Origin of the sequence: Lacticaseibacillus jixiensis (assembly GCF_042847315.1) — a bacterium.
Taxonomy (GTDB): Bacteria; Bacillota; Bacilli; order Lactobacillales; family Lactobacillaceae; genus Lacticaseibacillus; species Lacticaseibacillus jixiensis.
Map to the genome: position 1 here is coordinate 230,687 of NZ_BAAFPR010000001.1, position 53,165 is coordinate 283,851.

The window sequence follows — 53,165 nt, forward strand, 5'->3', positions numbered from 1 at the left end:
TTGGCTTGAGTTCTGCATATGCCGCTGCTTGAACCGCATCGATGCTGACGCCAGGCGCCAGCACGCCTTGTTCGGCACCGTTTTGCAAGTGAATGAGAAATTCGATGTTGCCTTCGCCGCCTTTGATTGGCGAGAAGTCCAAGCCTAACACGTTGTAGCCGGCTTGCAAAGCGAAGTTGACGATCATTTCCAGCACCATTTTGTGCACGGCAGGGTCGCGGACGATGCCTTTCTTGCCGACATTCTGCGGACCAGCTTCAAACTGCGGCTTGATTAGTGCCACTGCATGCGCGCCTGGTTGCAAAATGGCTTTAAGCGGCGGCAGGATCAGCTTCAACGAAATAAACGACACGTCAGTCATCGCAAATTCCACCGGCCCGTCTTGGAAGTCCTCAGGCTTGCTGTAGCGAAAGTTCACTCGCTCCATGACTTTGACGCGCGGATCTTCGCGCAGTTTCCAAGCGAGTTGATTGTAACCAACATCCAGCGCATAGCTGAGCTTGGCCCCGGCTTGCAAGGCCACATCAGTGAAGCCGCCGGTAGAAGCGCCGATGTCTAAGACGGTTTTGTCTTTCAAATCGATGCCAAACACATCCAGCGCCTTCTTGAGCTTCAAGCCGCCGCGGGAGACATAAGGCATCTTCTTGCCTTTGACATGCAAAATGCTATCGGCATCGATTTTGACACCAGGCTTGTCGAGGCGCTCGTTGTTTTGGTCATAGACTTCACCAGCCATCACCGCGCGCTTGGCTTGTTCACGGGACAAGAACAAGCCTTGTTCCATCAATAATACGTCGATCCGTTCTTTACTCATGTTTACCTCGTGTGCTCCGTGTCCAAATATGTCAAGAAAGCGTGCAGCTGCGGTGCCGGGCGGCTCAAGCGAGCAAGCGCTGCTTGCGCTTGGGCCACTTGCGCATCCAGTGCTTGATAAGCGCCATCAAGCCCCAACAAGCCAGGATAAGTGTTCTTGTGTTCCGCCACGTCTTTGTTGGCGGTTTTGCCAAGTTCGGCACTGGTTTTGGTCACGTCATTGATATCGTCTTGAATCTGAAAAGCCACGCCAAATGCCGCGGCAAAATCATGCAGTGCCGCTGTGTCTTTGGCATCAACGCCGGCAAACACCGCACCCATGCTTGCCGCAACTTGGATCAGCGCACCGGTTTTCAACGCGTGCAAGTGCTTCAATTCAGGCAAAGACAAGTGCTGTTGCTCCCCTTGAATATCCAACACCTGTCCACCAACCATACCGCTGGCGCCAACGGCTTGGGCAAACAGCGCCAACGCTTTGGCCAAGCGCTCAGGCGTCGTGCGGGTTTGGGCAAGCAGTTCAAAAGCAGCACTTTGCAGCGCATCCCCGGCTAAGATCGCCATGGCCTCGCCAAAGCGCTTATGACTGGTGGGTTGACCGCGCCGCAAATCGTCGTTGTCCATGGCTGGCAGATCATCATGGATCAATGAATAGGTATGCAAGCACTCCAAGCCGGCAGCGGCTGGCAAACAAGCCTCAACGTCGCCGCCGAAAGTGTCTACTACCGCCAGCAATAACAGCGGACGCAGCCTTTTGCCGCCGGCTTCAAGCGAATAACGCATCGCATCTTGCAAAAGCGGCGTGCTGATCGTTTGCAAATAAGCTTCCGCCGTGGCCATCACCGGCTTGGTGAAGCTTAACGTGCGCGCCTCAAGCATTGGCTTTAGGGTCGAAAGGCTGCTCAGTGCCATCGGCCATCATTTCTTTGGTCACCGCTTGTTCGGCGTCTTTCAAGGTTGCTTCAAGCTTGGCGCTTAACTTGACGCCGGCTTTAAATTGCGACAACGCCGCTTCCAGCGGTACGTCGCCTTGTTCGAGTTGGGAAACGATTTGTTCAAGTTGGGCCAGATTCTCTTCAAAAGTTGGTTCTGCCATGTTGCGCATCCTTTCTGAATGTCAATTATTCTGCGGTTTTGTGAATCGCCAAAACTTTGGCGTCAACGGCGCCATCTGCCGCATGGATATGCACGGTTTGCGGCACGTGATAATCCGCGGTGGTTTTAAGCATGTGAGCATCTTCAGCGGTGACATAACTGTAACCGCGGCTCATGATCTTCAATGGGCTCAAATGATCTAAAGCCCCGGCCAAGTTAGCGGCTTGTTGGCGCTTGTTGGCCACTAAGGTATTGGCAGCGCGCAGCAATCTGGCGTGATCGTTGGCGACTGTTTGTTGGGCGCTGACCACCCGCAGCTGCAAATTGCGCGGGCTAAGCGTGGTTTCACACAGATCCAAACGGTGACGATAGCTGTCTAAGCGCCCTTGCATTGCCGCATCTAAGCGGGTATGCAATTGATCGACGGTTTGCAGATATTGATCATACAAGCGGCTGGGTTGGGTCAACACCACACTGGAACTGGCGCGAGTCAAACGCTGGCGCAGCTGAGTGAGGCGATTTTGCATGGCGTTGGCGGCGCGCTGGCGCAATTGATCGATATCATTAAGCGCATCGATCAACGTCACCGGCGTCACCAATTCTGCAGCTGCCGTGGGCGTGGCGGCGCGGCGATCCGCTACAAAATCCGCAATGGTCGTATCAGTTTCATGCCCCACGGAACTGACCACCGGCATCGGCATTTCGGCAATCGCCCGCGCGACTTGTTCATCGTTAAACGGCCACAAGTCTTCGATCGACCCGCCACCGCGGCCGATGATCACCGCGTCATAGCCGCCGTGTTGAGCCACAGCATGCAGCTGACGCACCAAATCAGCGGCAGATTGATCGCCTTGCACCACCGCCGGATACAGCGTCAACTGCAAACCAGGATACCGCCGCGCCACAGTGGTGCGAATATCTTGGATCACCGCGCCGCTGGGACTGGTGATCACCGCCACTGCTTCTGGAAACTGGCGCAGCGGGCGCTGGTTCTTGGCAAATAAGCCTTCTTTGTCCAACTTGGCGCGCAATTGTTCATAGGCTTGATACAAGGCACCGACGCCGTCTGGCTCCATGTGCTCGATGACGATTTGGTATTGACCGCTGGCTTCATACATCGTCACACGGCCCACCACCAGCACCTTCATGCCTTCTTCAGGGGCGAACTTCAACTTGGCAAAAGCGCCTTTGAACATCACCGCTGAGATCTTGGCGTGATCGTCTTTCAACGAGAAGTATTGATGGCCTGGCCGCAAGCGGAAGTTGGATAATTCGCCTTCCAAATACACCCGGCCTAAATACGGATCTTGATCAAATTTACGTTTTAGATATGCACTCAGCGTTGAGACGCTGAGGTATTCATGCTCTGGCATGATAAGCCCTCTTTGCTAATTCAACGGTTTGGATCATTAAGCTGGCGATGGTCATTGGTCCCACCCCACCAGGTACTGGCGTGATGGCACTGGCGATCGGCGCCACACTGGCATAATCCACGTCACCGACTAACTTGCCTTGCGCATTGCGATCCATCCCCACATCAATCACCACTGCGCCTGGTTTGACCATGTCTGCGGTAACCATTTCGGCGCGGCCGGTCGCCACCACCAGAATGTCTGCTAAACGCGTCACCGCTGCGAGATTGGCGGTTTTGGAATGGGCCACTGTAACAGTGGCATGTTGGTTGAGCATCAATCCTGCCATTGGTCGGCCCACAATGTTGGAGCGGCCCACGATCACCGCATGTTTGCCTTCTACCGAGATGTCATAATGTTTCAGCAGCGCCATGATCCCATAAGGCGTAGATGCCACCACGGATGGCATGTTCGTCCACAACTTGCCGACATTCATCGGGTGGAAACCGTCGACGTCTTTGTTTGGGTCGATGGCTTCTAGCGCCACTTGTTCATTGATGTGCTTAGGCAATGGCAATTGCACCAAAATACCATGCACGGTGTCATCGGCGTTGAGTTCGGCAATTTTGGCTAACACCGCGTCTTGCGTGGTTTCTGCCGGCAGTGTGATCTGCAACGAATTGATCCCTAAGCTTTCAGCGCGGCGGTGCTTATTGCGCACATAAATTGCGCTGGCTGGGTCTTCACCCACTAAAATCACCGCCAAGCCTGGCGTCACCCCGTGAGCCTTCAAGTCAGTCACAGTTGTTTTAAGTTCTGCCATTAATTGGTTGGCGGTTTGTTTACCATCGAGTACGGTCGTCATGTTGATCCTCCTCGGGGGCTGGCCCCAACATTAGTCATTCAATTATAACGCATCAGTTTGCTCATACACACCTAAAAATACGAAAAGCCGGACGCTTTCGCGTTTCCGGCTTGTGAAGCTTGTACTTAATTTTTGACGAAATGGCCCAAGATGCCGTTAATAAACTTGGCACTGGCATCATCATTGTACTTCTTAGCAAGTTGCAAGACTTCGTCAACAGCGATCTTGTCGTCAAGGTCTTCGAATTGGATTTCGAACAACCCCAACCGCAGCAAGATCAAGTCGGGCTTAGTCAAGCGTTCGAGGCGCCAGCCGGCTTTAAGCTTGCTGGTGATCGTTTGGTCTAATTCTGCTTGGTGTTCTTGAACGCCGGCGACTAACAGCTTCATGTAAGCCGTGGGTTCTTGATCTTCACCTAATACGTCTTGATAAACCGCATCCAAATCTGCGTCTGGGTTTGCATTCAGGGCAAACAGCGCTTTGAAGGCGGCTTCGCGACTTTCGTGTCTGCCTAACATCTAGTCGTTATCCTCGGTTTCTTCATCATCCATTTTGAACAAGTCGTCTGGATCAACTTTGGCCGCCTTCTCAGGCACCACGCCGACCACATGCACATTGACAGTGTCTAGGGTCAAATCGGTCATGTACAACAATTGTTCCCGCAACGATTCTTGCATCGCCATGGCAACTTTAGGTACCGCCACGCCGTAGTTCAAGTAGACATAAACGTCGGCTTCAAGCTTGTCACCGTTGACAGTGAGCTCAACGCCTTTGCCGTGATTTTCACGGCCAAACCACCGGTTGATCGTGGACGCGAGGCTGCCACGCATCTGGTAGACCCCATCCACTTGCACGGCAGCAATGCCTAAGATCACTTCCAAGACTTCCGGCACGATTTCGATCGAGCCCGTTGCGTCGGTGCGATTTGCAAGAATGATATTCGTTTCTTCAGCCATGAGCAGCCTCCTTATAATGGTCAAACAGTTGGTAAAACTTGGTGAAAACGGCACATTTCGGCGAGCTGCGCAAAGCAACGCGATCGCGTATAAGGCATCCTGATCCAATGGCAAAGAACGCCATCGAATCAGGCTGCCTTATACACATCGCTAAAATCGCTTTACTCCGCTCTGGTTTATCGGCGAGCTGCGTGGCGCATCGCGGGTGCAGCTAGCTACGCAATCGTACTCGAGGCAAAATACGCCTCATGCACGATTGCTAGGCTACCTGACCCGCTCAAGCGCGCCACTTTGCTCTGGGGTTTTATGCGCGAGAAATGTAGGTGCCGTCTTGGGTGTTAATGGTCAACACATCACCTTCGTTAACGAAGAATGGCACCTGAACGACTAAGCCGGTTTCCATGGTAGCAGGCTTGGAGCCGCCGCTTGAAGTGTTCCCACGGATCCCAGGTTCAGTGGCTTTGACCTCAAGATCAACCGTGTTAGGCACATCGACCCCAAGGGTTTCGCTGCCGTGCATGATGATTTTGACTTCCATGTTTTCCTTCATGTACTTAAGTTGGTCACGGATCTCGTCGCCTGGCAAACTCAATTGTTCGTAGGTTTCCATATCCATGAAGACGTATGAATCACCGTCAGCATACAAATATTGCATGGTCTTGGTGTCGATTTGCGCCTTTTCAACTTTTTCAGTTGAACGGAAAGTCATTTCTTGCACCGCACCGGTACGCAGGTTCTTCAAAGTCGAGCGGACAAAAGCGGAGCCCTTGCCTGGCTTAACGTGTTGAAATTCCACGATGCGCCACAGGTTACCATCGACTTCGATGGTTAAGCCATTCTTAAAATCGTTAACAGAAATCATGTGTTTCCTCCATTATTATCTCGTACTAGTCAACTATAGCAAGCGCAGAAGACGCGCGCAAGTTAAACCGGCACGACCACAAGGGTCGGCGGGGCTTGCGACGTTAATCGAATTGGATCATCTGCAGTGATCAGAACTGAGTCTTCGATACGCACACCTCCAAGGCCGGGTAAATAGATCCCCGGCTCTACTGTTTCAACATTGCCAACACGTTGTTGGACTTCTCGATATGGTCCCCAAGCCCCTGGGCCTTCATGGATCGACAACCCGATCCCATGCCCAGTGCCGTGACCAAAATATTCACCATACCCGCGCTTGGCGATAAAGTCATGCGCGAATTGGTTGATCGTTTTGCCTAGAACACCGGCTCGCATTTGCTTGGTCGTTTCAAGATTGGCCGCATAAACGATTTGGTAGATTTCTTGCATCTTAGGATCAGCATGACCAATGGCAAAAGTCCGCGTTTCATCAGACACATAGCCATGATACACGCAGCCCCAGTCTAAGGTTACGGTATCACCGATTTCGATCACTTTGTCGCTGGCAGCGCCATGCGGCATCGCCGAACGCGCACCGCTGGCGACAATAGTTTCAAAGCTGGTGCCAGACGCGCCAAGTGACTTCATATAAGCATCCAAGTCATTGGCGACTTGCCGCTCAGTCATGCCAGGCTTAATGGTTTCAAGCACATGCTGATAGCCGGCTTCGGCGATGCGCACGGCTTCTTTCATTAAAGCCAATTCCGCTTCGTCTTTGACCTCGCGCAGCTTTGCCACCAAACCATCAGTTGGCACCCAGGTGATGGCCGGGCTCAGCCGCTGATAGTCAGCATACGTCATGTATTGCGCTTCAAACCCTACATGATCTAAGTGGTGGGCTTGAGCCACGGCACCAGCTTTGGTCAATAAGTGATCTTGATGCAACACGACTGTTGCATTGTGGACTTCTTGGGCAACTTGCGTGGTAAAGCGCGAGTCGGTAATAAAGAAATTATCTTCAGCAGTGACGACTAAGGCACTTTCATTACCAGTAAAGCCAGTTAAATAACTAACATTCACCGGGTCTGTGACCAACATCCCGTCTAACTGCTGTTCTTGCATGACGTCACGTAATCGTTGCAACCGTGTCATCAGCCATACCTCCTTTACCAAACAAATGCATGTGCGAGCAAAGTGACCCTCTTAAGGCACGCCTTTGCTCTGGTTCTTTGTCAAGCGGCGTGATATAAGTCGTGACGCCGCCAAGGCACAAACCGCCTTTGCGTCATCTCGCCTTATATCCACCGCTAAATGCGCTTTGGGTTTTCGTCGAGCTACGCAAAGCAACGCGGCGTGATATAAGTCGTGACGCCGCCAAGGCACAAACCGCCTTTGCGTCATCCCGCCTTATATCCACCGCTAAATGCGCTTTGCTCCGCTCTGGGTTTGTGAGCTACCACAAAAAAACGCCCCGTCGCCGGAGCGTTCTTCCAGATTATTCAGCTTGAGCTGCTGGATAAACGGATACTTGCTTCTTGTCGCGACCAAGACGTTCGAATTTAACGACGCCGTCAGCCTTAGCAAAAAGAGTATCATCGCCGCCGATACCGACGTTCAGACCCGGATGGATCTTAGTGCCGCGTTGACGATACAAGATGTTCCCTGCCAAAACAGTTTGGCCGTCGGCACGCTTTGCGCCCAGACGACGACCTGCAGAGTTACGGCCGTTTGAAGTGGAGCCGCCCCCCTTATGGTGAGAGAAGAATTGCAAGTTCATCTTTAACATGGTGTTACACCTCCGAATACGAGTTGGGATACTTAGAAGTTTCGATCTGAACATAATCGCCATACGATTCGGCGATACTTTGCATGGTTAATAACAAGTTCTCTAACAAAATCTGGCTGATGTGCATTTGTTCGCCGGTCAAGTCTTGCTCGATCGTGACGATCAAATGACCACCATTGACTTCATCAGCTTCAACCGTTGGCTCAAACCCAGCTAAGGCTTCGATCCCGTTGACAGCGCCGATGGCCACGGCAGAAACTGCCGCACAGACAATGTCTTTGCCATACTCACCGGAGTCAGCATGGCCAGTCATAGAGAATTGTTGTAAATTACCGCGCTCGTCGCGCAGAAAGCGTGCTTTGATCATGTAGTGGCCTCAATTAGGCGTTGATCGCGTCAATGACAACCTTAGTATAAGGTTGACGGTGACCCTTCTTCTGATGGGAATGCTTCTTAGGCTTGTACTTGAAGGTTACGACCTTCTTTTCACGGCCTTGCTTTTCCACCTTACCGGTGACGGTTGCGCCGTCGATCGTTGGTGTGCCGATCTTAGCGTCGCCTTCGCCTGCGACCAAAATAACTTGGTCGAAAGTTACAGTTGCACCTTGTTCTGCGTCCAGCTTCTCAACGTAAAGGGCTTCACCGACTTCAGCTTTATATTGCTTACCGCCAGTCTTGATAATTGCGTACATCTTGTGCACCTCCTGTTTGCCCGTAGGCGATTCCCCTGATGACTCGCCAAGTCAGGTGCTATGCTTTGATACCTGACGTTGTGCGGTTGCAGATGAGGGGTGACAAATACAACGCTCTGATTGTATCAAATATTAGAGGCTGTGGCAAGCACGCCAAGAAAAAAACTTGACAGCATTCAAGGGCCTTTTGCTGAAAAACAGCCCGATGCTTGTCCTAGCGCGCCACTTTGGGTAGAATAAGAAAAGAATCTTACGTCTCGGGGGCAAATATGTTAATCGCTATTGTTGATATCTTGATCTTTTTGATCACCGGCGGCTTGTTAGTCACCGTCACCGCACGCATCCCCAATCCATTAAACGTGGTATGCGGCGTTGTCTGTGCGATCGTGTTAACCATCATTGCCCATGCTTTGTTTGCCGGCAGCGTCTTTGTGATCTTATATGCGGTGTGGATGTTTGCTATCATTATCGGTTTGTTCGCCTTGCGCTGGTGGCTGCACCAATCCAGTCGCAAGCAACACGAACATGAACGTTAAGTCGCCGAAACGGCGGCTTTTTTTATCCAGAGCGAAGCAGCCCGAACTTAGCGATGCGGGTAAAGCGGGATGACGTTTGGGCGTTCTTGGCCCAAGCGGCGTCACGACTTACCCACAATCGCGTTGGGCTGCGCAACTCGACGAAGATCCAGAGCGAAGCAGTCCGAACTTTGCGATGCGGGTAAGACGGGATGACGTTTGGGCGTTCTTGGCCCAAGCGGCGTCACGACTTACCTACAATCGCGTTGGGCTGCGCAACTCGACGAAGCCGCAACGTCCCGCTTCTTGACCCCTTCACCAAAAAATCTGCAAAAAAAGCGGCGCGATCAGAATCGATCGCGCCAATGCCCCTGCCAAGGACCTTAAGCATACTGCGCAAATGCCCTTGGTGCAATAAAAAACCGCCGCATAGAATCATGCGGCGGCAAGACAAAGATTACTTTGTCAGCTGAGCGACAGCTTGCTCGATCGTGCGCCCAGTGCCAGTGTGATGCTGGTTCTTGGTGTCGATAGCAATAAATTGCTGCGTTACAGTATCGAGTTGAATTCGATATGTCATAAAATTACCTCCATTCGATAACACGTGAATGGTCTTCTAGTAGCGATGTATTTATAATACTATACTTAAGTAAGAACGTCAAGCGTTATCGTTAATATTTTGTCAAATCAGGTCAATATTTATGTTAACATGCCTCATGGCTTCAGCCATCCGCCTCAAGGCTGAGATTGCGTAAATAAAAACGCCTATTACTAGGCGTCAATGACGAGATCTGAATGCGGCAGGCGAGATTCGAACTCGCGACCGATGGTTTAGAAGACCATTGCTCTATCCAACTGAGCTACTGCCGCATGATCAACTTAGTTATTATACGAATCCGCAAGGCGCATTGTCAATGAGTTTCCTTGCGACGACGCAGGCTTGAGGCTACACTGAAGATATCTTATCGTGAATCGAGGACTGCTTATGTTACTCAATCAATTCGGGCGGCTCGCCCCAGACGTCCCTACTCAACTCGCCGAGCTCAAGCGTTTAGGCTTCACCACCCAAGGCGACTTCGCTGTCGTCGCCGCTGCCAATTTCCGGCTGCTGTTTCCAGAAGCCTTAACGCAAGCCGCAGCGGCGCAAGTTGAACATACCATCGCCATTGACGCCAAGCAAGATCTCGCCGACTGGCTGGCAACAACGCCAACGCACATGAGCCGCCAAGCATTCTATGCTGTGGCCTTGCAACTGCTCGGGTTTGCCCCAGAGTTCAAGGACTTAGCCCACAGCGTGCAAACGATGCAAGACGCCTTGCTGCCAGTTGTTGCAGCCGATCTCACTTCAACACAAGCATTTCTTGAAGCGTTGTATCTCCTATTAAATACCCGCACCCCGAAGCTTTCCGTGTATTTGGATGATCTGTTCAACCGCGGCTTTATGAAAGACTATCAAATCGGCCGCAGCAAGCCTGCCTACTTATTCTTTAATGGCAAAAGCCAGCCGGTATTTGATCCGCGCCAGCTGATCCGCGAAGTGGTGTGGGTAGAATCCGACCTTGATTCCGATCACGACGGGCAGCGTGATTTGCTGGAAACCACCATTTTCCGCCCGCAAGCGACCCAACAAGGCGTGGTGATGCCGGCGTTATTTACCGCTAACCCATATTTTCACGGCACCAACGACGAACAAGTCGCTGCTGCCACCCATGTACCAGCCGCACACTTAGCCGTCAAAACCACCTCGCACACCAAAGCCGAAGTCACCTATCATCCTGCCGCTTTGCCTGACTTGCCGCAACCAGCAGTTGGGACACAAACCACTCAAGCAAGCGTTTATGGTGATGAACACGGCATTTATTCGCTGAATGATTATTTTCTGCCGCGCGGTTTTGTCACCGTGTATTCTGCTGGCGTCGGCACCCGCGGCTCAGACGGGTTGCGCTCAGTTGGCGGGCGCAGCGAAACTTTATCCGCCACAGCGGTGATCCAGTGGCTTGCCGGCACGCGCCGCGCCTTCACTGATCGCACACGTTCTGCCACCATCTCAGCTTGGTGGTGCAACCATCAAGTGGCCATGACTGGCAAGTCGTATCTTGGGACCTTAGCTTTGGCCGCCGCCACAAGCGGCGTTGAGGGCTTGAAAACGGTGATCGCAGAAGCGGCAATTTCCAGTTGGTATGATTACTATCGCGAGAATGGCTTAGTCGTGGCTCCTGGCGGCTTTCAAGGCGAAGACGCCGATGTGTTGGCGGTGGACACCTTCTCGCGCCTCAAGCAAGCCGGCGATATGTTGAAGCTGCAGCCGCAATGGGAAGCGTCATTGGCAGCAATCGCCAAGGCCCAAGATCGCACTACCGGCGATTACAATGCTTGGTGGGACGAGCGCAACTATCGCAACCACATGGCCAATATCAAGTGCGATGTGGTGTTGGTGCATGGCTTGAATGACACCAATGTTAAACCAGCCAACGCCATTCGCTTCTGGAACGGTCTGCGTGATTTACCGATCCAGCACAAAATGTTCCTGCATCAAGGGCAACACGTGTATTTAAACAATATCCGCTCGCTTGATTTTACCGATCAGATGAACTTGTGGCTCACCAACAAATTGCTGAATGTCGCCAATGATGCCGACACGGTGCTGCCGGATGTGACTATTCAAGACAATGTCACGCCAGAAACTTGGCACACCCAAGCGGATTTTGGCACCGCAAGTACGCCAACCACTTATCCGCTGCGTGATTTTGCCGGCCAGCGCGCCAGTTTTGCCGATAATGCCACGGCGATTTTCAACGCTGAACACGACACCAGTGCAAGTTTTGAACAGGCGATCATTCAACCCACCAGCGCATATGCGCAAAGCCGCTTGTGGCTGGTGGCACCAACTCCAGCGCCGCTGACCATTGAAGGTGTGGCGCATGTGCATCTGCGCTTGTGGATCGATGCGCCAACCGGCATCTTAAGCGTGCGCTTGATCGATTTAGGCGAAGCCAAGCGCTTTGGCGAAACCGCTGCAATCGTCAGCCGCGGTGACTACCAGCTCAGCTATGACTATAAACACGTTGACACCCTTGAATTCCAACCGGGTTCAACCACTGCTGCCAAGTTGATCAGCTATGGCCATTTGAACTTGCAAAATCCCCACAACGCCTACACCACCGAGCCGATCACGCCAGGGCAGCCTTTTGACGTTGAATTGGACTTGCAGCCGACGCATTACCGTTTGCCAAGCGGCCGCCAATTGGCCTTGATCATTCATGGCGCCGACATGGCCCAAACGATTCGGCCAGTTGATGTGGTCAATTACCATTTGGATCTGAGCGCATCGCAATTGATCTTGCCGCTGCGCTGACCATTCAAAAATACCGCCCACAACTCGTGGACGGTATTTTTGCATGGTCATTTAGGTGTATCCGTGGGCTTTGCCGACTTAGATTTATCCAACAAAGCGCGCCGAGCGGGGCTGACCCAGGTGCCTGAGCCATAACCTAAAATCGTCTTTAATGCTGGAATGAACGTCATGAAAATGGTGATTGGATTAACCATCCAATAAAACAGCATATACAGCGGCGCAAACAACAAATACTTCAACTTGGCCCCGTGATGATCCAAGATCAATGCCGCCAGCAGCTGCAGCGCCCCGGCTAACATTTCAAAGGTCACAAAGATAAACGACATGGCAATGGCATGCCACAAGCGTTCATAATTGGCGGTCATCAGAAAATACACACAAGTGGCGATAAACAACGCCGACGTCAAGATGAAGAAGAACGACCAAATGATCGACAAGGTCGAATCAATAAACATGGACAACTGATAGCGATGGCGGATCGGATGTTTCAAGAACTTGGGAATATTGGTCAACCACACTTCTGTCCCGCCTTGCGCCCAGCGTTTGCGTTGCTTATAAAGATCGCCAACAGTTTCTGGGACATTCATGTGAAACACGATGTTCGGGGCAAAGCGCGGCACCGCGCCGATCATTTGGTGATCCCAGGCAATGGAAATATCTTCGGTGGCGCGATTTTGCCGAAAGCCGCCGACAGAAACCAAGAAACGCTTGCGATACATGGTGTTGGCACCGGAGTAAGCATACATCGAGTCGTTGACTGCGGCTTGGCTGCGCTTGATCACGCCAACGATGCTGGAGAATTCCACGGTTTGGGATTTGCAAATCAGCTTGTTGCGGTTTTGCACGTCCATGTTGGCCGTGACGGCACTGGTGTTCATGTCGCGGTCGTGGATGAAGTAATTCATGTACTTCATCAACGCATCTGGTTCCGGCACAGTATCTGCATCATTACTTAAGATATATTCGCCTTTGGCAAAATACATCCCGATATTAAAGGCATGGGCTTTGCCTTTGTTCTTCTCAATAGTGATCACCCGCAAGCGCGGATATTCGCCTTGCAGACGGGTCAAGATCTCAGCGGTATCGTCAGTGGAGCCGTCATTCATCACCAAGACTTCGTAATTGTGATAATTCAGCTCGTCAAACAAATAGCGAATGGTGGATTCGATCATCACTTCTTCATTATGGGCTGGGATCATGATGGTAACCAGCGGCTGCTTGTTTGGCGGCAATTCTTGCCAGTCGTTGTCTTCAGTGTTCGGCCGCAGCCAACGATAACTCAACGAGCCGAAGAACCAAAAGAACGCACCGATCATCGGATACAAACACAACACCAGCACGAAGGCATTGATCACAGTTTGTAAAGTCGTCGCTTCAAATAAGTGATCGATCATTGGTGTGCCTCCTTTTGGCGCTTGCGCTGGGCTTCAAACAAGCGTTGAAATTCATCGGTGTCGAGATTTTGTTCCGGCTTAACATGGTAGGTGCGGCAATTCTCGCGAAATTCACTGGGCCCAAAACGTTCGTCCATGAACTGCTCCAGCTCGGTTTCTCGGACTTTCTGGTCGATTGGGTCGTAAGTCGGCCACTGTTCAACCAAGCGATCGCGCTTGCGCACCTGGATCAAGGTCATCCCCACCGAATAAATCAGCGCCACCGCCGCCAGAAACATCAGCAACACCGCAATAAAGCGGATCTCAAACAGTCCTTCAGCGTAGTGCCACAACGGATGGATGCGGCCTTTGTGAATGTTGTAATAACTTAAGGCGGTGATCACTATCGGCACGAAGACGCATACCCAAGCCACCAATGCCACCAAGGTTTGGCGGATCTTCAGCCACCAATGCCCGCGTTCAAAATACGCGTCGGTATACAGCTGCTGCTTATTTCTTTTCTGTTGTGCCATCTGCGGCCACCTCCTTGTGTTTGGTGGGATCACTCGGCCGGCCAAAATGATACCCTTGCCGCAAACCGATGTTCAGCTGCTGGGCCAAGGCTTCATCAGCATCATTCTCAATCCCCGTCAACACCAGCTGCATGTGTTGTTCATCGGCGAAACGATGCCAAGATTGCAAATTCAGATCCAGCCATTCGTTAGGGTCGGTTTTGCGAAAGGCGCGCATGGAACACTTCAACGTATCGATCACCCCAACCATCCAGCTGATGCTTTCCATGTTGGCCGAATCTGCGCCGAGATTATCCGCTTCAAAGCGCATCCCGTATTGCTTGGCTTGGCGAATATGCCGCAAGAACGTGGCGTGATGCGGATAATGGGCATTAGGCGTCAAGCTTAACTCCACGGCTAATTGCATCGGTGCGATTTTGCTGATGGCCCAACGCACAAAGAAGTCAAATTCCGGGCTGATGATTTGATCATATGCCAAGTTGATCGACAGCTGAATCGGCTCAGTGGGCAAGGATTGAAACGTCGACTCCAACAAGCTGATCACCCGCTGCAGCGGCAAGGTGTCCAATTGTTGCGGCAAGCGCGAGGTGCCATCAGGCTGGTGCTGGCGCAATAAGCATTCATAGCCGGTGATTTGGCCTTTGGCATCCACCGTCGGCTGAATGAAATAACGCAATTCAAACTCTTTCTTGCCTAAATAGTTATTCGAGCGGCGCCTTGAATGGTAATAATAGATGACGATCACGATCACGGTGATGAGCAACAAAGCAATGGCGGTCCAAAACAGCCAGAATTCTAAAGTCCTCAGCATGTTTACACCCCCTTATAAACACGCCAAGCGGCAATTTGATCCCAGATGAAGAAAATCACCGCAACGATCACCAGCCAAAATGGCAGCGACCACTTCAACCTCAACCAGCCGCTTTGCCGCACCACCGCCACCTGCAATGTTGCTAATCCTTGGGCAGGCATCACCCGCGTGGCAGCTTCGCCCTTAGCCAAGCGGTAGCCGAAAGGCGCTTTAAGCTTGATTCTGTCACCAGTTTTGACTTGTTCAAAAACGCGCAGCACCCGGCTTTTGCCGTGATAATAGCTGATCGTCAAGCCGCGCAATTGCGCCGCCACTGGCATTGTCACCACTTGCTTGGCCGCGCTGGTGAAACGATAAGTCTTAGGCGCATTAGGTTTGGTTTGATAACCAGCAACGCTGGCGTGGGACAAGTCAATTACTTGCCCCACCACGCCGCTGATCGGCTCAGTCCCCACCACTTGACCAGAAGCCAGCGTGTAAGCCAGTTGCGCTTTGGCTGGCGCCGCTTGTTTGGTCACATGAATGGTCAGACTTTGATTGGCAGCGGCAGTGAAGGTGTAATGTTTGGGATTGCCAGGGTTGGTTTTGTACCCGGCGCGAGAAGCATGCGAAATATCAAACGTTGACCCCACCACGCCTGAAATCGGCTCGGTACCCACTTGCCTGCCGTGTTCGTCGACATACACCAACAACGCCGTGCGCATGGCAGTTGCCGCATGCACCGGCTGGGCAGCAAATACCGCCTCAAGTTTGGCATGCACCGCCACTAAGCCGAGATAGACTTGCCAAGCCAAGGTGTGCGTAGGTTTAGCCACTTGCGGCACCGGGATCGTGTTGTCAACAGAGACGACTTTCAACCCATAATAGCGCGCCATCCACACATTAAACCAAGCCTTGCTGGGATGATTGTTGTTGACATAAGTCGATGACCAATAAGGGTTGCGGTCGGTATACACCGGCTGCATGCCAGGCACTTGCGCATGGGTGAGCCCTTTTTTGGCGGCTTGGCGGCAGATGGCATCGCCAGTCTTGAAGATGCGATAGGATTGATAATTCGACTGCACCGCCGCATCGAAACTTGGGATCGCCATGAACCCTAACGCCACTGCCACCAGTCCTGGCAGCAGCTTCGCCAGCCAGGTGCCGCGGCGCAACAAAGCGTGATCGCGCAGTGCCAACAACAGCGCGATGATCAAATATAAATTCGGCCCGAAGAACACGCGGCTGAGGATCTGCGGCGAAACCACCAAGGCCGCAATCCCTAACACCGCGCCGATGGCATACAAAAGCGCCGCCAGCAAAACCCGATTCTTGCGCCAAAGCAGCTGGTGGCCATAAGTATGATGTTGCCAATATAAATAGAAGATCAAACCAAACGCCAAAGCGATCCACAAGCCTGAATACTGCATGGTTTGATGCAACAGGTTGCCGAGTTGAAATTGTTTGCCGCGCACAGCGATTTGCTGGCTGCCGGAGCGCACCATCACATAAAAGCCCAAGGCACCAAAAAGGCCGCCGACCCATTTGTAGGCCAGTTGCGAATCTTGCCAATCAAAAATCGTCAACGCCAAGGCAATAAACAAGGTCAAAGGCGCAGTATTTTCATTCGTGGCCCCAGCCAAGAAACCCAGCACCCCCATGCCGATGGTCATCAACTTGGGGTGTTTGGCCTTGAAGTTGAAGCGATACGGCAACAGGAACGTCAAATAAACCATGGCCATCCACAAGTAATTGAAACCACCAGACAGCCATAGGATCGTTGTGCCATAATCAGGCAACGCAAACCACATCAAAATAAAAGTCAGCGCCAGAAAACTCACGCGAATGCGCTTTGTGCCGAAAACATGCACGTTGATCAGCCAGCCGACCACCACAAAAACCACGGCATTGGCGATATTGTACACGCTTTTAGGAAATTGCATCGCCGTCATCACCCCGGCATGCGCCACAAAGCGGCCGTTAAACAAGCGGGTGTGATTCTGCAAAGATTGAAATAAGTCCCACGGGTTATGGATCCCCCGCAAATGAGCGCCAGGCATTTCGCCTTGAAAGAAAAAATGATACAAATAATCGTCACCGGAATAACCGGCGAAATGGTTTAATAACCACATTAAGGCCCCAACACCCACACTAACCACCAGCCACCCGATCAGCGTCAATCCCAGCCCCAACCAAGATTTCGCGCCGCTGTCGGCAGCGAGTCGTTTATTATCGTTGTCCATCAACGTCTCCCCAATACTTACACAGTTGCTTTGGCCACTCCCGTTGCCGCCGCGATTTAGTTAGTACACTTATATATTTATAACATATTTTGATTGTAATAAATTGCGTTTTTTGGGTCTTTTTGCCGATTGTCACTTGCAGTCGTCATGAATAGCATATACCAATTTATCCCCAGCAGCTGTATGGAATGATAAATAATGCTGATGCCAAACATGCCATGCGAGCTCCCCTGTCCTGTCCAATTTCTCGACTACGGCGGTAACCGCCAAAAAATCGCGATGACCTATGCCCGCATAAGTCATCGCGATTGGATCATGCGCCAAAAGCTTGCGGCGGAGCTTGGCGCTGGTGAAAGTAATAACTGATCGCATCTAAGATCCGCTGCGCCGCATGGCCATCCCCATAAGGATTGACAGCATTGGCCATTTGCGCATAAGCGGCAGGATCATCGAGTAAGTCGTTCATCGCCGCTTGCACTGTTTTAGGATCAGTCCCCACCAGCCGCAAAGTGCCGGCGGCGACGCCTTCTGGGCGCTCAGTGGTGTCGCGCAACACCAACACCGGCTTGCCTAAGCTTGGTGCTTCTTCTTGCACACCGCCGGAATCAGTCATGATGAAGTAACTGCGAGCCGCCAAATTATGGAAGTCGACCACATCCAGCGGATCGATCAAGTGAATGCGCGGGTCATCGCCTAGACATTCACTGGCGGCTTGTTGCACCACGGGATTGAGATGCACTGGATAAATGATCTCCACATCCGCATGCGCATCCACCACCTGCCGCATGGCTTCAAACACTCGCCGCATTGGCGCGCCTTGATTCTCGCGGCGATGCATGGTGACCAAGATCACCCGCGCGCCTTTAGCCACATCATCCAACACCGCATGATGATAATCATCAGCCACAGTTTGCTTCAACGCATCAATGGCAGTGTTGCCGGTGACAAAAATCGCCGAAGCCGGGTGATGTTCTTGCAGCAGGTTCTGACGGCTTTGGCTGGTTGGGGCAAAGTACAGATCCGCCAGCACATCCGTTAACTGCCGGTTCATTTCTTCAGGATACGGGCTGTATTTCTGCCAAGTGCGCAAGCCGGCTTCGACATGGCCAAGGCACACTTGATGATAGAATGCCGATAAACTCGCCGCCAAAGTCGTGGTGGTATCACCATGAGTCAAGATAATGTCTGGTTGTTCTTGGTCGATCACTTGCCCTAAACCGGCTAAAACATTGGCGGTGATGGTTTCGAGACTTTGCTTGGGCTGCATGATGTTTAAATCATAATCAGCATGCAAATGAAATACCGCCATCACCTGATCTAACATCTGACGATGCTGCGCGGTGACCACCGTCGTTGCGGTAAATTCTTGTTGGCGCGCTTGTAAGGCTTTGATCAGCGGGGCCATTTTGATGGCTTCCGGCCGAGTGCCAAACACCGTCATGACTTTGATTTTACGCATGCTGCTGGCCTCCATCTGGCAAACTTTCTTCAATGGTAAAGCGCGGGCGATGCTTGACTTCCACCATCATCTTGCCGACATATTCGCCGATCAAGCCCAGCGCAAACAACTGCACGCCGCCGAGAAACCAAATTGAAATAATCAACGATGCCCAGCCGCTGACCGTTTGGCCCACGGCACGTTGGCATAATGTGTAAATAAACATCAACACCGCCAAGCCGCTGACCAATACCCCCAGCAGCAATACCGCACGCACCGGCGCTACCGTCAGCGACGTGATGCCATTCCAAGCAAAAGCCAACATCTTGCGCAACGGGTACTTGGATTTGCCGGCTTGGCGCGGCGTGCGCTTGTAGAAGACTTTGGCACTAGGAAAGCCAAGCTTTGGGATCAAGCCGCGAATGAAGATATTGCGTTCATGATATTCTAAGAACGTGGCGGCTGCGCGCTTGGACATCAGGCGAAAGTCGGCGTGATCCGGCACTAATTCCACGCCTAAATGCCGCAGTAATTTGTAATACGCTTCGGCTGAATTGCGCTTAAACCAGCTGTCAGTCTTGCGATTGGCGCGCACGCCATACACGATATCCACACCGTTATGGTAGTCTTGGATCATTTCGACCATGGCGTCTGGGTCATCTTGCAGATCTGCATCGATGGTGATGGTGATATCGGCGGTTTTGATGGCTTCTTGCAACCCGGCGATCAACGCATTCTGATGGCCGAAGTTGCGACTAAAGCGCAACCCGGCCAAATGCGGCTGATGCGCGGCATAGGTTTTGACTTCTTGCCAGGTGTGATCTTTAGAACCGTCATCAACAACCAGAATATCGGAATCAGCTGCGATTTGATCGGCTTGAACGAGCTTTGCTTCAATCTTAAACAGCCGATCCAAGGTACTGTTGAGCAAAGCTTCTTCATTTAAGGCGGGAATCACGATAGTTAATTTACTTTCTTGCATATTTCGGCCCCCAAACCGCAACGCTTATACATCATATTCAAGTTCTTTGATGCCGCTGGCCATGAACGCATTGGCGTCTTCTGGCGCGTCGGCTTGCCAAGTGTGCACCCCGATTTTCAAAGTCAGATCCACACTGGCCAAAGCGGCAGTGGCTTGCAGCGATTCTTCAAAGCGGCGCTTGATGCGATCTGCGGCAATATTTGCCCCGGCTGCATCGGCATACACCAAGACGCCCCAAGTAGGATCTTCATCGTTTAACCAATAAGTAATGTCATTATCGCGTGTAGCAGCTTGCACCGTTTGCGACACCAAGCTGACCAATTCTTGGATTCGCTGTTCGCCAAGCATGGTGCGCAGATCGTGAAAATAGCGAATACGGATCATCACCACACTGACTGGAATCTTAAAGCGCCGGCTGGTTTCAATAAACACCCCGGCATCTTCCAGAAACGCCACCGTGGTGCGCAAATTGGTGCTTTGATCAAACGCGCCATGCTCGACCATCTGCTCACTTAAGCGCGCATTCTCAGCTTGCATCTCGCGCAGCTGCATGGTCATCGCATAAAACGCCAAATTCAGCGCACTAGGCGCGATCAGCCACATGGCCATCACCAACGCGACTTGGCCGCCGGTGAGCTTCAAATAAATCATCACCAGCGCCTGGGCAAAGATGAACACCATGTTGACGCCGATGCCGACGGTTAACCCAAAGAAATACGTCATCAACAACAAAAACACCGTGATCCCTAAATAAGCCGTGTTGAGCAGCGTATAATGCGCCCCTGTCAACATCATCCCCACTGCGATCACGGCAGCCAGAAACACGCAGCTCATTAAGTATAAGTCGGCTTTCATGGAAGCATTACTGGTGCGTTTATGCATGCCGATCGCCTCCTTCATGCTTGGCGTGCTTGCGCAAGATCAAGAATCCTGAAAGCAGCACCAAAGCAAACATGAACACTGCCAATCCCAAATAAATCAACAAGGTGGCATTCTTGGTGATCACTTTCTTAACGGAGCGCTTGGCGTGCACCGCAGCGACTTTCTTGAAGCGATAGCTGTAGTGGTTGTTGTCTTGATCAACCACCACCGCGTCACCGTGATATTGGCTGATCGCCGCTTGGGTGCTGATTTGCGTTGAAGCCAACAGCGTGGCTTGCGGTGTCGCCCCGGTCACTACCAATAACGCTTTGTGGGCGTTATAAGGCGAGCGCAGCAATTGCGCCACACCGATGGTTTTGCCGTATTGTTTCTCGATGCTTAATTTCTCATTGCTGATAAAACCGCTGCGGTTTTTGGCGTATTTGAAGTACAGTTGATCATTGAGCTGATCAATGAAAGCATTCTGTTTGGGGCTGCCTAAGGCGATCACACTGCTTGAAGCAAGCACGGCCTTGCTGGGGGTGGTGCGGTAGAACTTGATCGAACCAGTGTTTTGCTGGACATAATTGCCTAACATGTTAAAGACGTTGGTTAACGTCGCCATGTCTTGGGTGGTCAAGGTTTTAGGCGCGATCACCGCCACTTGATCGAAGGTTTGATCTTTGATGAAGGTGCTGGGAAAATTGCTAAACAACAACTCTTGGCGCGGCTTGGAGCGAATATACGCTGCAGAATCGGTACCGACGGTTGCCCAAGGGGTGGCGTCGCTGTCGTTTCCGCTTTGATGATACATTTCCAAGTCAAAATCCACACTGATGGTAAAAGTGTTGCCTACCGCAAATTGCTTAGGCACCGTCACCGTTAAGGTATCGCCATCAGCTTTAGCGGCAGTCAGGCGCTTGCTGCCGAGGATCTGATCATTGAGCTTAACGGTCACCAATGCGCGCTTGAAGTCCAAGTTCTTGGCATAGCGATAATGCAAGGTGATCTTGGACCCATCGGCATTGGTGCGATCTGTTGGCAGCGCAATGAAGTACGAGGCACTTTGATGGCCTGGCCCTTTGAGATTGGTTTCAGTTGTCGTCAACTGCCGCTTGCCTTGATATTGCAAGACGGAAGTGGCGGTTTGCGTGGTGGAAACCACCGATTCTGTGGCGCTGGCGGTTTCTTTCATCAGTTCTTCATTGGCCACGAACTTCGCGGCTTTATTGACCATGGCAGGAGTTTTGCCAGTGACGACCAAATAATGCTTGGCGCCTTTGATAACGGTGGCTAACACGCCATGCGTTTGCCAGCCGCTGGCCGCCACCGCTTGGGCCAAAGCTTTAGGCAAGCGCGCATATGGTGCCACCACCAACGGATAATCAACTTGCTTGGCGATGGTGCTGTTAGCCTTGACCACCGGCAATTTGGTGTCAGTGGTGGTGATGATCCGCGCCACGCCGCTTAATGCCCGCATCGCCGCAGTTAACTCATCGGCAGTCGGCGCGTTTGGCACGACAATGGCCGAGCGGTGATTGGCAATGGTATCCATCCCGGTAAAATGCGCATACCAGGAATTGATCGCGCGATTGGCTTCTTGCATGCCGAATTGAAAATTGACATTGGCCCCTGCCGCAAGCGTCAACCAGTTGGCCGGGGTTTGTTGGACATTGGCCGCAAGCGGCGTTTGGTTGAGGATCTGCCCGGAGATTTGCAAGGTGTTGGAACCGGACAAAAGCTTCAAAGGCAAGGTGACGGTTTTGGTTTGCAAGCCGGTTTCTTTGCTGGGCCGAAACGACAGGAATTTCACCCCATTGAGACTCAAGGTGAGATCAGATGTTTGCCGAGAAGCCAGCTGAGAGATCTGAAAGTTGAAGCTGAACGTGGCTTTCTTCACTTGCCAGTAATCCATTTTGCTGAAGTACAAACTGGTTTGCACGGCTTTGCCAGACAAAGTCGTGGTTGGATTCTGAAAGATCTGCGTATACGAGTGCGGGCTGGCTGCTTGCACATGCTGCTTTGGGCCAAAAGCCGCAGCGCAACATACCAGCACCGCCAGCAAGGCAATTTCACTGATAACGTTTCGTCTTATACCATTTAGCTTGTTGATGAAAGACTTGTTCACGGATATATCCCACCATTCCATGTGCGGCTACTGCCAGCCACATTTGACTATAAACAACATACATGCCGACGATCACGAACACATTGCTCAAGCGCATCTCACTTTTCTCAGTGGTAATGGTCAAAGACGTGCTGATGCAAAAGCTTAAAATCGCCGTTAACCACAAGCCGTTAGAAAAGCCATTCAAACTTGAATGCACCACCCCAGCCACCGACAACACAAACACGGTATCGGACAAGATCAAACTGGTCATCAACAAGAAATAAATGGCCAAGAAATACACCAGATCAAAGCGGATATGTTTGCCGGCTTTGGTGAAAAGTTTGCGGGCATTCTTGATAATGACGTAAATATTGCCTTTGACCCAGCGCGTGCGCTGATGAAACCACACATCAAGGGTTTGCGGCTCTTGTTCCCAAGTCACCGCCAGCGGCTGAAAGCCGATGCGATAACCCATTTGATAAACCCGAAACGAGATCTCGGTGTCTTCAGCCAAAGCCTTAACGTCCCAGCCGCCAACGCGATCCAGCAATTCCCGGCGGATCACGTAATTGGTGCCTGGAATCGTCCCTAAATGAAACAGCTGCTGGCGGCCGGCTTGGGCCATCCATTGAAACGATAAGGTTTCGACATTGATAAAGCGCGTGAGAAGCGTGGCGTCTTTGTTGCGGGTGCGGAACTTGCCGATCACCGCGCCATACTCAGGATCGCTCATTAATTCCGCCACCAAATAGCGCAATGCGCCATGCTCTGGGGTGTTGTCGGCATCATAAATCGAAATCACACTGCCTTTAGCATGGGTTAAGCCGATGTTTAAGGCATTGGACTTGCCTTTGCCGCCGGTGACTTTGTCGGTATTGATTACTTGCAAATTGCGCGTCGGATTGACTTGCCGCAAGGTCTTTAACAAAGCCGCCGAATTGTCGCTGGAGTTGTCGTTGATCACAATGATCTCATAGCGATCAGGCGGATAATCAAAGGCCAACAACGCCATGACGGTTTTGACGATCACAATGCCTTCATTGTGCGCTGGTACCATGATCGACACAAACGGCGGGTCTTTTGGCAACACCGGCGCCGGCTTGCGCACCCAGCGCAAATAATAGATGTAGCCGGCCACAGTCAAGATAATGTTGACGATCAAAATCGCCCAAATCGAGAAAATCGCAATGAATAAGAAGAAATCCAGCACTGACAAAGACTCACCTACTTTCGCTTATACATGTTCAAATACACCCGCCGCCCGATCAGCAGCAACAAGCCCATGATCGACAAGCTGATGGCGAAAAAGCCCCACAACAGCTTGCCTTGCACGCTAAAGAAGCGATTGATCAACGACTCGCCAGGCTTAGTGCTTAAGTGCTTGCGATCAACCGGGCGATAATCAGTGTCTGTAACGCGGCCGTTGAGATAATACTGCCCGCCTTGATGCGCCGTGGTGACCATGCCGATGTCGATGCGGCCGCTGAGGGCAGTCGTGGGCTGCCAAGCAAAGTTAAAATCAGCGATCCGCTGCTGCAAGCCTAGCCGCTGTTTGGTTGAATTCGGCATTTCAAACGTCACCGCCGAGGGCAGCGCAAAAGTCCAAGGATAAGCGGCTAAAGGCGTGCCGTATTTCTGCGTTTGCAAACTGTCGCCAGCCACGATCGTATACGCTTGGTCAAACACCCCTGGGCGGTCATCTTGTTTGGCATAGGTGATTTGACTCGGATCAGCTAATTGGATTACCGTGGTGGCTTGATGCAGCGCGTATCGGCGAAATACCGCGTCGCGATTCCAATAAGTTGGAAAGGCCCACCCCACAGCGAACACTTTCTGTTGTGCCAAGCCTGTCACCATGCTGGTCAAGGTGTTGCGCAACAACACCCCGCCGCTGGCGCCTGGATCGCCGACTGCCGGCATGCGCATAAAGATCAGGCCGTCGTCGGCTTCCACTTGGCGCAAGGCTTTGGCATAGCGGCGAAACGCCAACAAGTCAAAGTTCTTGGCTACCGTGGTCGCACTAATGGCAAAAGGAATCCCTTGCGCATATAAATGATCGGCTAACGCCTGCAGTTGCGTGAGGTTGCTATACGGCGTGACATTTTGGATCAACAACAGCGGCTGATAATCGCCAGGATACTGCGCAAACAACGCCGCCACGACCCTGGTAGCGATCAGCTGACTGATCCCGGCCCCATTGTAATAAGGAATAAAGCCTTGCCGCTTGGCCACCACTGCGCCAGGATACGTGGTATCTTCGCCTTGAATGGTCAAGCTGCCATAAGCTTTGGCCCCAGCTGGCAAGTGCGTCAACACATCCAGATCCGTTTGATAAGGCAACAATTGGGTGGCCTGATCCAGCTTGACTAACATCTGGCGGCGATACAGCGTGGTTTTGGCCACCTGAAACGCCTTGACTTCTGCCGGGTCCAAATTGCTGCCAATATGTAACTTAGTCCCGGTAAAGTGCGCGCGATCGTTGATAAAAGCGCGATTGGCGATTGGCACTGTTGGCCAATTGATCAGCGTCACCACGCCTTGGTAATGGCCTTTTGCCAACTCGCCTGGCTGATAATTGCTGATGGCTTGGACCTTGACCGCCACTTTGGCGCTGGTCAACAAGCGCTGTACCGCCGCAAGATTGGTGCCTTTGTTTTCGGTTGCATTAAGCGCATCATAGGCCAACAACACCTTGCTTGGCGCCGCTGCTTGCACTGGCACATTGGGCTGTTCAAACCACCAGCCGCATAAACAGAACAAAGCGACTAGCCAACCACGTAATTTATTCTTCATCGTCTGCCTCACGCCATGCATGCCACAATCTGCCGCTTAAGCCATCGGCGATCAAGATCACGATCAATAGCGACACCGTCACCGGTACGGCAAACAAGTGCTTGGCCAGATCCGAGATCCCAGAACCGATCACCGATACTGCCGGCACAAAAATCAAAATCGTAAGCAGCCCCAAAATCAAGGTGAAGCGCATCGGCCCTTCCAGCGCGCCGGTTTGCAAATCAGCATACAAGCCCACACCAAACACCATGATCAACACCAAAGCCAACATCACATTAAAGGCAAATTTGCGCGGGTAGAAGGTTTCTGCAAGCAGCGACCAGCCGGTAAAATAATGACTTTGCTGCAAAGGCTTGGCGCCAGCGTCTTTGGTGAAATCCCCGACGGCGCGCAACTGCACCACCATCATGTTCTTGCCGGCAACATCCATTAATTTCACCAGTTGTGCAGGATGTTTGATAAAGTATTTAAACACCCACACGGTACTCAGATGCGTGGTCAAGTGGTGCTGGATATACGCATCACTTGGCAACACCGGCGCATAGCTTGGCGGATTGTAAGGTTCGTTACGCATCAAAGCATATTGGCCATTTAAGCCGGCTTGGGCAATGGCTTTGGTTGGGTCATCATTCTCCACTAAGACGCCATAGGAGAAAGCTTGAAACACGTTGACGTCATCAAACAGCTTCGAAATCAAGGCAAACGTCACCGCCCCGGTGAGCAAAATCGCCGCCATGCCGCCAACTAGCGCCGGCCAGTGCTGCTTAAAGCGCGGCAGAAACAGCGTACCTAAGCTCACCACCACAAAACTCAAGGCGATCGGGGCATTCTGTTGTTTGCTGCTGATAAACACCACCACGCTGACAAAATACGTCACCAACAGCGGCCAGCGATGGCGATAGGGCTTGCGCGCCAGCAACAACCAAGCTGCCACTGCATACAACAGTCCCAAATAGCTTACCGGCTCGGCGAAGAACGAATTGAAATACAGTGTATATGCACTATCGGCAAACACAAACACCACCATCAGCGCGATCAAATAGCTTCTCACCCGCCGCTTCGGCGTGGTCAGCGCTTGGGTCATGAGATAAATCGCGCCTAAGAACAAGACGAAATATAGCCCGCTTAAGAAGCGGATATCAAACACCGTGCGGCTGTAAAACAAGCGATTCAGCCACAGCGCCGCTTGGATGAACAGCGTTTGGGAACTGTACACTTCCATCTTGTTCTCGTTGAAATATTGCATGATGTGGTAATGCGGCGTGACGTAATTGAAGTAATCACTGCGATCATGCGCGGCAAAAGGATAAATACCGTTGGGATAAATCGCCCGCCAGAAGTCCCCGTTGTCGGCATAGCCATGGATCGGATTCAAGAACAGATATGGCGCCACAATCAAGATCGTTAACAACACCGCCACTGCCGCAGGCGATACATGCGCAGTGAACTTCTGCCAGGCGCGGATACTAATTTGCTTGATTTGTTGCATGAGCTTCTTGCTTCACCTCCCCTGCTAACAGCACATTCAAGTTGTTGTAAGAATAACTGATGCCGGTTTTCTGATCGCCAAAACCTCCAGCCAGTGGCCCGGTTTTAAGCTGTTGGCGCCAGATCAGTGCCATGGTTTGGTCATAATGTTTGCCATCATGCAGCACCGCAAAGATCTGCGCGATCAACGCCCAGTTGCCCACCGATTGATTACTGTCAGTGATAATACCAGTAGTGGTAAAGGCGTTGGCCAAATACCCGCGTGAAACCGCCGATACCAGCCAAGCGCGGCTTTGCGGCTTCAAATGGCCAACCCGCGCCAGCTGCAACAAGACTTCCAGCGCTTCTGAGGTGTTTAAGTCTTTGTTGGAATAAGTTTGCCCATTCCAATCATAACTGGCAGCATACACTGGCAAAGCGTCGCCTAAATAGCCGCCTTGTACCACGCGATAAGCTTGTTGATAAGCCTTGTGGCCGCCTAAGTAACGCAGCACCTGCAAATCAAAAAACGCCAAGCTGCCTTGTGTGGCGGCAGTGCGCGAATGCGTATCATACAAATCGCGCAGCTGCAGTTGCGGCAAACACACCTTTGCCCAAGCCTTATACACAACTTGTAATTCAGCTTGATAGTGCTTAGAGTGCGTGGCTTGATCATATGCGATCAACGCCCGCATCAGCCGCAGATCATCAACTGACGCATTCACCGCCGAGCGCTTGTGGTTAGCAGGATCATAGCGATAGCTGAAGGTCTTGCCGTTATATAACGTGGCTTTGGTGCGGCGATAAAACTGGCGAAACTGCGCGTATTGGCCAGTGTTGACCAAATGCAGCAGCCACAAGCCGGAAGACTCTGCCAGATATTCAGTGCCGCTGCCGGCTTTAGCAGATTTGGCGGATTTGCCTAAGCTGGTTTTAATGCCATCAGATTCAACGAAATTTAATTTGAGGAAATCAGTTAACTTAGTCAAGTGACTGGTGGACACCGCCGGTTTCTGTGCAAAGCCAGTGGGCTGTGGCAGCGGCTGATCAGCCGTGGTGGCACGGGCACAGCCACAAAGCAAGCCAACCAAGATCAACACTACCGCGATTCGTCGCAAATCAGTCCCTCCCGTAAATTTATTCCTACAACTTAACATCTTCATTGTAACATGACCTAACAAGAATGATTCTCAAATATTTAAAATCTTGTGTATGCCGCCTTGTCATCGCATCAACCGCTAAGTGTGCTTTGATTCGCTTTGGTCTTCGTCGTCTAGCTGTGCAAAGCAACGGGCTTGCGTGTAAGTCGCCCCGGTACGCAGGCAAAAAACGCCTGGGCACCAGGTCGCCTTACACTCCGCCCTAAGTGCGCTTTGCTCCGCTTTGGGCTTCGTCGAGCTGCGCTGCCCAACGCGGCGTGATATAAGTCGTGACGCCGCTAAGGCACAAACCGCCTTTGCGTCATCCCGCCTTATATCCACCGCTAAGTGCGGGCTGCTCCGCTTTGGTCTTCGTCGAGCTGCGCAGCCCAACGCGGCGTGATATAAGTCGTGACGCCGCCAAGGCACAAACCGCCTTTGCGTCATCCCGTCTTATATCCACCGCTAAGTGCGGGCTGCTCCGCTTTGGTACAAAAACAGCGCTGCTTCACGATTCAACACAATCGTGAAGCAGCGCTGCCAAAGCCGCTTAAATGAGGCTTTGATTAGTACAATTCAAGATATTGATCGCGTTCCCATTCAGAAACGGATTGACGATATGCCGCCCATTCAAGATCTTTGGAATCCTTGAATGATTGATACAAGTGTTCACCTAATGCGCCTTTAACCACTGGATCAGCAGCTAAAGCCTTCAACGCATTGTGCAAAGTAGATGGCAGATCTTGGATGTGGTTGGCTTTGCGTTCGTCATCTTGCATGCGATAGATGTTGCGATCGATTGCATCTTCTGGCGTCAAGCCGTTGCCGATCCCGTCTAAACCAGCTTCCAAGATCGCCGCAATGGCTAAGTATGGGTTGGCAGTTGGGTCAACTGAGCGCAGTTCCAACCGCGTGCCTAAACCGCGAGATTGAGGTACGCGAATCAGTGGTGAACGGTTCGTACCAGACCAAGCGATGTAAACCGGGGCTTCAAAGCCTGGCACCAAACGCTTGTAGGAGTTAACCGTTGGGTTGTTGATCGCCGTCAAGCCGCGGGCATGTTCCAACAAGCCGGCCAAGAAGTGCTTAGCCGTTTCGCTGAGTTGATCATCGGCATCTGGATCATAGAAGACGTTGGTGTTGTCATCTGAGAACAAGGACATGTTGATATGCATCCCAGAACCGTTGATGCCTTGCAACGGCTTTGGCATAAAGGTCGCATACAAGTTGTACTTGCGGGCGATGGACTTAACCACCAGCTTGAAGGTTTGGATGCGATCAGCCGCGTCTAAAGCATCGGCGTACTTGAAGTCGATTTCATGTTGGCCAGGGGCCACTTCATGGTGAGAAGCTTCCACTTCAAAGCCCATCTTCTCCAATTCCAACACGATGTCGCGACGACAGTTTTCGCCAAGATCCAGCGGTGCGAAGTCGAAATAGGAGCCCTTATCGTTAAGCTTGGTCGTTGGCTGGCCGTTTTCGTCCATCTTGAACAAGAAGAATTCTGGTTCTGGGCCGATGTTGAAAGCTGAGAAGCCGGCTTTCTTCATCTTCTCCACGACCCGAGCCAAGTTGTTGCGCGGATCGCCGGCAAAAGGTGAGCCATCAGACTTATGCACAGAGCAAATCAACCGTGCGACTTTACCGTGTTCATTGCCCCATGGGAACAGCAACCAAGTGTTGAAGTCAGGATACAGACGCATATCACTTTCTTCGATCCGCACGAAGCCGTCGATGGAAGAACCATCAAACGCGATCTTGTTATTCAGCACCTTCTCAAGTTGTGAGATCGGCACCTCGACGTTCTTGATAATGCCGTTGACATCTGTAAACATCAACCGGAGAAACTTTACATTCTCTTCCTTAACGCTTTGCCGAATTTCGTCGGCGGTGATCGTCTTCTTTGCCATACTTGTTGGGCTCCTTTTCAATTGTTGTTACGGCCGAAAGCCAAAACCTTGGCGCAGATTGCTGCCTTGATTCAAGCGGCTTTGATTCATCAATTCCGCACGCAACATCTGGCGTACTTCTTCGTCACTGTTAGGTTCGCGGTGGCGCGGATGCATCAGCTGTTTGATATCGGCAAGCGTGAAACCATCGGCCAATTGGCTTTTGATTTCAAGCAGCGTGTCGACATGATTCAGCGAATACATGCGATGATTGCCGGCAGTACGTTCGGGATGGACGAGATCTTGCGCCTCATAGTAGCGGATCTGGCGGGCAGTCAGATCCGTCAGCTGAATCACAGTGCCAATAGGCAACACGCAACGCGTCCGTAAATCACCGATATCTGGCATGAACAAGGCCTCCTTCCGATAACATGGTTCATACTAGCAATCATCTTGCCACCCGTCAACGACAGATGTCACTTAACCTCACATCTATCTTAAAAAATGTGAAGAAATTGCTTCCAGTGTCAGAAATAAACCCCACTGCATCGGGATATCGCCAAATTACTGTCATCATTGTCGCATCCTGTTGCAATAATTCTCTAACCACCAACTCATCTTAAACCGCCGCCACCAAAAAAGGCCCTGCCGACATTCTGGTGAATGTCAAACAGGGCCCTTGGCACTTATTTGTTAAAGAAGGTGCTTTGCGCGGCACCAATAATGGCGATCTTCACATGCGCATAAGTCAAGCCGCCTTGCATATACAAGGTATAAGGCGGACGCAGCGGGCCATCCCCGGAGAATTCTGTGGTGGAGCCGGCCACAAACGAGCCGCCGGCCATGATCACTTCATCTTCATAGCCTGCCATGCGCTCTGGGATCGGTGTGACAAACGAATCCACCGGTGAATTGGCTTGCACGGCGGCGGCGAATTTCACCATATCTTCTGGATTGCCGAAGTTCACCGTTTGAATCAAGTCAGTGCGCGGGGCATCCCACTTTGGTGACACACTAAGCCCTAACGCTTCAAGCAGCGCCGCTTCAAAAATCGCACCTTTAATGGCGTTGCCAGTGGTTTGCGGCGACACGAAGAAGCCTTGGAACATATCGCGCAATGATCCATAAGTGGCCCCTTCTGCCCCGCCTAAACCCGGCACCGTGAAGCGATAGCTGATGCGCTCAATCAAATCCTTTTTGCCGACGATGTAGCCGCCGGTTTTGGCATAGCCGCCGCCAGCGTTCTTAAACAAGGACCCGGCGATCACATCGGCGCCGACATGCAGCGGTTCTTGCAATTCCGAGAATTCGCCATAAGCATTGTCGACAAAGATCCACATATCAGGCCGCACGGCACGCACCGCCGCGATCATTGCCTTGATCTTGGCGATGGTGAAAGAATCGCGCGTGGCATAACCGCGTGAGCGCTGAATGGCCACGACTTTCGTTTCCGGCTTCAAGCGCGCTTGAATCGCCGGTAAATCCGCTTGGCCATTGGGCAACAGCGGCACAAAGTCGGCTTTGATGCCATATTCTTTAGGCGAGCCGATGCCGTTGCCGGCCATACCCAAGACTTCTTGTAAGGTGTCATAAGGCTTGCCGGTGATGTACAAGATCTCATCGCCTGGCCGCACCAGCCCCAACAACCCCACGCCAATGGCATGGGTGCCGGAAACAAACTGAGGCCGCACCAAGGCATCTTCGCCGCCTAAGACATCGGCATAAATGGCTTCAAGCTTATCGCGGCCTTCATCACTGTGGCCGTAGCCGGTTGAGCCATACAAGTCGCTTTCTGCCACATGATGCGCTTGAAATGCGCGCAGCACTTTGGCTTGATTCTCCACGATTTGCTCATCCATTTCGGCTAAGCGACCAGCGATTTGAGTATCAACTTGGGCGACGGTTTGCACTAATTTTGGATCAAATTCATCTTTCCAACTCACGATTTGTACTCCTTTTGCTGCCAGGCCGCAACCTGGTCGATAATGGTCGTTAATTGTTCAGGGTGTTGCACCAAATCATACCACTGCGTCGGCATTTGATGTCTGAAATACGTCAACTGGCGCTTGGCATAATGCCGCGAATTCTTCTGAATCAACGCGACGGCTTCTGGCAAGCTTTGCTCGCCGTTAAGGTATGGCAGCAATTCCTTATAGCCGATTGCTTTAAGCGCTTGGGCCTCTGGGCCAGCTTGGGCAACCACGCGGCGCACTTCCGCCACCAACCCGGCATCGATCATGTCACGGACGCGCGTGTTAATGCGCTGATACAACAAGCTGCGCTCGGTGGTCAAGCCGATCACCAACGCGTCATAGGCGGGTTTAGGGACTGGCTGCTGCGAAAAGCGCTTGCCGGTTTCATGGATCACTTCCAAAGCGCGGATCACCCGGCGGCGATTGCCCACCGGAATGGCTGCTGCGGCTGCTGGATCTTGGGCTGCCAGCTGCTGCCAAAGCGCTGCTGAGTCAACTTGTTGCAGCTGCTCACGCAAGTCGCTAGGCGGCGCTTGGCCGCCTAATGGCAAATCCAAGCGCAAGGCATTCATATAAAAACCGGTGCCGCCAACGACGATCGGCAATTTGCCGCGGGCGGTCACGGCTTTGATCGCCGTTTGCGCGGCGGCTTTGAAGCGCGCCACGGAATAAGGCTGGCCGGGTTCAACAATGTCTAGTAAATGGTGCACCACGCCGGCACGTTCGGCAACGGTGGCCTTGGCGGTGCCGATATCCATGCCGCGATAAATCTGATAAGCATCGGCATTGATCACTTCGCCATCACAAGCTTGGGCCAGTTGAATGGATAATGCCGTTTTGCCAACGGCGGTGGGTCCGCCGATCATGAGAAGCTTGTCCATTGACTCATCCTTTCTGCTGGCGTCAGGGTTTGATTGGTGTATGCGCTTTGAATACGGTATAATGGCCTTAACAACAATCACAAATCTGGAGGGACACACATGAAATACAAATTTGCTAAAGGTTTCTTCTTAGGAAGCATCGTCACCGTATCTGCTGTGGCCGGCAGCGTCTTGGCCTTCAAGAAGTCTTACATCGAACCGGTTGAAACCAAGGTCCAAGAAATCAAAGACAACCGGGCTAAAGCCAACCGCAAGCGGCATTCTGCACACTTAGGCTAATTGCCAAGCGCCAAGACCAAACTGGTCGATGGCGCTTTTTTTGTGCGCCAGACAAACGGCCTGTGCCCCTGCATTGCAAGGACACAGGCCGAATTGTGGGCTACTTCTTCTTTTTGGTCTTGCCCGACCAGTTTTGATAACCCTTCTTCAGGAAGTAGACTTTGGTGAAGCCGGCTTTCTTCAAGCGTGCAGCGGCGCCGACTGCCAGTTCACCAGCGGCATCGTATAAGTATACTGGCAAGTCTTCGCGCAGCTCGCCCATGCGTTCTTTCAGCACCGAATATGGCATGTTGCGGGCGCCTAAGATATGGCCGGCATCGAAATCTTTGCGCTCGCGCAAATCAATGATCTGCGCCTTGCGCATGGTGGTTTCGAATTGTTCCGGTTCGATTTCACCGCCCACTGACTTCAGCTGAGACTTGCGGAAATACCGCCATAACCAATTGGCCGCCCAGACGATCAGTCCAGCGCCAATTACAACCAATAAGAAATTTAACCAACTCAATTGCGTTGCCCCCTAATTTTTTGCAGTTACTTAATGGCGTGCCAAGCTGGCGGCGCCGATCACGCCAGCAGTGTTGCCTAAAGTCGCCAAACGCAATTTCGTGGTTTCGCGGACATTGGGGAAAGTGAATTGCTTGAAATACTTATCCACCCGTGTCAACAAGAAGTCCCCAGCAGCTGAAACACCGCCGCCGATCAAGATATATTCTGGGTTGAGCATGTTGCCGACGTTGCCCAAACCCAAGCCTAAGAAGTAGCTGACGCGATCAACGATCATCAGCGCCAACTTGTCGCCTTCTTTGGCGCAATCAAAGACGATCTTGCTGGAAATCTCATCACCGTCATCCAGGATCTGCTTAAGGCGGGAGTCGCCGGCATATTCTTCGGCCATATCACGCGCCACGCGCACGACGCCGGTAGCAGAAGCGATGGTTTCCAAGCAGCCTTTCTTGCCGCAAGTGCACATGTAACCGTCTGGATCAACGGTGACATGGCCCACTTCCCCAGCCGAACCAGCCACGCCGTGCAGCAAGTGGCCATCAGAAATCACACCAGCGCCGATACCGGTACCTAATGCGACTAAAGTCACGTTGTCGCTGGCATCGCCTGCGCCTTTCCATTGTTCGCCCATGGCCGCGACATTGACGTCGTTATCAATGGCAAAAGGAATGCCGATGGCCGCTTCAATATCGCGCTTAGGATGTTGCAAGGTCTTCCAGTTGAGATTATAAGCGCCGATGACCGTGCCGGCTTTGGTATCCACCGTCCCTGGTGTCCCCATGCCGATCCCAGCAAAATCGCTGGCTTGCATGTTGTACAAGCGTAAATGGTCTTGAATCGATGCGATGATATCAGGGATGATGTGGCTCCCTTCATCCAGAATATTTGTATCGATGCTCCAGCGTTGTTGGATCTCACCATCTTGGGTTAAAATCGCAAACTTAGCGGTGGTGCCGCCAAGGTCAACGCCTAATAACTTCTTGTCAGTCATCGTTATCCTCCATAGTCAAATTAATGGGTGTTTGGCTTCTTGTTCATGCGCGTGCCGCAAGACGATCTTGGCATTGGCGTAGGTGTCATCCGGAATCAAGCGCAACTCATGCAGCCGATCCACTTCACTAGCCGCCAGTTCAATGTCCCATAAGCGCTGGCCTAAATGGATGTAAGTGCCGAAGCGCTTCAGCAGCTGCAGCACATCATAATACGTGTACATCGTCGGGTATAACTGCATCATGCGACCCCCTGCCCAAAGCCTACTGCCAACAGCGCCACTACAGCCGCCACTAAGACAATGGCCATCACCGCTTGGCGCACCGGATGAATCCGCCCTAACTGCGGCGCGCCAACGGTGCCGGCAATCAAGAAGCCGCCGATCAAGCCGCCAATGTGGCCGGAAATATCCACGCCGCTGGCAAACAAGTTGAACACCAAGTTGATCCCAGCCAGCAAGGCAAATTGTTGCGCCAACTGCCGCACCACCGGATTCTCGCGGAAACTATCCCCTAGCATCAAAAAGGCGCCCATCAAGCCAAAAATCGCCGTTGACGCGCCGGCACTCAAGCTGTTTGGGGCAAACACGAAGCCTGCCACATTACCGGCAATGGCAGAAACCAAATAAATCACCAGAAACCGCCAGTGGCCAAAGATGCGCTCGGTGATCGCGCCTAGATAATACAGCGACACGCCGTTAACGACGATATGCATCAACCCAATGTGCAAGAATGCCGGCGTGATAAAGCGCCACCATTGGCCGGCGTAGATCAATTCGTTAAGCCGCGCCCCCATTTGCACCAAGACGTAATTGTTAGTGCTGCCACCGGCAATGGTTTCGACGACAAACATCGCCACCGACACGGCTAACAACGCATACGTCACAAACGGGGTATTGGCATAGCGGTTGAATCGATTCTGCATCACAAGGCTCCCTTCCGATACTAATGCCACACTAGTGCAAGACGCTTTGCGCAACAGTTCATTCAAAACCCCACAGGTGCACTTGGGCTTTGAAATTGCGCACAAACAAGTAGCTTGCTGAGATTCAGCAATCCTACTAAGTGTAGCATTTTTTTATTATCATGCCTAGTGACACGCGGCTTTTCGCCGCTTGGCCAACAAAAAAAACCAGCCGCTGACTGCCGGCTGGTTCATCGCTTGAAGCTATTTCAGCGTGGCTTGATGTTGCGAGTAGCCGCTGACTTTCTTGATGTTGTTCATGGCGTAGTAATCGGTGATCATTTGCTTACCGATGGTTAAGTTGTAATTAGACGAATCTTCAGTCAAGTTCGGCACCACCACCGCAATGGCGATTTGCGGGTTTTTGGCTGGGGCAAAGCCGACAAAACTTAACGTCGTCGTGGTCAGCAGCGCTGAACTGGTGTTGGTCGGATCGGCTCTGGTGAAAGTTTGCGCCGTCCCGGTTTTTGCCGCCACCCCAGGGTTTAAGGTGTTCAACGTGGTGGCTGTCGTCCAGCCGTTGGTGCCATGGACCACTTGCCACATGCCTTGTTTGACCAAGTCGATTTGGGCTTGGGTGTTGTTGATCTTGGCTTGCACTTGCGGCTGGGTGGTTTGAACCACCGGCCCGGCACTGCCGTCGCTTAAGGTGCGTGAAATCGACTTGACGATATAAGGCTTCATGCGATAACCGTCATTGGCAACAGTTGACACATATTGCGCCATTTGCATCAATGTATAAGCGTCATAGTTACCAAAGGACAAGTCCAAAGCCGAACCCACCGCCAACTGGCCATTAAGCATTGTGGAGCCGGTTTGGCCTTTGACTTCACCTGGCAAGTCAACACCAGTGGTTTGGCCTAAGCCAAATTCAGAGAAGTAGCGGCGCATCTTAGTGAAGATGTCGTTGTCCATGGTCAGCGATTGGTTGGCCACGTATTGCGCGTGGCCTTCTTTCATCGCCAAGCGCATCATGTAAATGTTAGACGACACTTCCAAAGCCCGCGTGGCATTCATTGAACTAAACGTCCCCACCGGATATACAGATTTCTTCACCGGCGTGCCGGTTAAATAAATCGGCGTGTCGACTTGGGTGTTGTTAGAGGTCGTGATGACGCCGTCTTGCAAAGCGCCTAACACCATCGCCGGCTTCACCGCCGACCCCATGACGAAGCTGCGGTTCAACACCCCTAAAGCATCGTCTGAGACTTTGCCGGTTTTGGCATTGTGATATTCGCCAGCCAGCGCCAAAATCGCGCCAGTCTTGGGATTCATGGCGACGGCATAAGCCCCGTCAGAATGGGCAGCATCCCCGCTGGATAAGGCTTGGGCAAAGGTTTTCTTCAAGATCGCTTCAACTTTGGTTTGATAAGCCGAATCGATGGTGAGATTCAAGTTGGCGCCTTGTTCGCCTTTGAACGTCTGTACTTGCTTGGCGATTTCGTTATTGGTGTTGAGTTCCACTTGGGTGCGGGACTTGGCGCCTTTCAAGACACTTTCATAAGCTTTCTCCAGATACGAGATCCCCACCCGGTCGTTGCGGGCATAACCTTGGGCCAAATAAGACTTCAAGCCGTCAGAAGGCAAGCCAGATTTCGAAGACGATACGGTACCGATCACAGAGGTCATGGAATCGCCGTTAGGATAGGCGCGTTCCCAATCGGTGCCTAAGTTGACCCCTGGCATGTCGGTGAGGTTCTCGCCGACTTTAGCACTTTCTTCGGTGGTAACGCCGGTGTTCTTTAAATACACTGTGGTCAGCTGAGTGGCACCGTTCATCAACTTGTACAACGCTGCGGCTTGTTTCTGCTGAGGCGAATAATCCGGCAGGTGCTTTTGCACATAAGCCACTTGGTGTTTGTACAGTTTGGTGGCGTCATTAGAGCGCTGGCTGGCTGGCAGTGCTTTGGTGACCGCCTTGGCGGATTTGGTGTCGGCTAGATAATAGTCGGCATAGTCGCGCTTTTGCAAAGTCGAATAATCTACCGTGATGTAGCGCGCCAAACGATTGGCGGTATCCACCATCGACTGCGACGTGGCATCGGTGCCTTTGGTGAAGGTGATGGCATTGTTGGCCTTATTCTCCACCAAGGCGCGGCCTTGCGAATCGTAAATCAGCCCGCGCGGCACCGAGCCGGTGACGGTGGTTTGATCGGTGCGATCGACTTCGGCAGTGAAGCGCGCGCCGTTTAAGATCTGCAAGTACGCCAACTGCCCAACTAAAGCTGCTAATAATAAGAAAACGAAGAAGAATAACAAATTCAACCGAAACGGGATATGGGATTTGGTCCGCTTCGGCTTCGGGGTGCGAATATATTTCAAAATAAGGCTCCTTAATCGTCTTGATTCCCTATCAGTGTAGCAAAAACACCGCGATAACGCCATGGCGGGCAAAGCATGATATGATAAGTTTAACCATTTATTACTTGCTCGCAATTTGGCGAACATGACTTGTGGAGGCCCTATGCGGTTATTCAAGAAACTCTCGGCGCATCCTTATTGGTTAGCCTTTTGCACCCCGATCTTGGTGATGAGCGCCTATTTTATCGCGCAAAAAGTCTACCCTTTTGGCAACTCAAGCTTGTTGACAGTGGATCTGGGCCAACAATATATCGACTTTTATAGTTATTTTCGCCAAACGGTGTTCGGCCATCCCGGCCAGCTGCTGTATGCCTTCAACAAAGACTTAGGCGCGGATATGTACAGCGTCTATGCCTATTACTTATTGAGTCCGTATAATTTCATCGTGTGCTTGTTTCCTAAAAGCATGCTGGATTCGGCGATCGTGGTGATGACCCTGGCCAAATACGGCAGCGCCAGCTTGGCCATGGCGTATTATTTGCGCCGCCACGACTGGGCCGGCTGGTGGCTGGCAGGCTTTGGCACAGTGTATGCGTTAAGCGGCTGGATGCTGGCCAATCAGTTGAATTTAATGTGGCTGGATATCGTCATTTGCTTGCCGCTGGTGTGCTCAGGCGTCGACGAATTGACCCAAGGCAGGCGGCCATGGCGCTTCATTTGGTGGCTGTTTGTGGCGATTTTTACCAATTACTACATGGGCTTTATGTTGTGCTTGTTTATCGTCGGCTATTTCTGCTATGCTTTAGCGCGCGATTGGCGCAATTGGCGTGCCGCATGGCTTGCAGTCAGGCGCTTTGTCTTAGGCGCCTTGTTGGCAGGAGCTGCCACGGCGGCGGTGCTGCTGCCGACGTTATATCAAATCACCCAATCTAAAGGCACTTATACCGTCACCAAGGTCCATTGGCGCTTTGAATATGCACCGGTGAAGCTCTTAGGCAAATTCTTTGTCGGGTCGTTTAACTTTGATCAAATGCCCAGCGGCCAGCCGAATATCTTCGTCGGCAGCTTGGTGATGGTCGGCGTGATCTTGTACTTCATCGCCCCTAAAATCGCCTTGCGCGAGCGGCTGGTGGCAGGATTGTGGACGGCTTTCTTGGTGGTGTCGATGATGTATGAGCCGCTGGACTTGTTGTGGCATGGCATGCAGTTTCCGGTGTGGTACCCGTATCGTTTCTCGTTTGTGGTGGTGTTTTGGCTTGTGATGTTAGGTGCTGCCGGGCTCAAGCAAGCCAGCGAAGGGATCACTTGGTGGCAGTTGACGACGGCGTTGACCTTAGTGCTTGGCATGTGCGCTTATGTGTGGCTGAACTTGAAGGCCTTTAAGTACTTAAGCGATGCGCAAGTGTTGTGCACCGTGTGCTTTTATTTGCTGGCGCTGTTATTGCTGTCGATTCGCTCAGATGCCAGGCGCTATACCGGGTTGATGTTTGCCTTGTTCATGAGTGCAGAAGCCGCCACCAATGCGGCTGTCACCTTGAACCAACTCAGCTATGTCACCCATTCGGATTATCACACTTACACCCAAGCGCTGCGCCAAGGCGTCACCAAAATCACCCGCGCCCATTCAGGCACTTATCGCATTGGCAAAACGATCTTGCGCACCAAAAACGACGCCATGCAAATCGGCTACTTAGGCACTGATCAGTTCAATTCGATGTTTGCGCCGCGGGTGCCGAAGTTCTTCGGCGAAATCGGCCAATCTGCCGGCGATGGCTTTGTGGCGTACACTGCCGGCACGGAAATCACCGATGCGTTCTTAGATCTGAAGTACTGGCTGGATCCCAAGCCCGCCAATCCTAACGGCGCATTCTTGCCGCAAGTGTCAGCCCGCCCTGACTTGTTGCGCTATGGCCAAACCGGCAGCACCAAAAACCTCAATATTTACACCAATCCGTATGCGTTGGGGCTGGGATTTGCCGCCAGCAGCCAGATCTTAAAAACCAAGTTCATTGCCCAAATGCCGGTGGTGAACCAAGAGCTGTTGATGTCTGGCCTGACTGGCGAGAACTTCACCACCTTGTTTCATAAAGCCGCCTTGTCGGCACCGGTGTTAAAAGGCGCCAAGTGGTCCGGCGCTGCCGTTTCGAAGCTGCCAGGCGAGCTGGCGACTGTCACTTACACCTTCAAGGCTTCAGACACGGATCCGTATTACTTGCAGATCCCGGCGACTTTCACCGACAGCGTGGTATCTGCCACGCAAAATGGCCACAGTCTGCCGATTTATGATACCTTCCGTGATCCGGAATTGCTTAACGTCACCCCAGGTGCGCCGCATGAGTTGCAAACCATCACCTTCACTTTGTTGAAAGATTCTGCCGACTTTGGCCAATTGCAGCTGTATCGGCTTAACCAAGCCAAAACCACCGCGATGCTGACCAAGCTCAAACAAGCCCCTTGGCACATCACCAAGCGAGGTGATCGCAGTATTCAAGGCGACATCACCATTCAAGCCGCCCATCAAGTGTTGATGACGACTATCCCTAAAGCCCGCGGCTGGCAAGTCCTCGTCGACGGCCGCGCCGTCACCCCTGCCAAAGCGCTAGGCTTGTTTATGGCCATTCCTTTGTCGCGTGGGCAACACACCATCACCATGCGCTACACCCCGCCATTTTTGGGGATGGGGCTGGCGATTTCGCTGGTGGCGTTTGGTTTGATTGGCTTGTGGTGGCTGCTGACACCAGTGGGCCGCCATCGCCGCAGACGCTAAGTACCCCTACCTAAGCCATCAATCAACGCAAACGGCTCTACGCCGCGATTCTAAGTACAGAATCGCGGCGTAGAGCCGTTTGTTTGATGGGGTAAACCCGCTTGATGTCCCAGTCAGACTGGGCGTTTATTGGTCGTCTTTAACCAAACCATGCTTGAAGGCGTAAATCGCCGCTTGGGTGCGGTCTTCGACTTCCAGCTTGGCTAAGATGTTGGACACATGGGTTTTGACGGTTTTTAAGGTGATAAACAACGCATCGGCGATTTCTTGATTGGACTTGCCTTGGGCGATCAGCTGCAGCACTTCGCGTTCGCGGTTGGTCAAGTCGTCATATAACGCCGGTTGTTGTTTCTGGGTGAGGCGGTTCATCATCTTGGTGGTGACTTGCGGCTCTAGTACCGACTCGCCTTTGGCGGTTTGGCGGATCGCATTGGCGATTTCTTCGGCGGTGGCGGTTTTTAAGATGTAAGACGCCGCCCCGGCTTCAATGGCTGGATACACCTTCTCGTCGTCAATAAAGCTGGTCAAGATAATGATGCGCGCCTCAGGCCAAGCGGCTAAGATCTTCTGGGTGGCTTCGATGCCATCCATGTTCGGCATCACCAGATCCATTAAGATCACATCTGGCCGCAAGCGCAACGCCATATCTAAGCCTTGTTTGCCGTCAACGGCTTGGCCAACGACTTCGATGTCTGGCATGACGCCTAAGTAGGTTGATACGCCGAGGCGAACCATTTCGTGGTCGTCGACGAGGAGTACTTTAATCATCTGCAACTTCCTTTGTGAGTGGCACGCGCACTTCCACGCTGGTTCCTTGATTTGGAAAGCTGATCACTTTGGCGGTACCGCCAAGGCTTTGCGCACGCTCGTTGATATTGGATAAGCCATATGAACCGGTGGTGTTTTCGGTCGCAGGATCAAAGCCGACGCCATCGTCGACGACGCGCAGCACCACATTGTTGTTGGCTTGCTTTAAGTATACCTCAAGGGAGTCGGCTTTGGCATGGCGAAGCGTGTTTGACAACAATTCCTGCACGATGCGAAACAAGTTGTCTTCGATTGCCGCGCCTAATGCCACATCGTCAAGCTCCCAAGAGATCTTGATTTTGATCTTCGTTTGTAGTTCTTGCAACAAGGCGATGATGCCGTTTTTAAGCGACTTGCCTTCCAAGGTGGTCGGCCGCAAATGCAACAGCAAAGCGCGCATTTCCGCTTGTGCTTCGTTGACCACACCTTCAATGGTGCTGACTTGCTTAAGCAAAGGGTTGTCAGCATCTTGGGTGCTCATCACCGAACGCACCGCACTAAGCATCATCATCGCTGCAAACAGCTGTTGGGACACCGAATCATGCAGCTCACGCGCCAAGCGGTGCCGCTCTTGGGTGAGGATCTCTTCTTTGGTTTGGCCAGCCACTAATACCGGGGTATTGGAATAGCGCTCGATTTCTTTTTGCAGGCGGATCATTTTCTGGCGCAAAGCTTCCAGCATCCCGGCGACATCAGTGCCTAATACCGCTTCGGCTTGGCCTTGGCGCACCAAGATCGGCGCGTCGTATTGGCCGGCAGAAATCGCCGCCAAGCGCCGCGCCAATTGATTGTGCTGACGGCGCAGCATCGCATAGCTGGTAGCTGACACCACCGCAGCCAGTGCAGCCGCTCCGCCGATCAAATACAAGACCAACGGCACCGAGTACACTTGCCACAACAAGGTGTCGGTAAAGCTTCTTGACGCTGGGTAGCTGGCCATATACACCAACCCTAACTCCAGCAGCAGCGCCAAGCCCAATGAAACAAAAAACTGCCACACTAAATGAAAGCCACGGATCATACTGCCAACACCTCCAGATCCCCCACCAGCACATTGGTGAGGATATGGATGCGCCGTGAAGCCGCGTCATAATCATCACTGTAATAACTGAAGGTTTCATTCTTTAACGCCACTGGTTGGCCGTTGACTGCCAGCTCCCCCACCAGCGCCGAATGCTCGATCGCCACGCCAACACCGACTGGCACCAAGACGCGCGTTTTGCCGAAGCCTTTGCGCACCACCACCACGTTATCGCCTTTAGGCAAATACGTGTTGCCTAAGTCGATGATCGTGTCGCCGGCCATCACCGTCATGTTAATGTCGTCCCATTCAAATTGCGTCGCCCCAATGTGCGTGTCGCCAAACCACGGCCGCTTGTGGGTTTTGCCGGCTTTGGCGGTGGGCTCTTTGGTCGTCACCGCCAGAAAATGCTTCTGTGCCCAAGGCCCCAATGTGCTGTTGCGCCCGGCAAAGACATGCAAAGTTGCACAAGCCGCCAAGAACAAGATGATCCACACCATCGGGTTGACAAATAACGCCACCGTCACCAAAATCGCCCCGGCCGTCAGCCAGAACGTCTTGAAATGTTTAACATGACTGCCGATCACCAGCGCCACCACGCCGCTGATCACCCCAACCAGCACTGGCGGATTGCTGGCGATCTGGAAGCACAAGATCATGAATAAGCCGGCTTCCAAGAGCCAGAATAACTGCCAACGTCTTGTCATGCGATTGCCCCTTTACGAATTGTTAGTACCTTCATTATACCCAGTCAAGTACCTTTTGCCCCCGGGCTTGGGACTGATTTGTGCCCAACGACCAAGCGCCTCTAACCCAAATCAATGGGCTAGAGGCGCTTAGGGTGGTGATAGATTATTCGACGCGGACGATCTTCACCGTCATGTCACCGCCTGGCGTGGCAATCGACACTTGTTCGCCGACTTTCTTGCCGATCAAGCCTTCTGCGATCGGGGATTCGTTGGAGATCTTGCCGTTGAAAGCATCGGCTTCTGCGGCGCCGACGATTTCATAAGTTTCTTCTTCATCATCGCCAACTTCAACGAAAGTCACTTTCTTGCCAATGGACACCTCATCTTGGGCCACGGCGTTAGAATCAATGATCTGCGCGTAACGCAGCTGCATTTCGATTTGAACGATCTTGGATTCAAGTTGGGACTGTTCGTCTTTGGCACTTTCGTATTCGGAGTTTTCGGATAAATCACCGAAACCACGAGCGACCTTGATGCGATCGATCACTTCTGGGCGCTTAACGGTTTTTAAGGTGTTCAACTCTTCTTCGAGCTTGGCTTTACCTGCTGCCGTCATTGGAAATACTTTTTCTGCCATGTATTTTTCCCTCAATTCAATTATTGTAAACCTTCAAGATACGATGGTAAGAACAAATCAGCTGATTGTCAAGTGATTTGCGCATTACTCACCGCGAGCCGCTAAGATCGCATTGATCTTAGCCGCCAATAAATCAATGGCCACGGTGTTCTGGCCGCCTTCTGGAATGATCACATCGGCATAGCGCTTGGTGGGTTCGATAAACTGCTGATATGCCGGGCGCACCGTCGCCAGGTACTGAGCGATCACCGAATCCAAGCTGCGCTGACGCAAGGCCATGTCGCGCTTGATGCGGCGCACCAAGCGCACATCCGCGTCGGTATCAACAAACAACTTGATATCCATCAGCGCGCGCAATTTCGGCTCAGCCAACACCAAGATGCCTTCGACAATGATCACATCACGCGGTAAGACATGCACCACTTGGGCCACACGGTTATGCTGCTTGTAATCATACACCGGCTGATCTATCGCATGCCGCGCAAGCAAGCTGGTGAGCTGTTTGATCAACAGCGCATTGTCAAAAGCCGCCGGATGATCATAATTGATCAAACACCGCTTAGCATAAGGCAATTCACTATGTTTGTAGTAGCTGTCTTGTTGTAACACCACCAGCGACTGATCCGCAAAGCGCCGGCTTAAGGCATGCGCCACGGCGGTTTTGCCAGATGCAGAACCGCCGGCGATGCCGATCACGATCGGTTTAGCCAATTTCAGCACCTCTTAATTGCCATTATCGCTGGCAAACTTGGCGGTGTTGACTTGTTGTTGATACAAGCTGGTGGCATAAAGGATCTCGCCAGTCTTCAAATTGGCCACGAAGTAATAATAACCTTTGGCTCGATCAGATGGGCTCAACACTGCGCGAATCGATTCTTCAGACGGGCTGTCAAACGGCCCAGGTCCATAGCCGGCATGCACATATAAGTTGTATGGCGAATCCACGCTGGTATCTTTATTGGTCAAATGTGTCTTATGGGTGTTTAAGGCATACATGACGGAGATATCAGATTGCAACGGCATCCCTGCGTCGATCCGGTTTAAGAACACCCCGGCGATCGTGCGGCGGTTGGTGGCGTCAACGCCTTCGCGTTCCACCAGCGAAGCCAAGGTCAACACTTCTTGGACGCTATAGCCTTGCTTGGCAATGGATGTGTAGTAATTCTGCAGCACACTGTCGGATTTGGCCACCATCGCCGTGACTAAAGCTTTCAGACTTTCGCCTTTGGTGACGGTGTAAGTCGCTGGGTATAAGTAGCCTTCCAAGCGGTAGCGCACGTTCTTGGCGGCTTTGGCACTCTTCAACAGTTTCGGGTATTTCTGATACAAGCTGTCAAAAAACGCCTGGTCTTTCATCAGCTTCAAGAAATTGGCCTTGGTGTATTGGGCGTCTTTAGGCTGCAGCTTGGCCACAGCGGCAGCGACGTTTTCGACATTGACCCCTTCTTTGACCAACACCGTGCCGGTACTGTCGCTGCTGCCGCTGCCGCCGCGCAATACCGATAGGATGTCTTGCAGCGATTCGGCTTTGGTCAGCGTATAATCGCCAGCTTGGAAGTTGGTGTAATTATGAAACTTGACATAATAGTTGAATACCAAGGCGCTTTTGATCACGCCTTTGTCTTCCAGGCGCTGACCGATATCTTTGGTGGTCGCGCCGGCTGGAATGGTGACTAAGACGTCTTTTTTGTTGCCGGCATCAACGGCTTCAAGCGATTGATGGATGAAGCGATACCCCATGAAGCCGGTGACGACCAAAACCACAATCACGATCCCCACTACCCATGACACGATATGGTTGACCGCTTGCCGTTCGGCGTGACGCAATGCTTTTCGTTCTGAATCAAGCTTTCTCACGTGAATTCCCCTCATTCAAACATACTGGATTAAGTATACAAAAAGCCGCCGCAAAAAGCGACGACTTTAAGGAGACTGTAACTTTTAGCGGATCGTGGCGCCTAATTGCGTGGTCAAAGCATCAACGACCTTAGCAAATGCGGCGTTAACTTCGTCTTCGGTCAGCGTTTGGTCATCGCGGCGATAAGTCAAGGTGTAAGCCAAAGACTTCTTGTGGCCTTCGATGTTCTTGCCGGCATAGACATCAAACAGTGTGACGTCGCGCAAGAACTTGCCGCCGTTATCGGCAATGACTTTAGCCACTGCGGCGTGTTCGACGTTTTGATCCACCAAAATGGCAATATCGCGCGTCACTTCAGGGAACTTCGGCGCAGGCTTAGCTGCCATTTGACTGCGATCAGCCTTGAGCAAAGCATCCAGATTCAATTCGAAAACATATGTGGCAGGCAAGCCTTCACTGTGTTCGTATTGGGGATGCAAGCGGCCGATCAAGCCGATCACTTCTTCGCCTAAGACCAGCTTAGCGCTTTGGCCAGGATGCAGCTGCGCATTGTCGCGCAACGCCACATATTGCACCGGCGTATCCAAGCGGTAATCAGCCAGCAATTGATCGACGACGCCTTTGACGTAGTAGAAATCCACTGGCTTGGCAGCTTGTTGCCAATTCTTGGCAGACAAATTGCCGGTAAACAACCCGCCTAAATATTCGTGTTCTTCAGGCCGCGTGTGGCCTGGTTTGCTCAAGAAGGCGCGGCCTTGTTCATAAAGAGCCAAGTCATTCTGCTTGCGGGCGACGTTGTATTGTTCGGCGTTGATCAACCCTGCCACCAAGTTCTCACGCAAGAAGGCGTGATCTTTAGTCATCGGGAAAGCCACATGGGTTTGCTCGCTGGCTTCAATGGCAAATTCTTGCGCTTCGGCTTCGGCCACCAGCGAATACGTGATGGCTTGGCTCATCCCCATGCCTTCCAGCAGCTTGCGGGTGCGGCGCAAACGCGCTTGTTTCGGCGTGAATTGGCCGACTGTCATGGTGGTGGTCGGCAAAGTGGCTGGCAAGTTGTCATAGCCGTATAAGCGTGCCACTTCTTCGATCAAATCAGAATCAATGCTGATGTCCCAGCGGCGCGGCGGTACTGCCACAGAGAAAGTCTCATCGCTTAAGGTCACGCCAAAGCCTAAGCGCTTGAACAAATCGCTGACTGTTTCAGCACTTAATGCGGTGCCTAACACGTGATTGATGCGGTCTAAGGTGATGTCGACCACGGTGTCTTTAGGTTCAATGGCGGTGGCGCTTAAGTGGCCTTTAGCCACCACCCCATCGCCTAATTCAGCCATTAAGCGTGCGGCTTCGTCTAAAGCCTTGTTGATGTCGGCAACGTTGATGCCTTTTTCAAAGCGGGCACTGGCTTGCGAGCGCAAGTTGTACTTCAAAGCCGTTTTGCGAATGTTGACTGGGGCAAAGCAAGCCGCTTCGATGACGACTGTGGTAGTGTCATCAGTGATTTCGGAATTCAAACCGCCCATCACCCCGGCTAAGGCCACTGGCTTGTGGCCATCGGTGATCACAATGTCTTCTGGATCTAATTCATGTTCATTGCCATCAAGGGTCGTGAGCAATTCTTTATCCTGCGCGCGGCGCACCACGATTTGGTGGTTGTCCAACTTATTATAATCAAATGCATGCAGCGGCTGGCCGTAGCCTAACATGATCAAGTTGGTAATGTCCACAATGTTGTTGATCGGGCGCACACCGGCGTTCCATAAGCGGCGCTGCAGCCATAATGGCGAATCTTTGATGGTGACATTGTCCACCACGCGCATTTGATAAGACGGCGCGTCTTTAGGGTCAGTGACTGAAGCGCTCAAGTAATCAGTGACCGGCTTGTCGCCTTCTTGAACCGGCAGATCTTTGAAATGCGGCGTGGTGCCATAAGTGGCGCCGACTTCCCAAGCCACCCCGCGCATCCCTAAGGCATCGGCACGGTTAGGGGTGATTTCAAAATCCAACACAGCATCATTTAAGCCCAACGCTTCTAAAGCATCACTGCCAGGCTTTAAGGCTTCGTTGAACACATAAATCCCATCAGCATAGGCTTTAGGGGCGACACTGTCAGAGAAGCCGAGTTCTTGTAAGGCACAGATCATGCCGTCAGAAATTTCGCCGCGCATTTTGCCGCGCTTGATCTTGACGTTGTCGCCGATTCTGGCCCCAGGCAAGGCCACGATCACCGTTTGGCCGGCTTGGATGTTCGGGGCCCCGCACACGATTTGGCGCAATTCATCATCACCGGTGTCAACTTGGGCAATGTGCAAGTGATCAGAATCTGGGTGCATCTTTAATTCAACGACTTTGCCGACGACGATCTTCTTCAGCCCGGCACCTAAGTGGTTCACCGAATCCACTTCGATACCAGTGCGGGAAACTTTCTCGCCGAGTTCGTCGGCAGAAACCGGCACGTCGACTAATTCTTTCAACCATTCATATGATACGTCCATTGTGGCTTAACCCTCCTGTTGGAACTGGGACAAGAAGCGCGTGTCCCCTTGATAGAAGCTGCGGATATCGTCGATGCCGTATTTAAGCATCGCAAAGCGGTCGGGACCCAGCCCAAAGGCAAAGCCGCCGTACACTTTGGCATCGACGCCAGCGGCAGTCAAGACGTTAGGATGCACCATGCCGGCACCTAACACTTCGATCCAGCCGGAATACTTGCAAATCGGACATCCCACCCCGCCGCAGCGGAAGCAAGACACATCGACTTCAACAGATGGTTCCGTGAACGGGAAGAAACTTGGGCGCAAGCGGATGGTGCGCTCTGGGCCAAAGACATGCTGGGCCACAGCCAGCAGTGTTCCTTTAAGATCAGCCATGGTGATGTGCTTGTCGATGACCAAGCCTTCGACTTGATGGAACTGATGAGAATGCGTGGCATCATCGGTGTCGCGGCGATAAACGCGGCCTGGGGAAATCATCTTCAGCGGGCCTTTAGAGAAGTCATGGACTTCCAGCGTCCGGGCTTGGACTGGGGAAGTTTGTGAGCGCATCAACAGTTGATCGTCGATATAGAAGGTGTCTTGCATGTCGCGGGCCGGGTGGTCCTTGGGGATGTTGAGCATTTCGAAGTTGTAGTGGTCTTCTTCGACTTCTGGGCCGTCGATCACTTGATAGCCTTGGCCGATGAAGAATTCTTCGATATCATCCATGATCTGCGTGAGGATATGCGGCGTGCCTTGCGGGATCTGGGCCCCTGGCAAAGTCACGTCAATGGTTTCTTGTTCAAGCTTTTGGTTGATGATGGCTTGTTCTAAAGCCTGCTTGCGTTCTTGAATGGCTTGTTGCAGATTATCTTTGATCTCGTTGGCAAAAGCGCCTACCTTAGGCCGCTCGCTGGCGTCTAAGTCCTTCATGCCGCGCAATACTTCGGTGATCGGGCCTTTCTTGCCTAATAAGTTCACCCGAGTTTGGTTCAATTCGTCAAGATCGTGTAAGTTCTTGATCTTGGCTTGGTTTTGTTCAAACAGTTCTTCAAGCTTTGACTTGAGATCCATATCGAAGATCCTCCTTAAGATTCTGATGGCACAAAAAAAGCCTCATCCCCAGAAGGGACGAAGCTTATTCGCGGTACCACCCTTGTTTCTTGTCCATAACAGACAAAACAACTCAACAACTTAACGGCAGTACCGGAGCGACCTTGCAGTCGTCTACTCAAGAAATGAATACGAGCCGTGTTCCCATCAGCACCTTGCAGTCGGTGGATGCTGTTCCCTTACTGGGCCTTCAGGCTTGCGTTTCTATCAGCGTATTTGGTTTGTTTAGTTGAGTTTAGGCTAGCATGAATTTGAGCCTTCGTCAAGTGCTTTCGGCTTTAGCCTTCGCACTCTTCGTCGCTGATCCAAGCGTCGCCCCAAGCATGTGCGGCTGCCAATACTGGCGACAAGGCTTGACCTTTGTCAGTCAAGACATATTGGATCAAAGCCGAATCGGTATGGGTGCGGCGTTCGATCATGCCTTCTGACTCCAATTCCTTCAACCGTTCCACCAAAACGCGATCAGAGCACTTGGTGATGGTGCCGGCGATGTCTTTAAACCGCGACGGGCCATTCTGCAGTAAGACCTCTAAGATCATGCCATTCCACTTCTTGCCCAAGATCTTGAAAGTCTGCGTAAACTTCGGACATAACGAGAGTTTGGATTCCGTACATTCACTGGTTGTTGCTGTTGCTGTTGCTTCCATGATGGTCACCTCAATCATCCCACTTACATTTATATAGTATAAGTATAACGCAAATTCAATACAATGCAACCATCGATGCGAACTTTCTGTCAGTGAACCGTTTCCCATAGCGGCAGGCAGCGAGAAACTGGTACAAACCTCACACCCAGCCGAGTCGCGAGACTGATGCAGCCCCATCAAAAAAGCCGCGACAGTTTCGTCGCGGCCCTGGTGCACTTGCTTTATCAATTTAGGCGGGTCTTCAATGGGTGGCGCAACTTGTGCCACAATGGCACCATCACTTCATCCATCGCCGCATAGTCATCCACCAACGACACGACGAAGCTTTCTTTGTACTTCGGCACAGCCAAGGTTGCCCCCCACATGTGCTTAATGATGATGTCTTTTTCCATTGGCGTCAAGTCCGTCAGCTTCTCCGCGTTGCGCAAAGCGATGCGCGGGTGGATATACGCATGGGTGCCGAGGTCGAACTTGGTCACTCGCCAGTCATAATAAAACAAGTCGTGCAATAGACCAGCGCGCGCTAAGGCGCGAGTATTCAAATGCCACTTCTTCCCCAATAAATAACTTTGGTAGGACACACTGATGCAGTGATCCAACCGATTGGAGTAGTGATGCTGAGTGTAGTTGGCCAATTTCTGCACAGCCGGTTGGGCCAGCAGATCTTGAACTAACGCCACATATTCAGCATCTTGTTGCCAGTTAAGCTTAGTGCTCATTCAAACGCCTCTCTTAAATTCGATTCGTTCAACACACTAATATTATAACAGCTTCTGTAAGCATTTGCACCGGGGTTTAGAGATTCTTAAGCGGTCAGGTGAAACATCACTACAGCCGCAGCAATGGCGACATTCAACGACTCCGCCCGACCTTTGATCGGGATGTATAAGTTGGTATCGGTTTGCTTCAACAATTCCTTGTCCATCCCGTTGCCTTCATTACCCACGATCAAAGCAAATTGCTTGCTTGGCGCAACGTCGCGATAAGATTCGGCTTGGGCATTGAGTTCAGTGCCATAAACCGGGATTTTGGCGGCTTTTAATTCGTTGATGACATTGGCCAGCGGCGTGGTGGTAATGTTCACATGAAACTGGCTGCCTTGCATGGCGCGCAAGACTTTCGGGTTGAATGCGTCGGCAGTGCCGTCGCCAAAGACGACTTGATGGATCCCGGCAGCATCTGCCGTGCGCACCAAAGTCCCGACGTTGCCAGGATCTTGAATACCGTCCAGCAGCAAATATTGACCGCTGAAGTGTTCTGGCAAAGTGCCTACCTCGCGCGGCATAATGGCGAAGATTCCTTGTGGCGTCGGGGTTTCGGCCAAGTGTTTAGCGACTTCCGGGGAGATTTCAGTGATCAATTCATAATGTTCGCGCAAAGCACGTTCATCTAAGAACTTCTCGGTGGCGTAGATGCGCCGTGGAGTCAAGCCGGCCTTCAAGGCTTCTTCAACCAAATGCCAGCCTTCCAGCAAGTAGGCGTCGCCGCTTTTTTGATATTTCTTGACCGTCAACTTCTTAGCCGCTTTGATATGTTCGTTCTTTGGTGATGCGATGTATTCCATATTATCCTCCTGTAGGTTCCTTCTAGATTATATCAGTTCTTGCCCTGTGTTAAAATGAACCTGGAGGTGAATTTTTCATGGTAGAAATTGCCAAATCCATTCGCGTCACCGGCCGCGTCCAAGGCGTCGGCTTTCGCTGGATGACCAAGCGCGTCGCCGATCAGCTTAAGATCCGCGGCTTTGTCCAAAATCGCCTCGATGGCTCAGTGTACATCGAAGCCAAAGGCCCCGCGGTGAACATGGCCAAGTTCACGGCCGCCATCAAAGCCAGCCCGACGCCAAGCGGCCGCGTGGCGACGTATGAAGAACATCTGTTGACCAAAGATTTCCCCATGCGCGAGTTCAAAGTCACCTTCTAAAAGGCGACAGTCCCCATTTTCAGGCGTTGGACCTATTGAAAGCCAGCGGCGAGTCAAGTATAGTTATTCACAGTACGACACACTGAAGGGACAGACACCATGCATAGAATAAAGAAGTTGGCCACATTAGGCGGCATTTCAAGCCTCCTGATCTTCCTAAGCGCCTGTGCGCAACAAAACGGCAAGCAGCTGCAAGCCCCGACCAAAGGCATCTACGGCACCTTATATAACTTAGTTGGTAAGAACTTGATGCATCTGATGGAATGGATCGCATCAAACTTGCATACGGCAAACTCATACGGGATCGCGATCTTGCTGATCACCTTGGTGGTACGCTTGATCTTGTTGCCAGCCATGCTTAATCAACAACGCAAAATGACCGAGTCGCAAGAGAAAAACAAGATCCTCAAGCCGCAGCTGGACATCATCCAGAAGCAAATGAAGAAACCCGGCATCACTCAAGAAGAGACCTTGCGTCTCAACCAAATGATGCAAGACGTCTACAAGAAAAACGGCACCAGCATGATCCCATCAATGGGCTGCTTGACGCTGCTCATCCAATTGCCGATCTTCTCTGGCTTGTATCAAGCCGTCGCCTATTCGCCAGACATCTACAAGAGTACCTTCTTTGGCATTCAACTCGGCCACTCCAGCATTGTCATCACCATTGCCGCAACGGTGTTCTACTTGCTGCAAAGCTTCGTGATGCTGCAAGGCGTCGCGCCAGAACAGCGCAAAGCCATGCAGACTTCCGCAATGCTTTCGCCGATCATGACTTTTGTCTTCTGTTTGATGTATAACGCTGGGTTAGGCCTGTACTTCTTGGCCGGTGGTGTGATCATCTTGATCCAACAGCTCATTGTCACTTATGTCATCACCCCATCCATCCGCAAGCGCTTGGATGCAGAAATCGCCGAGAACCCACCGGTGATCGTTGTTGACGAACACACCTTCGAAAACGATAACGCTCAAGTTGCCCAAGCCGCAACTGAAGCGCCGCTTGATCCAAGCAAGCCTGGCATCACCAAGCACAATCGCAATGCCGGCAAGCAGCAGCGCCACCATCATTAATCATTGAAAAAGGCGGTCGAACATCACGTTCGACCGCCTTTTTGTTTGCCTCGATTGCGTCAGGTGCGCTACCAAATATTGGCAGACACCACAAATACACGATCGACAAGTCGTGATCGTGTATGGTCGAGCCATCATTGGCTCTGGTTGTTGATTTTCGTCGCGCTGTGCAAAGCAGCGGCGTGGTTTAAGTACCCAACAGTTGCCTGCTGGGTGGATATCTGTAGTACGTCCTTTATTTGCCTGACGGTTAAGTCTAGGCTTCACAGCGAACAGCGCGCTGTCGCTCTGGACGAGCGGGTCAAAGCGCGAACCACTCGCGCTTCCAGACGACCCGTTGCGGGGTGCGGCGTTCTGCAAGCTTGGCCTTCGCTTACCCTTGC

Annotated in this window: 51 protein-coding genes, 1 tRNA gene and 1 other annotated feature (1 of these 53 cut by a window edge); of the genes, 6 read left to right on the forward strand and 46 right to left on the reverse strand. The window is 52.0% G+C overall.

Annotated elements, in window-relative coordinates:
• The 12 genes from ACGG90_RS01120 to rplU all read right to left on the reverse strand — a co-directional run.
• Positions 1–814, reverse strand: the 5' portion of a protein-coding gene (locus tag ACGG90_RS01120; protein WP_390404747.1) for a TlyA family RNA methyltransferase. Its footprint begins 8 nt before the window's first position; 814 of the gene's 822 nt are visible here — the first part of the coding sequence; it begins with the start codon at positions 812–814; its stop codon lies beyond the left edge, outside the window.
• 2 nt (positions 815–816) lie between these two features.
• A complete protein-coding gene (locus ACGG90_RS01125; RefSeq protein WP_390404885.1) occupies positions 817–1,689 on the reverse strand; it encodes a polyprenyl synthetase family protein in 873 nt (290 codons plus the stop codon).
• On the reverse strand, positions 1,682–1,906 hold the full coding sequence (locus tag ACGG90_RS01130; RefSeq protein ID WP_390404749.1) for an exodeoxyribonuclease VII small subunit: 225 nt from the start codon (positions 1,904–1,906) through the stop codon (positions 1,682–1,684). The genes ACGG90_RS01125 and ACGG90_RS01130 overlap by 8 nt, the downstream gene beginning before the upstream one ends.
• A 25-nt stretch (positions 1,907–1,931) precedes the next feature.
• A complete protein-coding gene (gene xseA / locus ACGG90_RS01135; RefSeq protein ID WP_390404752.1) occupies positions 1,932–3,278 on the reverse strand; it encodes an exodeoxyribonuclease VII large subunit in 1,347 nt (448 codons plus the stop codon).
• The gene (folD, locus tag ACGG90_RS01140) at positions 3,265–4,122 is read right to left on the reverse strand and encodes a bifunctional methylenetetrahydrofolate dehydrogenase/methenyltetrahydrofolate cyclohydrolase FolD (protein WP_390404755.1); all 858 of its coding nucleotides are present in this window, start codon (positions 4,120–4,122) and stop codon (positions 3,265–3,267) included. The genes xseA and folD overlap by 14 nt, the downstream gene beginning before the upstream one ends.
• Positions 4,123–4,247: 125 nt before the next feature.
• Positions 4,248–4,640, reverse strand: coding sequence for a transcription antitermination factor NusB (nusB, locus tag ACGG90_RS01145; protein ID WP_390404758.1), 393 nt, complete (start codon positions 4,638–4,640; stop codon positions 4,248–4,250).
• Positions 4,641–5,078, reverse strand: coding sequence for an Asp23/Gls24 family envelope stress response protein (locus tag ACGG90_RS01150; RefSeq protein ID WP_390404760.1), 438 nt, complete (start codon positions 5,076–5,078; stop codon positions 4,641–4,643).
• Between the two features lie 304 nt (positions 5,079–5,382).
• Positions 5,383–5,940 carry an elongation factor P gene (efp, locus tag ACGG90_RS01155; RefSeq protein ID WP_390404763.1) on the reverse strand — a complete coding sequence of 186 codons (558 nt, stop codon included), beginning with the start codon at positions 5,938–5,940 and terminating at the stop codon, positions 5,383–5,385.
• Between the two features lie 62 nt (positions 5,941–6,002).
• The gene (locus tag ACGG90_RS01160; protein ID WP_390404765.1) at positions 6,003–7,070 is read right to left on the reverse strand and encodes a M24 family metallopeptidase; all 1,068 of its coding nucleotides are present in this window, start codon (positions 7,068–7,070) and stop codon (positions 6,003–6,005) included.
• A 343-nt stretch (positions 7,071–7,413) separates the two neighbouring features.
• A complete protein-coding gene (gene rpmA, locus ACGG90_RS01165; RefSeq protein WP_054713775.1) occupies positions 7,414–7,704 on the reverse strand; it encodes a 50S ribosomal protein L27 in 291 nt (96 codons plus the stop codon).
• A 4-nt stretch (positions 7,705–7,708) separates the two neighbouring features.
• Entirely contained in the window at positions 7,709–8,071 is a 363-nt protein-coding gene (locus tag ACGG90_RS01170; protein WP_390404768.1) for a ribosomal-processing cysteine protease Prp, read from the reverse strand.
• A 13-nt stretch (positions 8,072–8,084) separates the two neighbouring features.
• On the reverse strand, positions 8,085–8,396 hold the full coding sequence (rplU, locus tag ACGG90_RS01175) for a 50S ribosomal protein L21 (RefSeq protein WP_390404771.1): 312 nt from the start codon (positions 8,394–8,396) through the stop codon (positions 8,085–8,087).
• Positions 8,397–8,425: 29 nt separating this feature from the next.
• Positions 8,426–8,494: a sequence feature (ribosomal protein L21 leader region), on the reverse strand.
• 171 nt (positions 8,495–8,665) lie between these two features.
• On the opposite strand from rplU, the gene ACGG90_RS01180 reads away from it, so the two are divergent.
• Positions 8,666–8,932, forward strand: coding sequence for a hypothetical protein (locus ACGG90_RS01180; RefSeq protein WP_390404773.1), 267 nt, complete (start codon positions 8,666–8,668; stop codon positions 8,930–8,932).
• A 436-nt stretch (positions 8,933–9,368) separates the two neighbouring features.
• Here the strand turns inward: ACGG90_RS01180 and ACGG90_RS01185 are convergent, their stop codons facing one another.
• A complete protein-coding gene (locus tag ACGG90_RS01185) occupies positions 9,369–9,491 on the reverse strand; it encodes a hypothetical protein (RefSeq protein ID WP_390404776.1) in 123 nt (40 codons plus the stop codon).
• 216 nt (positions 9,492–9,707) lie between these two features.
• A tRNA-Arg gene (locus ACGG90_RS01190) sits at positions 9,708–9,781 on the reverse strand.
• 115 nt (positions 9,782–9,896) lie between these two features.
• Between ACGG90_RS01190 and ACGG90_RS01195 the strand changes: the two genes are divergently transcribed.
• Positions 9,897–12,266 (forward strand): Xaa-Pro dipeptidyl-peptidase, encoded by a 2,370-nt coding sequence (locus ACGG90_RS01195; RefSeq protein WP_390404780.1) that lies wholly within the window; start codon positions 9,897–9,899, stop codon positions 12,264–12,266.
• Positions 12,267–12,313: 47 nt separating this feature from the next.
• Here ACGG90_RS01195 and ACGG90_RS01200 read toward each other — a convergent pair whose 3' ends face one another.
• The 16 genes from ACGG90_RS01200 to miaA all read right to left on the reverse strand — a co-directional run bounded on the left by ACGG90_RS01200 (position 12,314) and on the right by miaA (position 32,738).
• A complete protein-coding gene (locus ACGG90_RS01200; RefSeq protein ID WP_390404782.1) occupies positions 12,314–13,660 on the reverse strand; it encodes a glycosyltransferase in 1,347 nt (448 codons plus the stop codon).
• On the reverse strand, positions 13,657–14,172 hold the full coding sequence (locus ACGG90_RS01205; RefSeq protein WP_390404783.1) for a hypothetical protein: 516 nt from the start codon (positions 14,170–14,172) through the stop codon (positions 13,657–13,659). Before ACGG90_RS01205 ends, ACGG90_RS01200 begins: the two co-directional genes overlap by 4 nt.
• A complete protein-coding gene (locus tag ACGG90_RS01210) occupies positions 14,150–14,983 on the reverse strand; it encodes an EAL domain-containing protein (RefSeq protein WP_390404786.1) in 834 nt (277 codons plus the stop codon). The genes ACGG90_RS01205 and ACGG90_RS01210 overlap by 23 nt, the downstream gene beginning before the upstream one ends.
• A 2-nt stretch (positions 14,984–14,985) precedes the next feature.
• Positions 14,986–17,205: a DUF3329 domain-containing protein gene (locus tag ACGG90_RS01215; protein ID WP_390404788.1), complete on the reverse strand. Its 2,220-nt coding sequence runs from the start codon at positions 17,203–17,205 to the stop codon at positions 14,986–14,988.
• A 313-nt stretch (positions 17,206–17,518) separates the two neighbouring features.
• The gene (gene wecB / locus ACGG90_RS01220) at positions 17,519–18,664 is read right to left on the reverse strand and encodes a non-hydrolyzing UDP-N-acetylglucosamine 2-epimerase (RefSeq protein WP_390404791.1); all 1,146 of its coding nucleotides are present in this window, start codon (positions 18,662–18,664) and stop codon (positions 17,519–17,521) included.
• Positions 18,657–19,625: a glycosyltransferase family 2 protein gene (locus ACGG90_RS01225; protein ID WP_390404794.1), complete on the reverse strand. Its 969-nt coding sequence runs from the start codon at positions 19,623–19,625 to the stop codon at positions 18,657–18,659. Before ACGG90_RS01225 ends, wecB begins: the two co-directional genes overlap by 8 nt.
• Positions 19,626–19,649: 24 nt before the next feature.
• A complete protein-coding gene (locus ACGG90_RS01230) occupies positions 19,650–20,507 on the reverse strand; it encodes a diguanylate cyclase domain-containing protein (RefSeq protein ID WP_390404797.1) in 858 nt (285 codons plus the stop codon).
• Positions 20,500–22,614 (reverse strand): cellulose biosynthesis cyclic di-GMP-binding regulatory protein BcsB, encoded by a 2,115-nt coding sequence (locus tag ACGG90_RS01235; protein WP_390404800.1) that lies wholly within the window; start codon positions 22,612–22,614, stop codon positions 20,500–20,502. The genes ACGG90_RS01230 and ACGG90_RS01235 overlap by 8 nt, the downstream gene beginning before the upstream one ends.
• Positions 22,559–23,812, reverse strand: a complete 1,254-nt coding sequence (locus ACGG90_RS01240) for a glycosyltransferase (RefSeq protein ID WP_390404803.1) — start codon at positions 23,810–23,812, stop codon at positions 22,559–22,561. Before ACGG90_RS01240 ends, ACGG90_RS01235 begins: the two co-directional genes overlap by 56 nt.
• A gap of 8 nt (positions 23,813–23,820) precedes the next feature.
• Positions 23,821–25,389, reverse strand: a complete 1,569-nt coding sequence (locus tag ACGG90_RS01245; protein ID WP_390404806.1) for a hypothetical protein — start codon at positions 25,387–25,389, stop codon at positions 23,821–23,823.
• Entirely contained in the window at positions 25,379–26,878 is a 1,500-nt protein-coding gene (gene wsfD / locus ACGG90_RS01250) for a glycan biosynthesis hexose transferase WsfD (protein ID WP_390404808.1), read from the reverse strand. The genes ACGG90_RS01245 and wsfD overlap by 11 nt, the downstream gene beginning before the upstream one ends.
• A complete protein-coding gene (locus tag ACGG90_RS01255) occupies positions 26,856–27,974 on the reverse strand; it encodes a glycosyl hydrolase family 8 (RefSeq protein ID WP_390404810.1) in 1,119 nt (372 codons plus the stop codon). The genes wsfD and ACGG90_RS01255 overlap by 23 nt, the downstream gene beginning before the upstream one ends.
• A gap of 587 nt (positions 27,975–28,561) precedes the next feature.
• A complete protein-coding gene (glnA, locus tag ACGG90_RS01260) occupies positions 28,562–29,905 on the reverse strand; it encodes a type I glutamate--ammonia ligase (RefSeq protein ID WP_390404812.1) in 1,344 nt (447 codons plus the stop codon).
• A 27-nt stretch (positions 29,906–29,932) separates the two neighbouring features.
• The gene (locus ACGG90_RS01265) at positions 29,933–30,292 is read right to left on the reverse strand and encodes a MerR family transcriptional regulator (RefSeq protein ID WP_390404815.1); all 360 of its coding nucleotides are present in this window, start codon (positions 30,290–30,292) and stop codon (positions 29,933–29,935) included.
• A gap of 278 nt (positions 30,293–30,570) precedes the next feature.
• Entirely contained in the window at positions 30,571–31,827 is a 1,257-nt protein-coding gene (locus ACGG90_RS01270; RefSeq protein ID WP_390404816.1) for a methionine gamma-lyase family protein, read from the reverse strand.
• Entirely contained in the window at positions 31,824–32,738 is a 915-nt protein-coding gene (miaA, locus tag ACGG90_RS01275; RefSeq protein ID WP_390404819.1) for a tRNA (adenosine(37)-N6)-dimethylallyltransferase MiaA, read from the reverse strand. The genes ACGG90_RS01270 and miaA overlap by 4 nt, the downstream gene beginning before the upstream one ends.
• A gap of 99 nt (positions 32,739–32,837) precedes the next feature.
• Between miaA and ACGG90_RS01280 the strand changes: the two genes are divergently transcribed.
• Positions 32,838–33,017, forward strand: coding sequence for a DUF3042 family protein (locus ACGG90_RS01280; protein ID WP_390404822.1), 180 nt, complete (start codon positions 32,838–32,840; stop codon positions 33,015–33,017).
• Positions 33,018–33,117: 100 nt separating this feature from the next.
• Here the strand turns inward: ACGG90_RS01280 and ACGG90_RS01285 are convergent, their stop codons facing one another.
• The 5 genes from ACGG90_RS01285 to ACGG90_RS01305 all read right to left on the reverse strand — a co-directional run bounded on the left by ACGG90_RS01285 (position 33,118) and on the right by ACGG90_RS01305 (position 37,796).
• Complete coding sequence (locus ACGG90_RS01285) at positions 33,118–33,522, reverse strand: rhodanese-like domain-containing protein (protein ID WP_390404824.1); 405 nt, start codon at positions 33,520–33,522, stop codon at positions 33,118–33,120.
• Between the two features lie 30 nt (positions 33,523–33,552).
• Complete coding sequence (locus tag ACGG90_RS01290) at positions 33,553–34,512, reverse strand: ROK family glucokinase (protein WP_390404827.1); 960 nt, start codon at positions 34,510–34,512, stop codon at positions 33,553–33,555.
• Positions 34,513–34,527: 15 nt separating this feature from the next.
• Positions 34,528–34,734, reverse strand: a complete 207-nt coding sequence (locus ACGG90_RS01295; protein WP_390404887.1) for a YqgQ family protein — start codon at positions 34,732–34,734, stop codon at positions 34,528–34,530.
• Between the two features lie 17 nt (positions 34,735–34,751).
• Complete coding sequence (locus tag ACGG90_RS01300) at positions 34,752–35,435, reverse strand: rhomboid family intramembrane serine protease (protein WP_390404828.1); 684 nt, start codon at positions 35,433–35,435, stop codon at positions 34,752–34,754.
• Positions 35,436–35,678: 243 nt separating this feature from the next.
• Complete coding sequence (locus ACGG90_RS01305) at positions 35,679–37,796, reverse strand: peptidoglycan D,D-transpeptidase FtsI family protein (RefSeq protein ID WP_390404831.1); 2,118 nt, start codon at positions 37,794–37,796, stop codon at positions 35,679–35,681.
• A gap of 142 nt (positions 37,797–37,938) precedes the next feature.
• Here ACGG90_RS01305 and ACGG90_RS01310 point away from each other — a divergent pair, with 142 nt between their 5' ends.
• Positions 37,939–40,542, forward strand: coding sequence for a YfhO family protein (locus tag ACGG90_RS01310; RefSeq protein WP_390404834.1), 2,604 nt, complete (start codon positions 37,939–37,941; stop codon positions 40,540–40,542).
• 126 nt (positions 40,543–40,668) lie between these two features.
• On the opposite strand, the gene ACGG90_RS01315 is transcribed toward ACGG90_RS01310, so the two are convergent.
• The 11 genes from ACGG90_RS01315 to ACGG90_RS01365 all read right to left on the reverse strand — a co-directional run bounded on the left by ACGG90_RS01315 (position 40,669) and on the right by ACGG90_RS01365 (position 51,352).
• Positions 40,669–41,310, reverse strand: a complete 642-nt coding sequence (locus ACGG90_RS01315; protein ID WP_390404837.1) for a response regulator — start codon at positions 41,308–41,310, stop codon at positions 40,669–40,671.
• Complete coding sequence (locus ACGG90_RS01320; RefSeq protein ID WP_390404890.1) at positions 41,303–42,367, reverse strand: sensor histidine kinase; 1,065 nt, start codon at positions 42,365–42,367, stop codon at positions 41,303–41,305. The genes ACGG90_RS01315 and ACGG90_RS01320 overlap by 8 nt, the downstream gene beginning before the upstream one ends.
• Entirely contained in the window at positions 42,367–43,077 is a 711-nt protein-coding gene (gene liaF, locus ACGG90_RS01325) for a cell wall-active antibiotics response protein LiaF (protein ID WP_390404840.1), read from the reverse strand. Before liaF ends, ACGG90_RS01320 begins: the two co-directional genes overlap by 1 nt.
• Before the next feature lie 145 nt (positions 43,078–43,222).
• Entirely contained in the window at positions 43,223–43,696 is a 474-nt protein-coding gene (greA, locus tag ACGG90_RS01330) for a transcription elongation factor GreA (protein WP_390404843.1), read from the reverse strand.
• Between the two features lie 84 nt (positions 43,697–43,780).
• The gene (gene udk, locus ACGG90_RS01335; RefSeq protein WP_390404892.1) at positions 43,781–44,413 is read right to left on the reverse strand and encodes a uridine kinase; all 633 of its coding nucleotides are present in this window, start codon (positions 44,411–44,413) and stop codon (positions 43,781–43,783) included.
• 6 nt (positions 44,414–44,419) lie between these two features.
• The gene (gene mltG, locus ACGG90_RS01340) at positions 44,420–45,568 is read right to left on the reverse strand and encodes an endolytic transglycosylase MltG (RefSeq protein ID WP_390404846.1); all 1,149 of its coding nucleotides are present in this window, start codon (positions 45,566–45,568) and stop codon (positions 44,420–44,422) included.
• 69 nt (positions 45,569–45,637) lie between these two features.
• Positions 45,638–48,049, reverse strand: a complete 2,412-nt coding sequence (pheT, locus tag ACGG90_RS01345) for a phenylalanine--tRNA ligase subunit beta (RefSeq protein WP_390404848.1) — start codon at positions 48,047–48,049, stop codon at positions 45,638–45,640.
• Positions 48,050–48,055: 6 nt separating this feature from the next.
• Positions 48,056–49,102 (reverse strand): phenylalanine--tRNA ligase subunit alpha, encoded by a 1,047-nt coding sequence (gene pheS / locus ACGG90_RS01350; RefSeq protein ID WP_390404851.1) that lies wholly within the window; start codon positions 49,100–49,102, stop codon positions 48,056–48,058.
• Positions 49,103–49,419: 317 nt separating this feature from the next.
• On the reverse strand, positions 49,420–49,788 hold the full coding sequence (locus tag ACGG90_RS01355; RefSeq protein ID WP_390404854.1) for a winged helix-turn-helix transcriptional regulator: 369 nt from the start codon (positions 49,786–49,788) through the stop codon (positions 49,420–49,422).
• A gap of 224 nt (positions 49,789–50,012) precedes the next feature.
• Positions 50,013–50,507 carry a hydrolase gene (locus ACGG90_RS01360; protein WP_390404856.1) on the reverse strand — a complete coding sequence of 165 codons (495 nt, stop codon included), beginning with the start codon at positions 50,505–50,507 and terminating at the stop codon, positions 50,013–50,015.
• An 86-nt stretch (positions 50,508–50,593) separates the two neighbouring features.
• Positions 50,594–51,352 (reverse strand): TrmH family RNA methyltransferase, encoded by a 759-nt coding sequence (locus ACGG90_RS01365; protein WP_390404858.1) that lies wholly within the window; start codon positions 51,350–51,352, stop codon positions 50,594–50,596.
• Between the two features lie 77 nt (positions 51,353–51,429).
• Here ACGG90_RS01365 and ACGG90_RS01370 point away from each other — a divergent pair, with 77 nt between their 5' ends.
• Together ACGG90_RS01370 and yidC are read left to right on the forward strand one after the other, a co-directional pair.
• A complete protein-coding gene (locus ACGG90_RS01370; RefSeq protein ID WP_390404861.1) occupies positions 51,430–51,711 on the forward strand; it encodes an acylphosphatase in 282 nt (93 codons plus the stop codon).
• 99 nt (positions 51,712–51,810) lie between these two features.
• A complete protein-coding gene (gene yidC, locus ACGG90_RS01375) occupies positions 51,811–52,782 on the forward strand; it encodes a membrane protein insertase YidC (RefSeq protein ID WP_390404864.1) in 972 nt (323 codons plus the stop codon).
• The last annotated feature ends 383 nt before the right edge of the window (positions 52,783–53,165 follow it).

Bases quoted from the DNA above. Each gene is read 5' to 3' on its own strand.
- ACGG90_RS01355 (WP_390404854.1), bottom strand. From the start codon at position 49,788: ATGGAAGCAACAGCAACAGCAACAACCAGTGAATGTACGGAATCCAAA.
- ACGG90_RS01245 (WP_390404806.1), bottom strand. From the start codon at position 25,389: ATGAAGAATAAATTACGTGGTTGGCTAGTCGCTTTGTTCTGTTTATGC.
- liaF (WP_390404840.1), bottom strand. From the start codon at position 43,077: ATGACAAGACGTTGGCAGTTATTCTGGCTCTTGGAAGCCGGCTTATTC.
- xseA (WP_390404752.1), bottom strand. From the start codon at position 3,278: ATGCCAGAGCATGAATACCTCAGCGTCTCAACGCTGAGTGCATATCTA.
- ACGG90_RS01205 (WP_390404783.1), bottom strand. From the start codon at position 14,172: ATGGCACAACAGAAAAGAAATAAGCAGCAGCTGTATACCGACGCGTAT.
- ACGG90_RS01195 (WP_390404780.1), top strand. From the start codon at position 9,897: ATGTTACTCAATCAATTCGGGCGGCTCGCCCCAGACGTCCCTACTCAA.
- ACGG90_RS01210 (WP_390404786.1), bottom strand. From the start codon at position 14,983: ATGCTGAGGACTTTAGAATTCTGGCTGTTTTGGACCGCCATTGCTTTG.
- pheT (WP_390404848.1), bottom strand. From the start codon at position 48,049: ATGGACGTATCATATGAATGGTTGAAAGAATTAGTCGACGTGCCGGTT.
- ACGG90_RS01370 (WP_390404861.1), top strand. From the start codon at position 51,430: ATGGTAGAAATTGCCAAATCCATTCGCGTCACCGGCCGCGTCCAAGGC.
- ACGG90_RS01300 (WP_390404828.1), bottom strand. From the start codon at position 35,435: ATGCAGAATCGATTCAACCGCTATGCCAATACCCCGTTTGTGACGTAT.
- ACGG90_RS01185 (WP_390404776.1), bottom strand. From the start codon at position 9,491: ATGACATATCGAATTCAACTCGATACTGTAACGCAGCAATTTATTGCT.
- efp (WP_390404763.1), bottom strand. From the start codon at position 5,940: ATGATTTCTGTTAACGATTTTAAGAATGGCTTAACCATCGAAGTCGAT.
- ACGG90_RS01130 (WP_390404749.1), bottom strand. From the start codon at position 1,906: ATGGCAGAACCAACTTTTGAAGAGAATCTGGCCCAACTTGAACAAATC.
- ACGG90_RS01290 (WP_390404827.1), bottom strand. From the start codon at position 34,512: ATGACTGACAAGAAGTTATTAGGCGTTGACCTTGGCGGCACCACCGCT.
- ACGG90_RS01365 (WP_390404858.1), bottom strand. From the start codon at position 51,352: ATGGAATACATCGCATCACCAAAGAACGAACATATCAAAGCGGCTAAG.
- rplU (WP_390404771.1), bottom strand. From the start codon at position 8,396: ATGTACGCAATTATCAAGACTGGCGGTAAGCAATATAAAGCTGAAGTC.
- ACGG90_RS01160 (WP_390404765.1), bottom strand. From the start codon at position 7,070: ATGACACGGTTGCAACGATTACGTGACGTCATGCAAGAACAGCAGTTA.
- folD (WP_390404755.1), bottom strand. From the start codon at position 4,122: ATGACGACCGTACTCGATGGTAAACAAACCGCCAACCAATTAATGGCA.
- rpmA (WP_054713775.1), bottom strand. From the start codon at position 7,704: ATGTTAAAGATGAACTTGCAATTCTTCTCTCACCATAAGGGGGGCGGC.
- ACGG90_RS01180 (WP_390404773.1), top strand. From the start codon at position 8,666: ATGTTAATCGCTATTGTTGATATCTTGATCTTTTTGATCACCGGCGGC.
- wsfD (WP_390404808.1), bottom strand. From the start codon at position 26,878: ATGCAACAAATCAAGCAAATTAGTATCCGCGCCTGGCAGAAGTTCACT.
- nusB (WP_390404758.1), bottom strand. From the start codon at position 4,640: ATGTTAGGCAGACACGAAAGTCGCGAAGCCGCCTTCAAAGCGCTGTTT.
- ACGG90_RS01360 (WP_390404856.1), bottom strand. From the start codon at position 50,507: ATGAGCACTAAGCTTAACTGGCAACAAGATGCTGAATATGTGGCGTTA.
- ACGG90_RS01150 (WP_390404760.1), bottom strand. From the start codon at position 5,078: ATGGCTGAAGAAACGAATATCATTCTTGCAAATCGCACCGACGCAACG.
- ACGG90_RS01315 (WP_390404837.1), bottom strand. From the start codon at position 41,310: ATGATTAAAGTACTCCTCGTCGACGACCACGAAATGGTTCGCCTCGGC.
- ACGG90_RS01280 (WP_390404822.1), top strand. From the start codon at position 32,838: ATGAAATACAAATTTGCTAAAGGTTTCTTCTTAGGAAGCATCGTCACC.
- ACGG90_RS01310 (WP_390404834.1), top strand. From the start codon at position 37,939: ATGCGGTTATTCAAGAAACTCTCGGCGCATCCTTATTGGTTAGCCTTT.
- ACGG90_RS01230 (WP_390404797.1), bottom strand. From the start codon at position 20,507: ATGCATAAACGCACCAGTAATGCTTCCATGAAAGCCGACTTATACTTA.
- ACGG90_RS01170 (WP_390404768.1), bottom strand. From the start codon at position 8,071: ATGATCAAAGCACGCTTTCTGCGCGACGAGCGCGGTAATTTACAACAA.
- glnA (WP_390404812.1), bottom strand. From the start codon at position 29,905: ATGGCAAAGAAGACGATCACCGCCGACGAAATTCGGCAAAGCGTTAAG.
- miaA (WP_390404819.1), bottom strand. From the start codon at position 32,738: ATGGACAAGCTTCTCATGATCGGCGGACCCACCGCCGTTGGCAAAACG.
- ACGG90_RS01200 (WP_390404782.1), bottom strand. From the start codon at position 13,660: ATGATCGATCACTTATTTGAAGCGACGACTTTACAAACTGTGATCAAT.
- ACGG90_RS01225 (WP_390404794.1), bottom strand. From the start codon at position 19,625: ATGCAAGAAAGTAAATTAACTATCGTGATTCCCGCCTTAAATGAAGAA.
- ACGG90_RS01125 (WP_390404885.1), bottom strand. From the start codon at position 1,689: ATGCTTGAGGCGCGCACGTTAAGCTTCACCAAGCCGGTGATGGCCACG.
- greA (WP_390404843.1), bottom strand. From the start codon at position 43,696: ATGGCAGAAAAAGTATTTCCAATGACGGCAGCAGGTAAAGCCAAGCTC.
- ACGG90_RS01295 (WP_390404887.1), bottom strand. From the start codon at position 34,734: ATGTACACGTATTATGATGTGCTGCAGCTGCTGAAGCGCTTCGGCACT.
- mltG (WP_390404846.1), bottom strand. From the start codon at position 45,568: ATGAGGGGAATTCACGTGAGAAAGCTTGATTCAGAACGAAAAGCATTG.
- ACGG90_RS01265 (WP_390404815.1), bottom strand. From the start codon at position 30,292: ATGCCAGATATCGGTGATTTACGGACGCGTTGCGTGTTGCCTATTGGC.
- wecB (WP_390404791.1), bottom strand. From the start codon at position 18,664: ATGCGTAAAATCAAAGTCATGACGGTGTTTGGCACTCGGCCGGAAGCC.
- pheS (WP_390404851.1), bottom strand. From the start codon at position 49,102: ATGGATCTCAAGTCAAAGCTTGAAGAACTGTTTGAACAAAACCAAGCC.
- ACGG90_RS01215 (WP_390404788.1), bottom strand. From the start codon at position 17,205: ATGGACAACGATAATAAACGACTCGCTGCCGACAGCGGCGCGAAATCT.
- yidC (WP_390404864.1), top strand. From the start codon at position 51,811: ATGCATAGAATAAAGAAGTTGGCCACATTAGGCGGCATTTCAAGCCTC.